Source organism: Enterobacter sp. ECC-175, assembly GCF_043968675.1.
Lineage (GTDB): Bacteria > Pseudomonadota > Gammaproteobacteria > Enterobacterales > Enterobacteriaceae > Enterobacter.
The window spans coordinates 510675-568345 of record NZ_CP143776.1; the positions used below are offsets into that span (position 1 = coordinate 510675).

Annotated in this window: 50 protein-coding genes, 1 tRNA gene and 3 rRNA genes (2 of these 54 cut by a window edge); 22 read left to right on the forward strand and 32 right to left on the reverse strand. The window is 54.5% G+C overall.

The features are described from left to right. From yidZ to V1599_RS02565, 3 genes are all read left to right on the forward strand, one after another. Positions 1-81, forward strand: partial view of an HTH-type transcriptional regulator YidZ gene (gene yidZ / locus V1599_RS02555; RefSeq protein ID WP_112012379.1) — the 3' end only. The gene continues 882 nt to the left of window position 1, outside the view; the window shows 81 of its 963 coding nt (coding positions 883-963); its start codon lies off the left edge, out of view; its stop codon occupies positions 79-81. Positions 82-223: 142 nt separating this feature from the next. Continuing rightward, entirely contained in the window at positions 224-970 is a 747-nt protein-coding gene (locus V1599_RS02560) for a 4'-phosphopantetheinyl transferase superfamily protein (protein ID WP_297115348.1), read from the forward strand. Between the two features lie 36 nt (positions 971-1006). Further along, positions 1007-1573: an NADPH-dependent FMN reductase gene (locus tag V1599_RS02565; protein WP_297115350.1), complete on the forward strand. Its 567-nt coding sequence runs from the start codon at positions 1007-1009 to the stop codon at positions 1571-1573. A gap of 61 nt (positions 1574-1634) precedes the next feature. Here V1599_RS02565 and adeP read toward each other — a convergent pair whose 3' ends face one another. Beyond that, positions 1635-2972, reverse strand: coding sequence for an adenine permease AdeP (gene adeP, locus V1599_RS02570; RefSeq protein ID WP_395300980.1), 1338 nt, complete (start codon positions 2970-2972; stop codon positions 1635-1637). A 166-nt stretch (positions 2973-3138) separates the two neighbouring features. Between adeP and yieH the strand changes: the two genes are divergently transcribed. Beyond that, the gene (yieH, locus tag V1599_RS02575) at positions 3139-3804 is read left to right on the forward strand and encodes a 6-phosphogluconate phosphatase (RefSeq protein ID WP_395300981.1); all 666 of its coding nucleotides are present in this window, start codon (positions 3139-3141) and stop codon (positions 3802-3804) included. 93 nt (positions 3805-3897) lie between these two features. Here yieH and phoU read toward each other — a convergent pair whose 3' ends face one another. The 20 genes from phoU to asnC all read right to left on the reverse strand — a co-directional run bounded on the left by phoU (position 3898) and on the right by asnC (position 23947). After that, positions 3898-4623: a phosphate signaling complex protein PhoU gene (gene phoU, locus V1599_RS02580; protein ID WP_008500182.1), complete on the reverse strand. Its 726-nt coding sequence runs from the start codon at positions 4621-4623 to the stop codon at positions 3898-3900. A gap of 13 nt (positions 4624-4636) precedes the next feature. After that, positions 4637-5410, reverse strand: coding sequence for a phosphate ABC transporter ATP-binding protein PstB (gene pstB / locus V1599_RS02585; protein WP_008500183.1), 774 nt, complete (start codon positions 5408-5410; stop codon positions 4637-4639). Between the two features lie 47 nt (positions 5411-5457). Next, positions 5458-6348, reverse strand: a complete 891-nt coding sequence (gene pstA, locus V1599_RS02590) for a phosphate ABC transporter permease PstA (protein WP_112012384.1) — start codon at positions 6346-6348, stop codon at positions 5458-5460. After that, positions 6348-7307, reverse strand: a complete 960-nt coding sequence (gene pstC / locus V1599_RS02595; protein ID WP_112012385.1) for a phosphate ABC transporter permease PstC — start codon at positions 7305-7307, stop codon at positions 6348-6350. The genes pstA and pstC overlap by 1 nt, the downstream gene beginning before the upstream one ends. Before the next feature lie 128 nt (positions 7308-7435). Beyond that, positions 7436-8476 (reverse strand): phosphate ABC transporter substrate-binding protein PstS, encoded by a 1041-nt coding sequence (pstS, locus tag V1599_RS02600; protein WP_395300982.1) that lies wholly within the window; start codon positions 8474-8476, stop codon positions 7436-7438. A 276-nt stretch (positions 8477-8752) separates the two neighbouring features. Next, a complete protein-coding gene (gene glmS, locus V1599_RS02605; protein WP_395300983.1) occupies positions 8753-10582 on the reverse strand; it encodes a glutamine--fructose-6-phosphate transaminase (isomerizing) in 1830 nt (609 codons plus the stop codon). 361 nt (positions 10583-10943) lie between these two features. Beyond that, on the reverse strand, positions 10944-12314 hold the full coding sequence (gene glmU, locus V1599_RS02610; protein ID WP_112012389.1) for a bifunctional UDP-N-acetylglucosamine diphosphorylase/glucosamine-1-phosphate N-acetyltransferase GlmU: 1371 nt from the start codon (positions 12312-12314) through the stop codon (positions 10944-10946). Positions 12315-12452: 138 nt separating this feature from the next. Beyond that, positions 12453-12872, reverse strand: a complete 420-nt coding sequence (locus V1599_RS02615; RefSeq protein ID WP_006177560.1) for a F0F1 ATP synthase subunit epsilon — start codon at positions 12870-12872, stop codon at positions 12453-12455. Between the two features lie 20 nt (positions 12873-12892). Continuing rightward, positions 12893-14275, reverse strand: a complete 1383-nt coding sequence (gene atpD, locus V1599_RS02620) for a F0F1 ATP synthase subunit beta (RefSeq protein WP_297115360.1) — start codon at positions 14273-14275, stop codon at positions 12893-12895. A 31-nt stretch (positions 14276-14306) separates the two neighbouring features. After that, positions 14307-15170, reverse strand: a complete 864-nt coding sequence (atpG, locus tag V1599_RS02625; RefSeq protein WP_014881884.1) for a F0F1 ATP synthase subunit gamma — start codon at positions 15168-15170, stop codon at positions 14307-14309. 51 nt (positions 15171-15221) lie between these two features. Continuing rightward, complete coding sequence (atpA, locus tag V1599_RS02630; RefSeq protein WP_006808751.1) at positions 15222-16763, reverse strand: F0F1 ATP synthase subunit alpha; 1542 nt, start codon at positions 16761-16763, stop codon at positions 15222-15224. 12 nt (positions 16764-16775) lie between these two features. Further along, a complete protein-coding gene (atpH, locus tag V1599_RS02635) occupies positions 16776-17309 on the reverse strand; it encodes a F0F1 ATP synthase subunit delta (protein ID WP_112012390.1) in 534 nt (177 codons plus the stop codon). 14 nt (positions 17310-17323) lie between these two features. Continuing rightward, positions 17324-17794: a F0F1 ATP synthase subunit B gene (gene atpF / locus V1599_RS02640; RefSeq protein WP_003862370.1), complete on the reverse strand. Its 471-nt coding sequence runs from the start codon at positions 17792-17794 to the stop codon at positions 17324-17326. A 48-nt stretch (positions 17795-17842) separates the two neighbouring features. Further along, positions 17843-18082, reverse strand: coding sequence for a F0F1 ATP synthase subunit C (gene atpE / locus V1599_RS02645; protein ID WP_000429386.1), 240 nt, complete (start codon positions 18080-18082; stop codon positions 17843-17845). A 49-nt stretch (positions 18083-18131) separates the two neighbouring features. Next, complete coding sequence (atpB, locus tag V1599_RS02650) at positions 18132-18947, reverse strand: F0F1 ATP synthase subunit A (protein WP_006177554.1); 816 nt, start codon at positions 18945-18947, stop codon at positions 18132-18134. Between the two features lie 8 nt (positions 18948-18955). Next, entirely contained in the window at positions 18956-19336 is a 381-nt protein-coding gene (atpI, locus tag V1599_RS02655; RefSeq protein ID WP_112012391.1) for a F0F1 ATP synthase subunit I, read from the reverse strand. A 617-nt stretch (positions 19337-19953) separates the two neighbouring features. Continuing rightward, positions 19954-20577: a 16S rRNA (guanine(527)-N(7))-methyltransferase RsmG gene (rsmG, locus tag V1599_RS02660; protein ID WP_112012392.1), complete on the reverse strand. Its 624-nt coding sequence runs from the start codon at positions 20575-20577 to the stop codon at positions 19954-19956. A gap of 107 nt (positions 20578-20684) precedes the next feature. Continuing rightward, the gene (mnmG, locus tag V1599_RS02665) at positions 20685-22574 is read right to left on the reverse strand and encodes a tRNA uridine-5-carboxymethylaminomethyl(34) synthesis enzyme MnmG (RefSeq protein ID WP_112012393.1); all 1890 of its coding nucleotides are present in this window, start codon (positions 22572-22574) and stop codon (positions 20685-20687) included. Between the two features lie 374 nt (positions 22575-22948). Then, on the reverse strand, positions 22949-23398 hold the full coding sequence (gene mioC / locus V1599_RS02670) for an FMN-binding protein MioC (RefSeq protein WP_112012394.1): 450 nt from the start codon (positions 23396-23398) through the stop codon (positions 22949-22951). A gap of 90 nt (positions 23399-23488) precedes the next feature. Next, positions 23489-23947, reverse strand: a complete 459-nt coding sequence (gene asnC / locus V1599_RS02675; protein WP_003862383.1) for a transcriptional regulator AsnC — start codon at positions 23945-23947, stop codon at positions 23489-23491. A 150-nt stretch (positions 23948-24097) separates the two neighbouring features. Here asnC and asnA point away from each other — a divergent pair, with 150 nt between their 5' ends. Continuing rightward, entirely contained in the window at positions 24098-25090 is a 993-nt protein-coding gene (asnA, locus tag V1599_RS02680; RefSeq protein ID WP_297115385.1) for an aspartate--ammonia ligase, read from the forward strand. Positions 25091-25094: 4 nt separating this feature from the next. On the opposite strand, the gene viaA is transcribed toward asnA, so the two are convergent. After that, the gene (gene viaA / locus V1599_RS02685) at positions 25095-26546 is read right to left on the reverse strand and encodes an ATPase RavA stimulator ViaA (RefSeq protein WP_395300984.1); all 1452 of its coding nucleotides are present in this window, start codon (positions 26544-26546) and stop codon (positions 25095-25097) included. Next, positions 26540-28036, reverse strand: a complete 1497-nt coding sequence (gene ravA, locus V1599_RS02690) for an ATPase RavA (RefSeq protein ID WP_395300985.1) — start codon at positions 28034-28036, stop codon at positions 26540-26542. Before ravA ends, viaA begins: the two co-directional genes overlap by 7 nt. A 221-nt stretch (positions 28037-28257) precedes the next feature. On the opposite strand from ravA, the gene kup reads away from it, so the two are divergent. The 7 genes from kup (at position 28258) to rbsR (ending at position 36206) form a co-directional block, all read left to right on the forward strand. After that, the gene (gene kup, locus V1599_RS02695) at positions 28258-30126 is read left to right on the forward strand and encodes a low affinity potassium transporter Kup (RefSeq protein WP_112012398.1); all 1869 of its coding nucleotides are present in this window, start codon (positions 28258-28260) and stop codon (positions 30124-30126) included. 224 nt (positions 30127-30350) lie between these two features. After that, on the forward strand, positions 30351-30770 hold the full coding sequence (rbsD, locus tag V1599_RS02700) for a D-ribose pyranase (RefSeq protein WP_112012399.1): 420 nt from the start codon (positions 30351-30353) through the stop codon (positions 30768-30770). Between the two features lie 7 nt (positions 30771-30777). After that, on the forward strand, positions 30778-32283 hold the full coding sequence (gene rbsA, locus V1599_RS02705; RefSeq protein WP_112012400.1) for a ribose ABC transporter ATP-binding protein RbsA: 1506 nt from the start codon (positions 30778-30780) through the stop codon (positions 32281-32283). Between the two features lie 4 nt (positions 32284-32287). Further along, a complete protein-coding gene (rbsC, locus tag V1599_RS02710; RefSeq protein WP_112012401.1) occupies positions 32288-33253 on the forward strand; it encodes a ribose ABC transporter permease in 966 nt (321 codons plus the stop codon). 27 nt (positions 33254-33280) lie between these two features. Beyond that, positions 33281-34171: a ribose ABC transporter substrate-binding protein RbsB gene (rbsB, locus tag V1599_RS02715; RefSeq protein WP_023333911.1), complete on the forward strand. Its 891-nt coding sequence runs from the start codon at positions 33281-33283 to the stop codon at positions 34169-34171. A 109-nt stretch (positions 34172-34280) separates the two neighbouring features. Further along, positions 34281-35210 (forward strand): ribokinase, encoded by a 930-nt coding sequence (gene rbsK, locus V1599_RS02720; protein WP_297115392.1) that lies wholly within the window; start codon positions 34281-34283, stop codon positions 35208-35210. Between the two features lie 3 nt (positions 35211-35213). Continuing rightward, complete coding sequence (gene rbsR, locus V1599_RS02725; RefSeq protein WP_395300986.1) at positions 35214-36206, forward strand: ribose operon transcriptional repressor RbsR; 993 nt, start codon at positions 35214-35216, stop codon at positions 36204-36206. Here rbsR and mdtD read toward each other — a convergent pair. Both mdtD and V1599_RS02735 read right to left on the reverse strand, forming a co-directional pair. Further along, complete coding sequence (mdtD, locus tag V1599_RS02730; RefSeq protein ID WP_112012404.1) at positions 36172-37605, reverse strand: multidrug transporter subunit MdtD; 1434 nt, start codon at positions 37603-37605, stop codon at positions 36172-36174. The genes rbsR and mdtD overlap by 35 nt on opposite strands. Further along, positions 37602-38309, reverse strand: a complete 708-nt coding sequence (locus V1599_RS02735) for a FadR/GntR family transcriptional regulator (protein ID WP_395300987.1) — start codon at positions 38307-38309, stop codon at positions 37602-37604. The genes mdtD and V1599_RS02735 overlap by 4 nt, the downstream gene beginning before the upstream one ends. Positions 38310-38763: 454 nt before the next feature. Between V1599_RS02735 and V1599_RS02740 the strand changes: the two genes are divergently transcribed. From V1599_RS02740 to rrf, 4 genes are all read left to right on the forward strand, one after another. Next, positions 38764-40305 (forward strand): 16S ribosomal RNA (locus V1599_RS02740). Between the two features lie 84 nt (positions 40306-40389). After that, positions 40390-40465, forward strand: a tRNA-Glu gene (locus V1599_RS02745). A 193-nt stretch (positions 40466-40658) separates the two neighbouring features. Beyond that, positions 40659-43564, forward strand: a 23S ribosomal RNA gene (locus V1599_RS02750). A 71-nt stretch (positions 43565-43635) separates the two neighbouring features. Continuing rightward, positions 43636-43751 (forward strand): 5S ribosomal RNA (rrf, locus tag V1599_RS02755). The 16S, 23S and 5S rRNA genes sit together here with 1 tRNA gene alongside, the layout of an rRNA operon. A 99-nt stretch (positions 43752-43850) precedes the next feature. Here the strand turns inward: rrf and mobB are convergent. Together mobB and mobA are read right to left on the reverse strand one after the other, a co-directional pair. Further along, the gene (gene mobB / locus V1599_RS02760) at positions 43851-44354 is read right to left on the reverse strand and encodes a molybdopterin-guanine dinucleotide biosynthesis protein MobB (RefSeq protein ID WP_395300988.1); all 504 of its coding nucleotides are present in this window, start codon (positions 44352-44354) and stop codon (positions 43851-43853) included. Next, positions 44351-44935: a molybdenum cofactor guanylyltransferase MobA gene (mobA, locus tag V1599_RS02765; RefSeq protein WP_112012669.1), complete on the reverse strand. Its 585-nt coding sequence runs from the start codon at positions 44933-44935 to the stop codon at positions 44351-44353. The genes mobB and mobA overlap by 4 nt, the downstream gene beginning before the upstream one ends. A gap of 68 nt (positions 44936-45003) precedes the next feature. On the opposite strand from mobA, the gene V1599_RS02770 reads away from it, so the two are divergent. The 3 genes from V1599_RS02770 (at position 45004) to dsbA (ending at position 46985) form a co-directional block, all read left to right on the forward strand. Beyond that, a complete protein-coding gene (locus tag V1599_RS02770) occupies positions 45004-45273 on the forward strand; it encodes a YihD family protein (protein ID WP_112012670.1) in 270 nt (89 codons plus the stop codon). Between the two features lie 75 nt (positions 45274-45348). After that, positions 45349-46335 (forward strand): serine/threonine protein kinase, encoded by a 987-nt coding sequence (locus V1599_RS02775; RefSeq protein WP_297119803.1) that lies wholly within the window; start codon positions 45349-45351, stop codon positions 46333-46335. A 26-nt stretch (positions 46336-46361) separates the two neighbouring features. Continuing rightward, the gene (gene dsbA / locus V1599_RS02780) at positions 46362-46985 is read left to right on the forward strand and encodes a thiol:disulfide interchange protein DsbA (protein WP_112012673.1); all 624 of its coding nucleotides are present in this window, start codon (positions 46362-46364) and stop codon (positions 46983-46985) included. A 27-nt stretch (positions 46986-47012) separates the two neighbouring features. On the opposite strand, the gene V1599_RS02785 is transcribed toward dsbA, so the two are convergent. Beyond that, positions 47013-47921 carry an acyltransferase gene (locus tag V1599_RS02785; protein ID WP_395300989.1) on the reverse strand — a complete coding sequence of 303 codons (909 nt, stop codon included), beginning with the start codon at positions 47919-47921 and terminating at the stop codon, positions 47013-47015. Between the two features lie 438 nt (positions 47922-48359). Between V1599_RS02785 and polA the strand changes: the two genes are divergently transcribed. Continuing rightward, the gene (polA, locus tag V1599_RS02790; RefSeq protein WP_395300990.1) at positions 48360-51152 is read left to right on the forward strand and encodes a DNA polymerase I; all 2793 of its coding nucleotides are present in this window, start codon (positions 48360-48362) and stop codon (positions 51150-51152) included. Between the two features lie 299 nt (positions 51153-51451). Here the strand turns inward: polA and yihA are convergent, their stop codons facing one another. Then, entirely contained in the window at positions 51452-52081 is a 630-nt protein-coding gene (yihA, locus tag V1599_RS02795; protein WP_395300991.1) for a ribosome biogenesis GTP-binding protein YihA/YsxC, read from the reverse strand. 577 nt (positions 52082-52658) lie between these two features. Here yihA and yihI point away from each other — a divergent pair. Further along, positions 52659-53174 (forward strand): Der GTPase-activating protein YihI, encoded by a 516-nt coding sequence (yihI, locus tag V1599_RS02800; RefSeq protein ID WP_112012680.1) that lies wholly within the window; start codon positions 52659-52661, stop codon positions 53172-53174. Between the two features lie 188 nt (positions 53175-53362). Then, positions 53363-54736 carry an oxygen-independent coproporphyrinogen III oxidase gene (gene hemN / locus V1599_RS02805; protein ID WP_395300992.1) on the forward strand — a complete coding sequence of 458 codons (1374 nt, stop codon included), beginning with the start codon at positions 53363-53365 and terminating at the stop codon, positions 54734-54736. A gap of 45 nt (positions 54737-54781) precedes the next feature. Here hemN and glnG read toward each other — a convergent pair whose 3' ends face one another. The 3 genes from glnG to glnA all read right to left on the reverse strand — a co-directional run. Then, positions 54782-56194: a nitrogen regulation protein NR(I) gene (gene glnG, locus V1599_RS02810; RefSeq protein WP_395300993.1), complete on the reverse strand. Its 1413-nt coding sequence runs from the start codon at positions 56192-56194 to the stop codon at positions 54782-54784. A gap of 11 nt (positions 56195-56205) precedes the next feature. Continuing rightward, entirely contained in the window at positions 56206-57255 is a 1050-nt protein-coding gene (gene glnL / locus V1599_RS02815) for a nitrogen regulation protein NR(II) (protein ID WP_112012687.1), read from the reverse strand. Between the two features lie 232 nt (positions 57256-57487). Beyond that, positions 57488-57671: the 3' end of a glutamate--ammonia ligase gene (gene glnA / locus V1599_RS02820; protein WP_112012689.1), read on the reverse strand. It continues 1226 nt past the right edge of the window; the window shows 184 of its 1410 coding nt (coding positions 1227-1410); its start codon lies off the right edge, out of view; it ends in the stop codon at positions 57488-57490.

A 57671-nucleotide genomic window follows, 5' to 3' on the forward strand; every position in this document is an offset into this window, starting at 1 on the left:
CACAAGCGAAACAGCCACAACCCCAAAATACTCTGGTTACGAGAAACCATTAAGGCCCTTTACGGCGCGCCGCTGCGTTAGCGATCCCTTTTTTTGGACAAGAAAATGTAAAGTTCGGCTTTCAGGCTATTTTTACTTTCAATTACCGATTAAAACTGTAGCTGAGTTAAGCGATAATCATGTAACCGTTTAACCTATCGGGTCCATTATCAAGGAGCGAAAAATGGCTACGCATTTTGCACGTGGAACGCTGAAAGAGGGACGGCTCGTGTCGCCCAGAATGTCTTCTGCCTGCCACGATGAGGCACGTAATCTCCCCGAACATCGCAGGACGCGTTTTTTAGCTTCCAGAGCACTTCTCGCCGAACTGATGTTTATGCTGTACGGCACCGGCGAGCTGCCGGATATGATTACGCAACCCGAAGGCCGGCCGGTCTTTGCCAACCCCGAACTCCCTCGTTTTTCCATCGCCTACGCGGGCAATATTGTGGGCATTGCTCTGACCACCGAAGGTGACTGCGGGCTGGATCTCGAGCTTCAGCGCGCCACGCGCGGTTTCCACGTCCTTAATCCGCATGAAGATTACCCGCTTTCCAGTAATGAAAAGCTGTGGATACGCAATCAAAACGATCCCGCTGAGGCTAAGGCTCAGCTCATCACGCTGCGCCAGAGCATTCGCAAGCTTTGCGGCTGCGCATCAGACGACGCCAGCCTGCTGCAGCTTCTCCCCGGCTCGGGACGGCTGCGCGCAACAAAAGCGTCGCGCATCGAAGCGCTCAGCGACGCAGAGGATGTGCTAATTTGGTCGATTGCCGTCACGCCCGCCATTGAGCGGCTGAAAATCTGGGAGTTTGACAGCACCCGCGGATGGCGTAGTCTTCCGGAGGTGCCCGAGCGCGCCAACGAGCCCGCCGCACGCCTTATGCGGCTGACCAGTTTACCCGCAGAAAAAGCATTTACCCTTAGCTGATCCATTCCGGATCACCATGATGAAACAGGAGTAATCATGTCTGATACGTTGAAAGTTGTTACGTTACTGGGGAGCCTGCGCAAAGGTTCATTTAATGGAATGGTCGCTCGCACGCTGCCGCAGCTGGCCCCCGCGGGAATGGAGATTGTCGCACTGCCTTCCATTGGCGATATCCCGCTCTATGATGCCGACGTGCAGCAGGAAGAGGGCTTCCCGCAGAGCGTGGAAGCAATTGCAGAACAGATCCGCCAGGCGGACGGCGTGGTCATCGTTACACCTGAATACAACTACTCGGTTCCCGGTGGCCTGAAGAACGCGATTGACTGGTTGTCCCGTTTGCCGGAACAGCCGCTTTCCGGAAAACCGGTCTTGATTCAGACCAGCTCAATGGGCGCCATTGGCGGCGCACGCTGCCAGTATCACCTGCGCCAGATTCTGGTATTCCTGGATGCAATGGTCATGAACAAGCCGGAATTTATGGGCGGCGTGATTCAGAATAAAGTCGACCCGCAGACGGGTGAAGTGGTAGATCAGAGCACGCGCGACCATCTGAGCGGACAGCTGACGGCGTTCGGGGATTATATTAAGCGGGTGAAGGCATAAGCCGGAGCGGCCCGTTGCCCTCACCCTAACCCTCTCCCACAGGGAGAGGGAACAAACCTGTTTATTTGGCGTCGATAAACACAATCTTCAGCACGAACAGCAACGCCACCACGATCACGCACGGGCTGAGCTCGCGGAAGCGGCCGGTACCGATCTTCATCACGCAGTAGGAGATGAAGCCCAGTGCGATACCTTCGGTAATCGAGAAGCTAAACGGCATCATGACGGCGGTAATAAACGCCGGTACCGCTTCGGTTAAATCTTCCCACTTCACGCGCGCCAGGCTTGAGGTCATCAGCACGCCGACGTAAATCAGCGCACCGGCTGCCGCATACGGTGGCACCATTCCTGCCAGCGGAGAAAGGAAGATCACCAGCAGGAACAGCAGGCCAACCACTACCGCCGTCAGCCCGGTACGACCGCCCACGGACACGCCGGAAGAGGATTCAATGTAAGCGGTAACAGAAGACGTGCCGATGAACGAACCGGCCACGGACGAGACGCTATCCACAAACAGCGCCTGCTTCATGCGCGGGAACTTGCCTTTCTCGTCAGCCAGGCCCGCTTTGTCGGTGACGCCGATCAGCGTGCCGGAAGAGTCAAACAGGTTAACCAGCATGAAGGAGAAAATTACGCCCGCCAGGCCGAGGTTCAGCGATCCTGCCAGGTCGACGTGACCAATAACGGTAGTGACGCTCGGCGGCGCGGAGACGATGCCGCTATAGTGAACGTCGCCCAGCATCCAGCCCAGCAGCGTGGTCACAATTATCGAGACCAGCACCGCGGCGTGAATGTTACGCGACGCCAGAATGGCGATGATAAAGAAGCCCAGCACGCCCAGCAGCACGCCGTGGGAGGCCAGGTTGCCGATGCTTACCAGCGTTTCCGGGTTCGCAACGATGACGCCCGCATTCTTCAGGCCCATCATGCCGATGAACAGCCCAATACCGCTGGTGATGCCCACGCGCAGGCTGACGGGGATATTGGCAATCATCCAGTAGCGCACGCGGAAAATGGTCAGCAGCAGCAGGCCAATGGCGCCCCAGAAGATCGCGCCCATGCCCACCTGCCACGGCAGGCCCATGGCCTGAACCACCACGAAGGCGAAGAACGCGTTTAAGCCCATTGCCGGAGCCAGTGCGACCGGCAGGTTAGCAAACACGCCCATCAAAATGCTGCCCAGCGCGGCGATCAGGCAGGTGGTCACGAAGACGGCGCTGGTGTCCATACCGGCCACGCCCAGAATCTGTGGGTTAACAAAAACGATATAGACCATCGTCAGGAAGGTAGTAAAACCGGCGATCACTTCGGTGCGTGCCGTTGTGCCGTGCTCGCGCAGCTTAAACACGCGCTCAAGCAAACCCTGACAAGACGTCTGGGTAGTGTGTTGTTGACTCATCATCAATTTCCGAACAAGGAGGGAAAATTCGTCGCTATCCTATACCAAAATGCGACAATAAGGGCAGTTACGGGATACTTTTTTTCATTGATTTTGCTTATACGGCAACGATTGCGTCTCGTAAAACAGCAGTACGTAAACGTTAAACTTGTTAAAAGGGAAAGGCATGTCCGGAATTGAAGCGGTATTTTTCGACTGCGACGGTACGCTGGTCGACAGTGAGGTCATTTGTTCCCGCGCGTATGTCGCTATGTTTCAGGAATTTGGCATTACGCTCGATCTCGAGGAGGTGTTCAAACGCTTTAAGGGCGTGAAGCTCTACGAGATCATCGACATCATTAACGAAGAGCACGGCGTGGATCTGGCGAAAGCGGATCTGGAACCGGTGTACCGCGCCGAGGTAGCACGCCTGTTCGACTCCGAGCTGGAGGTGATTGCCGGTGCGAACGCGCTGCTGGATGCGATGACGGTGCCGATCTGCGTGGTTTCTAACGGTCCGGTCAGCAAAATGCAGCATTCGCTGGGCAAGCTGGAGATGCTGCACCATTTCCCGGACAAGCTGTTCAGCGGCTACGATATCCAGCGCTGGAAGCCTGATCCGGCGCTGATGTTCCACGCGGCGAAAGCGATGAACGTCAACGTAGAGAACTGCATTCTGGTGGACGATTCTTCCGCGGGCGCGCAGTCGGGAATTGATGCGGGTATGGAGGTGTTTTACTTCTGCGCCGATCCGCACAACAAGCCGATCGATCATCCAAAAGTGACGACCTTTACCGATCTGGCGCAGCTGCCGGCGCTGTGGAAGGCTCGCGGGTGGGATATTACGCGTTAATTTTTCCCCTCACCCCGGCCCTCTCCCAAAAGGAGAGGGAGAAAACCAACGTGTCCCCTCTCCCTTAGGGAGAGGGTTAGGGTGAGGGTAAAATCACTCTTTCGGATCTTTCCCCGCCAGCAGCTTGTCCAGCTCGTCGCCGCCGACGTGACGGAAATCCTGCCCCTTCACGAAGTAGAAGATGTATTCGCAAATGTTCTGGCAGCGGTCGCCGATACGCTCGATGGAGCGCGCGCAGAACAGGGCGGTCAGCACGCTTGGAATGGTACGGGAGTCTTCCATCATGTAGGTCATCAGCTGACGCACGATGCCTTCATACTCCTGGTCGACTTTCTTGTCTTCACGGTAGATACGCACCGCTTCGTCCAAATCCATACGCGCAAACGCGTCCAGCACGTCGTGCAGCATCTGCACGGTGTGGCGGCCCAGCGACTCCAGGCTCACCAGCAGCGGCTGGTGCTGCTGGGAGAATTTCTCCAGCGCGGTGCGGCAGATTTTATCCGCAACGTCACCGATGCGCTCCAGCTCGGCGATGGTTTTGATGATCGCCATCACCAGACGCAGGTCGCTCGCCGTGGGCTGACGCTTGGCGATAATGCGCACGCACGCTTCGTCGATGGCGACTTCCATCATGTTGACGTTTTTGTCGCCTTCAATGACGCGCTTCGCCAGCTCGCTGTCCTGGTTGTGCATCGCCGTAATCGCATCAGAAAGCTGCTGCTCGACCATGCCGCCCATGGTCATCACCTGGGTACGAATGCTTTCCAGCTCTGCGTTGAACTGGCCTGAAATGTGTTTGTTAAGATTGAGGTTGTCCATGATTCACTCCAAATCAACCGTAGCGGCCAGTAATGTAATCTTCGGTTTGTTTCTTCGCAGGCTTAGTGAACAGATCGTCCGTGTTACTGAACTCAATCAACTCACCCAGGTACATAAACGCCGTGTGGTCGGAGCAACGCGCAGCCTGCTGCATGTTGTGGGTCACGATCACCACGGTGTAGTCCTGCTTCAGCTCGGTGATCAGCTCTTCAATGCGGCCCGTTGAGATCGGGTCAAGCGCGGAACACGGCTCGTCCAGCAGCAGCACTTCCGGGCGAATGGCGATACCGCGCGCAATGCACAGACGCTGCTGCTGGCCACCGGAGAGAGAGTACCCGCTCTGGTGCAATTTATCTTTGGTTTCGTTCCAGAGTGCGGCCTTGGTCAATGCCCACTGCACGCGCTCGTCCATATCCGCGCGGGAAAGCTTTTCGAACAGGCGCACGCCAAACGCGATGTTGTCATAAATCGACATCGGGAACGGCGTCGGCTTCTGGAATACCATGCCCACTTTTGCGCGCAGGAGGGCAATATCCTGAGCCTGGGTCAGAATGTTTTCGCCGTCGAGGATAATTTCACCTTCGGCGCGCTGCTCCGGATAAAGCGAATACATTTTGTTAAAGGTACGCAGCAGGGTGGATTTACCACAGCCTGACGGACCGATGAATGCCGTAACCTGGTTCTTCGCGATATCCAGATTGATATTCTTCAGGGCATGGAATTTGCCGTAGTAGAAGTTCAAATCACGAACCTGAATCTTACCCGGGGCAGTATCAACCATACTCATTGACTCATTTCCTCATTCGGCGCCGCGAAGTGCCGCGCCGTAAAAATTTAACCGTGTTTCTTCTTCGCGAAAATGACGCGCGCCAGAATGTTCAGTAACAGTACGCAAAGGGTAATGATCAGCACCCCGGCCCACGCCAGCTGCTGCCATTCCGCGAATGGGCTCATCGCAAATTTAAAGATCGTCACCGGCAGGTTGGCGATCGGCTGCATCATGTCCGTACTCCAGAACTGGTTGGAGAGGGAGGTAAACAGCAGCGGAGCCGTTTCACCGGCGATACGCGCAACCGCCAGCAGGATGCCGGTCATGATCCCGGAGATAGACGCTTTCAGCGTAATCGCGGAGATCATCTTCCACTTCGGCGTCCCCAGCGCGTAAGCCGCTTCGCGCAGGCTGTCCGGCACCAGCTTCAGCATGTTCTCGGTGGTTCGTATGACGATGGGCACCTGCAGCAGCGCCAGCGCAATCACGCCCGCCCAGCCGGAGAAGTGTTCCATCTGCGCCACCACCACGGTGTAAACGAACAGGCCGACGACGATAGACGGCGCGGACAACAGAATGTCGTTGATGAAGCGAATCACTTCCGCCAGCCAGGATTTGCGTCCGTACTCGGCGAGGTAAATCCCGGCCATGATGCCCAGCGGCGTACCGAAAACCGTCGCCCACAGGATCAGCAGGCCGCTGCCCGCCAGGGCATTCGCCAGACCACCGCCCGCCGTGTTTGGCGGCGGCGTCATTTCGGTGAACAGCGCCAGAGACATGCCGTCGATGCCGCGGGTAATCGTGGACATTAAAATCCAGATTAGCCAGAACAGGCCGAACGCCATCGTCGCCATGGAGAGCGTCAGCGCGATGCGGTTTTTGAAGCGGCGCTTCGCCTGCATTTTGCGGCGGGATTCCGCCAGCTCCGCGGTGTTTTGCATTTCGAGAGTTGCCATTAGCGCGCCCCCTCGTTTTTAGCCAGACGCATAATCATCAGCTTGGAAATCGCCAGTACGATGAAGGTAATCACAAACAGGATCAGGCCCAGCTCCATCAGCGCCGCTACGTGCAGCCCGGACTCGGCTTCGGCAAATTCATTCGCCAGCGCGGAGGTTATGCTGTTACCCGGCATGTACAGCGAAACGCTGTCCAGCTGGTAGGTATTACCGATGATAAAGGTCACCGCCATGGTTTCACCCAGCGCGCGGCCTAAGCCCAGCATAATGCCGCCGATGACTCCATTTTTGGTAAACGGAAGCACGATGCGCCAGATGACTTCCCAGGTGGTGCAGCCAATGCCGTAGGCCGACTCTTTCATCATCACCGGGGTTTGTTCGAAGACGTCGCGCATGACCGCCGCAATGTACGGAATAATCATGATGGCGAGGATCACGCCCGCGGCCAGAATGCCGATACCGAACGCCGGGCCAGAGAACAGGGCGCCGACAAACGGAATCGCGGAGAGAACGTTACCGACCGGCTCCTGGAAGTAGGTCGCGAACAGTGGCGCAAAGATAAACAGGCCCCACATGCCGTACACGATACTGGGGATCGCGGCCAGCAGCTCAATGGCGATGCCCAGCGGGCGTCTCAGCCAGCCAGGCGCCAGCTCCGTCAGGAACAGGGCAATGCCGAAGCTCACCGGAACCGCAATCAGCAGGGCGATGAACGAAGTCACCAGCGTGCCGTAAATCGGCACCAGCGCACCGTAGATATCGTTCGGCGCATCCCACTCTTTGGTCCACAGGAAGGCGAAACCGAATTTCTGAATGCTCGGCCAGGAGGAGAAAATCAGAGACACGATAATGCCGCCCAGCAGCAATAGCACAATCAGCGCAGCCAGTTTGACCAGCGCGCTGAAAATCATGTCACCTTTTTTACCCGGAGGGTTAAATGCAGGCTTGGTTGCAGCCATAAATTACTCTTCTTTATGTGACGTCTTACGAATATGCCCGATGGCGCTCGCGCATACCGGGCCTACAGCCGGAGCCGTAGGGCGGGTAAGCGCGAGCGCTACCCGCCATCTTCGTCAAAAATATCCTGTTAGTACAGCGCTTTACCGCTGCTGTCTTTCACGTTGGTTTTCCATGCAGCACGAATCTGCTCAACCACGTTGTCTGGCAGGCTAGCGTAGTCCAGGTCGTTAGCCTGCTTGCCGCCGTTTTTGTACGCCCAGTCGAAGAACTTCAGCACTTCGGCGCCCTGCTCAGGCTTCTTCTGCTCTTTGTGGACCAAGATGAAGGTGGTAGAGGTGATTGGCCACGCGTCGTCGCCCTTCTGGTTGGTCAGGTCCTGAGCGAAGGATTTGCTCCAGTCAGCGCCTTTCGCAGCGTTAGCGAAATTCTCTTCGGTCGGGCTAACCGGTTTGCCGTCAGCGGAAACCAGTTTGGTATAGGCCAGGTTGTTCTGCTTAGCGTAGGCGTACTCTACGTAACCGATAGAGCCCGGCAGACGCTGGACGAACGCGGCGATACCGTCGTTACCCTTACCGCCCAGGCCGGTTGGCCAGTTAACGGTAGAGCCAGAGCCGACTTTAGATTTCCACTCGTCGTTCACTTTCGCCAGGTAGCTGGTGAAGACGAAGGAGGTGCCGGAACCGTCAGCGCGGCGAACCACGGCGATGTTCTGCGAAGGCAGCTTAACGCCGGGGTTCAGCCTGGTGATGGCTTCGTCATCCCACTTTTTGATTTTGCCCAGGTAGATGTCGCCCAGGGTTTTGCCGTCCAGCACCAGCTCGCCTGATTTCAGGCCAGGGATGTTAACGGCCAGCACAACGCCGCCGATCACGGTCGGGAACTGGAACAGGCCTTCCTGATTCAGTTTCTCATCAGACAGCGGAGCGTCTGAAGCGCCGAAATCAACGGTGTTAGCGGTAATTTGTTTTACGCCACCGGAGGAGCCAATACCCTGATAGTTAACCTTGTTACCGGTTTCTTTCTGATAGGTATCTGCCCATTTGGCATACACCGGCGCAGGGAAGGTTGCACCCGCGCCCGTCAGGCTTGCTGCTGCAAACGCAGAGAAAGCGCTCATCGATAAGGTCGCGGCGACAACAGTTGCGACAGTGGTACGCATAACTTTCATAATGTCTCCTGCAGGATTTTCGTAAATCGTTGTTTAAGTGGCTACGATGAGCAAAATAGGACAAACAGGTGACAGATAAATGTACGAAATATGACAGTTTTATGACAACGGAAATTTCACTTAAAGTTAAGTGAAAAATCATATATTTATCATTATCTTAAAGAAGGATATGACAGTATGTTTTCAGTAATATTTTCTTTATGTGACACTGAAAAAATAGCTGAAAATGACAGATTGTCATAAAAAAGCTCCACCCGAAGGTGGAGCCTGGAGGGATTATTCTACGGTGACGGACTTCGCCAGGTTACGCGGCTGGTCAACGTCGGTGCCTTTAATCAGCGCGACGTGATAAGCCAGAAGCTGCAGCGGAACGGTGTAGAAGATTGGCGCAATGACCTCTTCTACATGCGGCATCTCGATGATGTGCATGTTATCGCTGCTGGCAAAACCGGCATCTTTATCAGCGAAGACGTACAGCACGCCGCCGCGGGCGCGGACTTCTTCGATGTTAGACTTCAGCTTTTCCAGCAGTTCGTTGTTAGGTGCGACAACGATAACCGGCATATCCGCGTCGATCAGCGCCAGCGGGCCGTGCTTCAGCTCGCCCGCCGCGTAGGCTTCCGCGTGAATATATGAGATCTCTTTCAGCTTCAGCGCGCCTTCCAGCGCAATCGGATACTGATCGCCACGGCCAAGGAACAGGGCGTGATGTTTGTCAGAGAAATCTTCCGCCAGCGCTTCAATGCGCTTGTCCTGAGACAGCATCTGCTCAATACGGCTCGGCAGCGCCTGCAGGCCGTGAACAATGTCATGCTCAACGGACGCGTCCTGGCCTTTCAGGCGCGCCAGTTTCGCCACCAGCATCAGCAGAACGGTCAGCTGAGTGGTAAATGCCTTAGTCGATGCCACGCCGATTTCGGTGCCTGCTTTGGTCATCAGCGCCAGATCGGATTCACGCACCAGCGACGAGCCAGGAACGTTACAGATGGCCAGCGAGCCCAGGTAGCCCAGCTCTTTAGAGAGGCGCAGCGCCGCCAGGGTGTCCGCCGTTTCACCAGACTGAGATAAAGTGATCATCAGGCTGTTGCGGCGTACGGCGGATTTGCGGTAGCGGAACTCTGACGCAATTTCCACATCGCACGGCACGCCCGCCAGGGATTCAAACCAGTAGCGAGAGACCATACCGGAGTTGTATGAGGTCCCGCAGGCGACGATCTGAATATGCTCTACTTTGCCGAGCAATTCGTTGGCGTTGGCGCCCAGTTCGCTCAGGTCCACCTCGCCGTGGCTGATGCGCCCGGTCAGCGTGTTCTTAATAGCGTTCGGCTGCTCGTAGATCTCTTTCTGCATGTAGTGACGGTAAGCGCCTTTGTCGCCCGCGTCGTACTGCAGGTTGGATTCGATCTCCTGACGCTTCACCTGTTCGCCTTTGGTATCGAACACGGTCACGCTGCGGCGCGTCACTTCCGCGATATCGCCCTCTTCGAGGAAGATAAAGCGACGGGTCACCGGCAGCAGCGCCAGCTGGTCAGAAGCGATAAAGTTTTCGCCCATGCCCAGACCGATAACCATCGGGCTACCGGAACGCGCGGCCAGCAGGGTAGAAGGGTCACGGGAATCCATGATCACCGTACCGTACGCACCGCGCAGCTGAGGTATCGCGCGCAGCACCGCTTCACGCAGCGTGCCGCCCTGTGCCAGCTCCCAGTGAACCAGGTGAGCAATCACTTCGGTGTCGGTTTCAGAGACAAAGGTATAGCCGCGCGCTTTGAGTTCTTCGCGCAGCGGTTCGTGGTTTTCAATAATGCCGTTATGCACCACCACGATGTGTTCAGACACATGCGGGTGCGCGTTACCTTCAGACGGTTCGCCGTGGGTCGCCCAGCGGGTGTGCGCGATACCGGTGCCGCCGTGCAGCGGGTATTCTTCCGCGGCCTGAGCCAGCATTTGCACTTTACCGAGACGGCGCAGGCGGGTCATATGCCCTTCTGCATCGACAACGGCCAGGCCGGCCGAGTCGTAGCCACGGTATTCCAGACGACGTAAACCTTCGAGAAGGATTTCAGCAATATCACGCTGCGCAACTGCGCCAACAATTCCACACATATTTTAGATTCCGAATTTAGGCATTATGCCTGCGTTGTCGCTGACCTGTATTTACCCTACGTCTTTCACGCTGCGGCTGCGTTGGCTTCTCGTACTCGCCACGGTCACTTACTTAAGTAAGCTCCCATGGACTCATACGCTTGCCGCCTTGCCACAACGCGAAATCCTTTGGGTAACGCCCTTTCCGGGCACCCCGAGCCTTGTAGAGAGTGGGGTTATTGTTATGGGTACTGCTTGTGGGGGGAGGATTATATTATCCCCTCACCCCGGCCCTCTCCCCAAAGGGGCGAGGGAGAAAAACACCGCACCGAACAATCCCCTCTCCCCTTTGGGGAGAGGGTTAGGGTGAGGGGTAAATCCGTTACTTCTTCTTCACCGGGCGTTTCCAGCCCTGCTTGTGCACCTGCGGCACGCGGCTTAGCACTAACTCGTTATCCGCCACGTCACGCGTCACGGTCGTCCCGGCAGCAATAGTCACGCCGTTACCTACGGTAACAGGCGCCACCAGCTGCGTGTCGGAACCGACGAACACGTCATCGCCAATGATCGTTTTAAACTTGTTGGCACCGTCATAGTTACAGGTAATTGTACCTGCACCAATATTCACGTTATCGCCAATTTCCGCATCGCCCAGATAGGTCAGATGACCGGCCTTGGAGCCTTTACCCAGACGTGCCTTCTTCATTTCAACGAAGTTACCCACGTGAGCGCCTTCCAGCAGCTCAGCCCCCGGGCGCAGGCGGGCGAACGGGCCAATAGTGCAGGCCGCTTCCAGATGGGCATCTTCCACCACGCTGTACGGGCTGATTTCACAGTCGTCACCGATGACGCTGTTTTTGATCACGCAACCTGTACCAATTTTGACGCGGTTACCGAGCTGGACGTTGCCTTCAACGATAACGTTAGTATCAATTTCAACGTCGCGCCCGTGGGATAGCGTACCGCGCAGATCGAAACGCGCCGGATCGCGCAACATCACGCCCGCCAGCAGCAGCTTTTCGGCCTGCTCGGACTGATAAATACGCTCGAGGCGGGAAAGCTGCAGGCGGTTGTTTACGCCTTCCGTTTCGCTGATGCGCGCCGGATGAACGGCGGCAATTTCACGGCCTTCCTGATACGCCATCGCGATGATGTCGGTGATGTAGTATTCACCCTGCGCATTATTATTGTTGAGGTTTGACAGCCAGCGCTTCATGTCTGCGCCGTTGGCAATCAGGATGCCGGTGTTGATTTCCTGGATCTGGCGCTGCGCGTCGGTGGCATCTTTATGTTCGACAATACCGGTCACGTTGCCGTTTTCACGCGTGATGCGGCCATAGCCGCTCGGATCGTCCAGCACGACGGTAAGCAAGCCAATGCCGCCCTGCGGCTTGGCTTCACGCAGGCGAGTCAGCGTTTCAACGGAGATCAGCGGGACGTCGCCGTAGAGCATCAGAATGTCTTCATCATCGGCGAAGAACGGAGCCGCCTGCTGCATCGCATGGCCGGTACCCAGCTGTTCTGCCTGAAGCACCCAGTTGAGCTTGTCATCACGCAGCGTTGCTTTCAGCAAATCGCCACCGTGACCGTACACCAGGTTGACCTGACGCGCGCCCAATTCATTTGCAGCATCAATAACATGCTGCACCATCGGCTTTCCTGCCAGCGTGTGAAGCACCTTGGGAAGATCGGAATACATGCGGGTGCCTTTGCCTGCGGCAAGAATGACCACGCTCATCGTATTGTTCAACATACGCGTCCTGACTGTAATTTAAGTGAGAAGTAAAAACGTTTGATGCTCAAAATTCTACATCTTTTTCATCATGAATTAAGGATGAAAAAAAAAGCCAGCCTGGGAACCAGACTGGCTTTTGTGCTTTTCAAGCCGGTGTTACATCGCTTTTTTGGTCAACTCGATAACGCGCAGTTTCGCGATCGCTTTGGCCAGCTCCGCAGACGCCTGAGCGTAATCCACGTCACCATGAGAGCTGCTAATGTGCTCTTCAGCCTTACGCTTCGATTCCAGGGCTCGCGCTTCGTCGAGATCCTGTCCACGGATAGCGGTATCGGCCAGAACGGTCACACTGCCAGGCTGCACTTCAAGAATGCCGCCAGACAGATAGATAAACTCTTCGTGACCGAACTGTTTAACGATGCGGATCATACCAGGCTTAATGGCGGTGAGCAGCGGTGCGTGCCCTGGGAAAATACCCAGTTCACCTTCACTACCCGTTACCTGGATTTTCTCGACCAGACCAGAGAACATTTGTTGCTCTGCGCTGACGACGTCCAGGTGGTAAGTCATTGCCATATCACCCTCCGATTAAGGCGTTAAAGTTTTTTGGCTTTTTCCACGGCTTCGTCGATGGAACCAACCATGTAGAACGCCTGCTCCGGCAGGTGATCGTATTCGCCTTCCATGATGCCCTTAAAGCCACGGATGGTGTCTTTCAGGGAAACGTATTTACCCGGAGAACCGGTGAATACTTCCGCAACGAAGAACGGCTGGGACAGGAAGCGCTGGATCTTACGCGCGCGTGCTACCACCAGTTTGTCTTCTTCAGACAGCTCATCCATACCCAGGATGGCGATGATGTCTTTCAGTTCCTGGTAACGCTGGAGCAGGGACTGTACGCCACGCGCGGTGTCGTAGTGTTCCTGACCCACAACCAGTGGATCCAACTGACGGCTGGTGGAGTCCAGCGGGTCAACGGCCGGGTAGATACCCAGAGACGCGATCTGACGGCTCAGTACCACGGTTGCATCTAAGTGCGCAAAGGTGGTGGCTGGGGATGGGTCAGTCAAGTCATCCGCTGGTACGTATACCGCCTGAACGGAGGTAATAGAACCGGTTTTGGTAGAGGTGATACGTTCCTGCAGAACACCCATCTCTTCCGCCAGGGTTGGCTGGTAGCCTACCGCTGATGGCATACGACCCAGCAGTGCAGATACTTCAGTACCGGCCAGGGTGTAACGGTAGATGTTGTCTACGAACAGCAGAACGTCACGACCTTCGTCACGGAACTTCTCAGCCATGGTCAGGCCGGTCAGCGCTACGCGCAGACGGTTTCCTGGTGGCTCGTTCATCTGGCCGTAAACCAGGGATACTTTGTCCAGAACGTTGGAGTCGGTCATTTCGTGGTAGAAGTCGTTACCCTCACGAGTACGTTCACCTACGCCCGCAAACACGGAGTAACCGGAGTGCTCGATCGCGATGTTACGGATCAGCTCCATCATGTTTACGGTTTTACCTACACCCGCACCACCGAACAGACCGACTTTACCGCCCTTCGCGAACGGACACATCAGGTCGATAACTTTGATACCGGTTTCCAGCAGTTCCTGAGAGCTGGACAGCTCTTCGTAGGACGGTGCCGCGCGGTGGATAGCCCAACGCTCTTCTTCACCGATGTCGCCTTTCATGTCGATTGGCAGACCCAATACGTTCATGATACGACCCAGCGTTGCTTTACCTACCGGGACTTCGATCGGGTGCTCAAGGTCTTTCACTTCCAGACCACGACGCAGACCGTCGGAAGAACCCATCGCGATGGTACGCACGATACCGCCGCCGAGCTGCTGCTGAACTTCCAGCACCAGGCTCTCGTTACCATTCTGTACCTCAAGCGCGTCGTACACGCGTGGTACGGCGTCCTGAGGGAACTCGACGTCCACCACGGCGCCGATTACCTGGACAATCTTTCCAGTAGCCATCTTGAATCCTCTACGTAATTCGTAAACCTGGTTAAACCGCGGCGGCCCCCGAGACGATCTCGGTGAGTTCCTGAGTAATGCTGGCCTGACGAGCTTTGTTGTAAACCAACTGCAGCTCTTTAATCAGGCTGCCGCCATTATCGGTCGCGGCTTTCATCGCCACCATTCGTGCGGCCTGCTCGCTGGCCAGGTTTTCTACAACGCCCTGATAAACCTGTGATTCAACGTAACGACGCAGCAGGGTATCCAGCAGCGGTTTCGGATCGGGTTCATACAGGTAATCCCAGGCTTTCTGCTTCAACTCGTCATCTTCTGATGCCGGTAAAGGCAGCATCTGAGTGATCGTAGGCACCTGAGACATGGTGTTAATAAATTTGTTGCTGACAACGTACAGTCTGTCCAGACGGCCTTCATCATAGGCCTGCAACATCACTTTAACCGGGCCGATCAGTTCGGACAGGGACGGGTTATCACCCATACCGGTCACCTGAGCGACAATGTTGCCACCAACGGAGTTAAAGAAAGAGACGCCTTTAGAGCCAATCAGTGCCAGATCGCACTGAACGCCTTTATCGGACCAGCCTTTCATATCCGCCAGCAGTTTTTTGAACAGGTTAATGTTCAAGCCGCCACACAGACCACGGTCGGTCGACACCACCAGGTAGCCCACGCGCTTAACGTCGCGTTCTTCCAGGTAAGGGTGCTTATATTCCAGATTACCGTTTGCAAGGTGACCAATCACTTTGCGCATGGTTTCTGCATAAGGACGGCTGGCCGCCATGCGATCCTGCGATTTACGCATTTTGGAAGCGGCGACCATCTCCATCGCTTTAGTGATCTTCTGCGTGTTTTGGACGCTTGCGATCTTACTACGTATCTCTTTTGCGCCGGCCATGAGCTTCTCCTCAATGCCTGACGGCTTGTCTCACGACAAGCCGCCGGACGATTACCAGGACTGGGTTGCTTTGAAGGAATCGAGGATAGCTTTCAGCTTGCCTTCGATTTCATCGTTATAGCCACCGGTCTGGTTGATCTCTTGCATCAGCGGAGCGTGATCACGGTCGACGTAAGCCAGCAGAGCGGCTTCGAAGCTACCGATTTTCGCCAGTTCCACATCTTCGAGGTAACCGCGTTCAGCCGCGAACAGAACCAGACCCTGCTGAGCAACAGACATTGGTGCGTACTGTTTCTGCTTCAGCAGCTCGGTCACTTTCTGACCGTGGCTCAGCTGTTTACGGGTTGCTTCGTCCAGATCGGATGCGAACTGAGAGAACGCAGCCAGTTCACGATACTGTGCCAGCGCGGTACGAATACCACCGGACAGTTTCTTGATGATCTTGGTCTGAGCAGCACCACCTACACGGGATACGGAGATACCCGGGTTTACCGCCGGACGAATACCGGAGTTAAACAGGTTGGTTTCCAGGAAGATCTGACCATCGGTAATGGAGATTACGTTGGTCGGAACGAACGCAGAAACGTCACCCGCCTGGGTTTCAATGATCGGCAGTGCGGTCAGAGAGCCCGTTTTACCCTTCACTTCACCTTTGGTGAAGTTCTCGACGTATTCCGCGTTAACGCGGGAAGCACGCTCCAGCAGACGAGAGTGGAGGTAGAATACGTCGCCAGGGAATGCTTCACGTCCTGGTGGACGACGGAGCAGCAGGGAAACCTGACGGTAAGCAACGGCCTGTTTAGACAGGTCATCGTATACGATCAGCGCATCTTCACCGCGGTCACGGAAGTATTCGCCCATTGCGCAACCGGCGTATGGCGCCAGGTATTGCAGTGCAGCAGATTCAGAAGCGGTCGCGACAACAACGATGGTGTTAGACAGCGCGCCGTGCTCTTCCAGTTTACGAACCACGTTAGAAATGGTGGACGCTTTCTGGCCGATAGCCACGTACACACATTTGATGCCGGAGTCACGCTGGTTGATGATGGCGTCGATTGCCATCGCGGTTTTACCGGTCTGACGGTCACCGATGATCAGTTCACGCTGACCACGACCGATTGGGATCATGGCATCAACGGACTTATAGCCAGTCTGTACTGGCTGATCAACGGACTGACGGTCGATAACGCCCGGTGCGATAACTTCGATTGGGGAGAAGCCATCGTGCTCAACCGGACCTTTACCGTCGATTGGCGCACCCAGGGTGTTAACCACGCGGCCCAGCAGGCCACGGCCAACCGGCACTTCCAGAATACGGCCAGTACACTTAACCTTCATGCCTTCGGCGAGGTCAGCGTATGGGCCCATCACAACAGCACCTACGGAGTCGCGCTCCAGGTTCAGTGCGATAGCGTAACGGTTACCCGGCAGGGAAATCATCTCACCCTGCATACAATCGGCCAGGCCGTGGATGCGGATAACACCGTCACTTACAGAAACAATAGTACCTTCGTTGTGAGCTTCACTCACAACACTGAACTGAGCAATGCGCTGCTTGATCAGTTCGCTGATTTCGGTGGAATTCAGTTGCATGCTCCAGTCCCCTTAAGACTGCAAGACGTCTGCAAGGCGTTCAAGACGGCCGCGTACGCTGCCATCAATGACCATATCACCCGAGCGGATGATTACGCCTGCCATTACAGACTTATCGATTTTGCAATTCAGCTTAACTTTGCGTGACAGACGTTTTTCCATCGCGGCGGTAATTTTCGCAAGCTGTTCATCACTCAGTTCAGTCGCAGAGGTCACTTCGACTTCTGCAGTGGCTTCACTAAGGGCACGTAAGTGCTCAAACTGCTCAAGAACATCCGGGAGCACGCGCAGACGACCATTCTCTGCCATCACCTTAATCAGGTTCTGGCCGTTGGCATCCAGCTGCTCTCCGCACACGGCGATAAACGACGCGGCGAGGGTTTCAGGCGCTAATGCACCGGAAAGCAACTCAGCCATTTGTTCGTTTTTCGTCACCTCAGCGGCAAACGCCAGCATGTCCTGCCAGCGATCGACACTTTGGTGTTCGACAGCAAAGTCAAAAGCTGCTTTGGCGTAGGGGCGAGCTACCGTAACAAATTCAGACATCAGCCCCTCCCTCCTTACAGTTCAGCGACAAGTTTGTCCACGATGTCGCTGTTAGCAGCTTCATCCACGGAACGTTCGATGATCTTCTCGGCGCCAGCAACAGCCAGAATCGCAACCTGCTTACGCAGTTCTTCACGAGCACGTTTACGCTCGGCTTCAATTTCAGCCTGAGCCTGTGTCACGATCTTAGTACGTTCCTGTTCTGCTTCAGCTTTGGCTTCGTCCAGGATCTGAGAACGGCGTTTGTTAGCCTGTTCAATGATTACCTGAGCTTCAGCTTTCGCTTTTTTCAGCTGGTCTGTCGCGTTGGCCTGTGCAAGGTCCAAATCTTTCTTAGCGCGTTCTGCGGAAGCCAGACCGTCAGCAATTTCTTTCTGACGTTTTTCGATGGCAGCCATTAAAGGCGGCCATACATACTTCATGCAGAACCAGACAAAGAGAATAAACGCGATGGCCTGGCCGAGGATTGTTGCGTTCATGTTCACAGCACAATACCTCTTAAATTTCTGTGGCTTGGGGTTTTAAAACAACTACTACGCGACAGCAAACATCACGTACAGACCCAGACCTACAGCGATCATTGGGATTGCATCCACCAGACCCATAACGATAAAGAACTGAGTACGCAGCAGAGGAATCAGATCCGGTTGACGCGCTGCGCCTTCCAGGAATTTACCTCCGAGGATGCCGATACCGATCGCAGCACCGATAGCCGCCAGACCCATCATCACAGCGGCAGCCATGTACAGCAGATCCATATTCAGGTTTTCCATGACAGTCTCCAGTTTGTTTCAATTAAAACGTAGTAGTGTTGGTAAAAAATCAGTGCTCTTCAGACGCCATCGACAGATAGACGATCGTCAGAACCATGAAGATAAAGGCTTGCAGCGTAATGATCAGGATGTGGAAAATGGCCCATGGCACATTAAGAATCCACTGTGACCACCACGGCAGAAGACCCGCGATCAGAATGAAAATCAGCTCACCCGCATACATGTTGCCGAACAGTCGCAGACCCAGTGAAACAGGTTTGGACAGCAGGCTAACGCCTTCCAGGATCAGGTTGACCGGAATAAACGCCCAGTGGTTGAACGGCTGCAAGGTAAGCTCTTTCACAAAGCCGCTTACGCCTTTCATTTTGATGCTGTAGAAAAGAATCAGGATAAATACGCCCAGCGCCATCGACAGGGTGATGTTCACGTCAGCGGACGGAACCACGCGCAGTGCTGGCAGACCGAGGACATGTTCGCCAATCCACGGCAGGAAATCGATAGGCAGAAGGTCCATCAGGTTCATCAGGAAGACCCAGACAAAGACCGTCAGCGCCAGCGGAGCAATCAGCTTGCTCTTACCGTGATACATGTCTTTGACGCTACCGTGGACGAAGCCGATGATCATTTCGACGAAGGTCTGGAATTTCCCTGGAACACCGCTGGTCGCTCGTTTAGCAACACCGCGGAACATGGCCAGGAACAGAAGACCCAAAACCACCGAGAAGAACATGGAGTCGATGTTGATCGTCCAGAAGGTGGCCGGGGGGTTATGTGGATCCACCAGCGAGAATGTACGCAGGTCCAGCTGAAGGTTATTCAGATGGTGACCTATGTAATCCTGCGGCGTCATATTTTCTGAAGCCATGATGCCTTTTACCCTTTGTTATTGATTACAGCTGGAGCCAGAACTTGTACCACCAGCACCAAAACCCACGTAGCTATCAGCGGCATGAATACCACTTTTAAAACCGCCAGCGCCATCACCAGCAAAGCAAAGGTCAGCAACACCTTACACACTTCGCCCAAAGCGAAGGACCAGGCCACGCGGCCTTTGGCGGGTGTATGCGCCTGATGACGCCAGGCAAAAATCATAAACAACATGTTTGGCAAAACTACCGCCAATCCCCCGCACGCGGCGGAGATGCCCCAGAAGGGGTCTTTGAGGCTAAACAGCAGTCCACTTGCTATCACGGCCAGAAACTGAATGAACAGAAGCTTACGAGCAACGTTTCTACTCAAGAGCGACACAGACATCACGTTTTTACTCCTGCTCCCTTCGAGGTATGCCGCGTGTCGTATAAAACGTCCTTTAAGGCTCAGAGTCAAGCATCAAAAAGCGGACAAATTATACGGTGCGTACCCGTGATTTCAAACATTAAGTAGCGAAAAGGTGAATAAATGTTTAAATATTTTTCCCCGCCCCTATTTTTTAACTTTTGATGAAAGTGCCGTCCATAGAGCAAAACTGCAAACCACGCGGAAACATTGACGACAAAGCGTGCACGAGATCACAAATTATACATTTACGATAAGGATGTGTTTATCAAAGCCTTGAATCGCATAACGTCATCTTTATGAAATTAAAGAAAAAATATCGTAACTATTTTCAAAACAGCCCTGTATACAACAAAAACCTTTCGTTGACATTCTTAATAAATAATTAACATCAATGATTCATAACTGTTCATCACATTTAGCAGACTGATATTTTCATTGTTGACTATCAGCCGTGTGCAATAAATCGAATCACGTTAACCATAAGAAAAGCCATGGTAACATCAAGGTTAAATTAACTTCAGCCCGTCGTCGCGAGTTGTGCTGCTTTTTAACACAAAGAGAACAGCACAAATTCCACATTTTTTATTAAATTTTTAAATATTGTTTGGCTTAATAATCACCAAATGACGCTCGCCCTCGAGTTGAGGAACCTTCAGTTTTTCAATAGATTCGACCGAATAGCCTTCCGGTAGTTGCTCAATTTCGTCGCCAGGCATCTGGCCTTTCAGCGCATAAAAACGCCCATTCTCAGCCGGCAGATGCTTACACCAGCTCACCATGTCGTTTAGCGAGGCAAATGCACGGCTGATCACGCCGTCAAAAGGTGGCTCTGCCGGAAAGTCCTCTACCCTGCTCTGAACCGGCGTAATGTTTTCAAGCTTCAGCTCATGCTGAACCTGACGCAGAAAACGCACGCGCTTGCCAAGACTGTCCAGCAGCGTGAAATGACTCTCCGGACGGACAATCGACAGCGGAATGCCAGGCAGACCGGGCCCCGTACCGACGTCAATAAAGCGTTCACCGTTAAGATGCGGTGCGACGACAATGCTGTCGAGGATATGGCGAATCAGCATCTCGTTGGGGTCGCGTACGGAGGTCAGGTTGTACGCTTTGTTCCATTTATTCAGCATGTCGACATACCCCACCAGCTGAGTTTTCTGGTGATCGGTGAGCGAAATACCTGCCTGATCCAGCAGACGAGAGAGTTTATTGAGCACGGTGAGTACCTGTTGGAAAACTTAGGTGGCGGGTAGCGCTGTGCTTACCCGCCCTACGGATTTAGTAGACCCGGTAAGCGCAGCGCCACCGGGCAATGTTCAGGGCATTACGCGCTGCGGCGCAGCATGCCCTGTTTTTTCAACCACACCAGCAGGATAGAAATCGCAGCTGGCGTAACGCCTGAGATGCGTGAAGCCTGGCCGATCGACACTGGCTTGTGATCGTTAAGCTTGGCGATCACCTCGTTGGAAAGCCCCGTTACCTGACGGTAGTCCAGCATTTCCGGCAGCAGCGTGTTTTCGTTTCGCTGCTGTTTTTCGATCTCATCCTGCTGACGCGCGATGTAGCCTTCGTATTTTACCTGGATTTCGACCTGCTCCGCGGCTTCCGCGTCTTCGAGGCCTGGCGCAAATGCGGTCAGTTTGACCAGGTTTTCATAGGTCACTTCAGGGCGACGCAGCAGGTCTTCACCGCTGGCTTCACGCGAGAGCGGCGCGGTCAAGTGAGCGTTCACTTCGGCAGCGGTTTCCGCCTGCGGATTGACCCACGTTGTTTTCAGACGCTGACGTTCCTGCTCAATGCGCTCCAGCTTCTCGTTGAAACGCGCCCAGCGTTCATCGTCAACCAGACCCAGCTCGCGGCCCATTTCGGTCAGGCGCAGGTCTGCGTTGTCTTCACGGAGCATCAGACGATATTCCGCGCGGGAGGTAAACATACGGTACGGTTCTTTGGTACCGAGCGTGCAGAGGTCGTCAACAAGGACGCCCAGATAGGCCTGGGAACGCGCCGGCGCCCAGCCGTCTTTCTCCGCAGAGAAGCGTGCGGCGTTCAAACCGGCCAGCAGCCCTTGTGCGGCCGCTTCTTCGTAACCTGTGGTGCCGTTAATCTGGCCAGCGAAGAACAGGCCCTGGATGAATTTGCTTTCCAGGGTTGGCTTCAGGTCGCGCGGATCGAAGAAATCGTACTCAATCGCGTAGCCAGGGCGAACGATTCTCGCATTCTCCATCCCCTGCATAGAGCGAACAATCTGCATCTGCACGTCGAACGGCAGGCTGGTGGAGATCCCGTTCGGGTAAATTTCGTTAGAGGTCAGTCCTTCCGGTTCGAGGAAGATCTGGTGCTGGTTGCGATCGGCAAAGCGCATCACCTTGTCTTCGATCGACGGGCAGTAGCGTGGGCCGATCCCTTCGATCACGCCTGCGTACATTGGGCTGCGATCGAGGTTATTGCGGATCACGTCATGGGTTTTTTCGTTGGTATGCGTGATGTAGCACGGCACCTGCTGCGGATGCTGCGCCGCATTGCCCATGAACGAGAACACCGGCATCGGATTATCGCCGTGCTGCTGTGCCAACACGCTGAAATCGATGGTGCGTGCGTCAATACGCGGAGGCGTACCGGTTTTCAGACGGCTCACGCGCAGCGGCAGTTCACGCAGGCGACGCGAAAGCGGAATGGACGGCGGATCGCCAGCACGGCCGCCGCTGTAGTTGTCCAGTCCGATATGGATTTTACCGTCCAGGAAGGTCCCGACGGTCAAGACGACGGCTTTAGCGCGGAATTTGAGGCCCATTTGGGTCACGGCGCCGACGACGCGATCGTTCTCAACGATAAGATCTTCAACCGCCTGCTGGAAGATCATCAGGTTTGGCTGATTCTCCAGCGCGGTGCGTACTGCCTGACGGTAAAGCACGCGGTCAGCCTGAGCGCGGGTCGCACGCACAGCCGGACCTTTGCTCGCGTTTAGTATCCTAAACTGAATGCCTGCACGATCGATCGCTTTCGCCATCAGGCCGCCAAGTGCATCCACTTCTTTTACCAGGTGTCCTTTCCCAATGCCGCCAATCGCCGGATTACAGGACATTTGTCCCAGCGTGTCGATATTGTGTGTCAAAAGCAGGGTCTGTTGACCCATACGCGCCGCGGCCATTGCGGCCTCGGTGCCTGCATGACCCCCGCCAATGATGATGACGTCAAAAGGATCCTGATAAAACATGGTGGTCTGCCTCGCATAACGCGGTGTGAAAATGGATTGAAGCCCGGGCCGTGGATTCTACTCAACTTTAGTCTTTCGAGAAAGCATTGGGATCCTGGGCTATTAAAAAGAAGATCTTTTTATTTAGAGATCTGTTCTATTGTGATCTCTTATTAGGATCGCGAACCTTTGTGGATAAGTCCGATCTCGCGAATAAGATCATGTGGTTAGAAAGGATCGTTAGCTGTGAGTGAACGGTGATCCTGGCCCGTATAAGCTGGGATCAAAACGTCACTTTATACACAGGCCAAAAACATACTCTGCGTTGTTCGTTGGATAACTACGGGTTAATACGAGCTTTTAACCAGAGTTATCCACATCTGTTTGCGCGATCTTTAAGCGTGTTTGAGTAAATTTTTCCAATCTGCTAGCCAGATCTCGGCCGGATCTTCCGGAATATCATGATCGAGGATGTTGATCTTCAGCGTTTCACCCAGCTGTTTTGCCCCACATGCGGTAACAGCGGCTTCAACTTTCTCTATTGCACCGCAGAAGGTGTCATATTCACGGCTGCCGATCCCGACCGCCCCAAAACGAACGTTTGACAGGTCAGGCTGCTGTTCCTGCAGCTCGTCATATAAAGGTTGAAGATTGTCAGGAAGATCGCCAGCGCCATGAGTAGAGGTGATAAGCAGCCAGACCCCATCAGTCGGAAGATCGTCAAGCAGCGGACCGTGCAGGGTTTCCGTGGAAAAGCCCGCTTCTTCCAGCTTCTCAGCCAGATGTTCCGCTACGTATTCCGCACCGCCCAGGGTGCTGCCGCTGATAAGAGTAATGTCCGCCATTGATCGCTCGCTCATAGAAAGAGGGGGCCATTGTACGCTGTGAGCGAGCTGGGATCTACCTGTGGAAAATGTGGGAATGAAATTGCCCGATCACGGGCGGATGGTGCGCATGATCGGGTTTTGCAGGGAGATCAGCGTCTCGGTGGACTGAATTTCATCGATTGTTTGGATCTTGTTGATAAGTACCTGCTGAAGGGCATCAATGGATCGACACATGACCTTTATAAAGATGCTGTAGTGCCCGGTGGTGTAATACGCCTCGGTGACTTCGTCCAGCGCGTTGAGTTTTTCCAGCGCGGAGGGATAGTCTTTCGCGCTTTTCAAAATGATGCCAATAAAGCAGCACACGTCGTAACCCAGCTGCTTCGGGCTGACGTCAATGCGCGCACCGGTAATGATCCCCGCCTGCTTCATTTTCTCTACGCGAACGTGAATCGTGCCCGGGCTGACGCCAAACTGTTTTGCCAGCTCGGCGTAGGCGGTGCGCGCATTGGCCATTAGCGCTTCCAGGATGCCGCGGTCGAGATTGTCGATCTGATAATTTTCCATAGCTTTTTCTTATGAAGATTGATGATTCTTTCTATTCTAGCGTTATATTTTATCGATTCAAAAGTGAAGTCGGCTTTTTGTTGTTGAGTTATTGAATTAAGCGCCGGTTCTGTTGCTTAATCATTACCAACAGGACGCAGGAGTAAAATAATGAAAACCGCTTACATCGCAAAACAACGCCAGATCAGTTTCGTAAAATCCCATTTTTCTCGCCAGCTGGAAGAAAAGCTTGGCCTTATTGAAGTACAGGCTCCGATTCTTAGCCGCGTGGGTGACGGGACGCAGGATAACTTGTCTGGATGCGAAAAAGCGGTACAGGTGAAAGTGAAAACACTGCCAGACGCCCAGTTCGAAGTGGTTCATTCCCTTGCGAAGTGGAAGCGTCAAACCCTGGGACAACACGACTTCAGCGCGGGCGAAGGGCTTTACACGCACATGAAAGCCCTTCGCCCCGATGAAGACCGCCTGACGGCCATTCATTCTGTTTACGTCGACCAGTGGGACTGGGAGCGGGTGATGGGGGACGGCGAGCGTCATCTCGGCACGCTGAAAGCGACCGTTGAAGCGATTTACGCCGGGATCAAAGCCACCGAAGCGGCAGTCAGCAAAGCGTTTGGTCTGGCACCGTTCCTGCCGGAAACAATCCACTTTGTACACAGCCAGGAGCTGTTGAGCCGCTTCCCGGATCTTGATGCGAAAGGCCGCGAGCGTGCCATCGCTAAAGAGCTAGGGGCCGTGTTCCTGATTGGGATCGGCGGCAAGCTTTCTGACGGTAAGCGTCACGACGTTCGTGCGCCGGATTATGATGACTGGAGCACCGTGGGCGAGGGCGAACTTGCCGGTCTGAACGGCGATATTCTGGTCTGGAACCCGGTGCTGGAAGATGCCTTCGAACTCTCTTCAATGGGCATTCGCGTGGACGCCGACGCGCTTAAGCGCCAGCTGGCGGTGACCGGCGACGAAGATCGCCTCAAGCTGGAGTGGCACCAGGCGCTGCTGCGCGGTGAAATGCCGCAGACTATTGGCGGCGGTATTGGTCAGTCTCGCCTGACGATGCTGTTACTGCAGCTGGATCACATCGGCCAGGTTCAGTGCGGCGTGTGGCCACAGCAGGTTCGCGAAAGCGTGGGTTCTCTTCTTTAATTAATTACCGCCGCCAGCGCCTCAGCAGGCGGCTACGCAGCCCGGTGTCAAAGCGCCAGATGTGATCGAAGATGCGCATGATGCCGGGTTTGCCGTGGGCGGACATCGCCACGGCGTGGAAACGGTGCTGATGCACCCGCTGTAGCTCCTTCACTTTATTTACCACATCATCCGGCAGCCGCTGGGCAATAAAATCAGAAATGACCACCGCGTCAGCGTCATACCACTCTCCGCCCTGCATGCGTTCAATGATGCTGCGAAAACAGCTGGCCAGATCGGTGCCGCCGCGAAAGCGCTGGCTCAAAAAGCGGATCGCCTGCTCAAGGCCCTGCATGTTTGTCAGTTCGTAGGCCACGATGTCGCTTGAAAACAGCATGATAAAGCAGCGTCGCCGATCCGCGAGCGCGACGCGCATCAGCGCCAGGCAGAACGCTTTTGCGCACTGCTCGTTGAATCCGCCCATTGAACCAGATGTATCCACGCAGACGATAAAAGGCCCGCGCGGCTGCTCGTCAAAATCCTGATGAATGACCGGGTGCTGGCTAATCTTCTCGCGCCAGGCCTCGCCGTGCAGACGATAGGTGAGCAGCTGTTTTTCCACCAGCCGACGATAAAACTCATATTCCAGTTCGGTCATGCCCAGCGTGCTCAGCTCCGTAGGCAAAAGGCGTAATATGTCGTCGCTTTGCTGTAAGCCATCCACCTGCTCCGGCACGGTGGCCGGTTCGCGCACCAGCGTGCGGAACGTTTCCATCGGTGCGTCTTTCTTTGGGACGGATTTAGCCTCCCGCGAGCGGCCCAGCTGTTCGGCGAGCTTCATCAGCTCCGGCTGCTGGGCCAGGAAGTCGCCATACCTGACGATCAGCTGGTAATCGCCGCGCCGCAGCTGGCCGGCGCTCATGTCCCAGAGGCGGCCGGCGGCATTTTCATTTTCCACCAGCACCTCTTCGAGCTGCCCGCTTAAGGTCATTCGTTCCTGAACTTCGCTCAGCAGCTGCTCGCGCTCCTCATCCAGAAGCTGCTGGTTGAGCGTGGTTGCCTGAACGACCAGGCTCAGCCGCCAGCGCTGCAGGAACAACGTATGCAGCGCCGGTGTAAAGGTGGCGTTCTCCGTCACCAGCGTTCTCGCCTGGCTTGCAAACGGGGAGTGGACGGTATCGAGCACCGCCAGGGTTTGCGGTAGCTGCACGATAAACTGCGTCGTGGAGAGCCGCTGGCACTGCTGATAGGCCGCGACTTCTTCGGTTAGCTCCGGGGGCACCTCCGTCTCTTTGAAGCGCTGCCGCAGGGTATCGCGCCAGCGGGGAAGATCGTCGGTCATCGCCTTTTTTAGCTTTGGGAATTTTTCAAAGAAGGCCGCCAGCTGCGGCGATGCCAGCAGCGTAATAACAACCTCCTCGATCATCCCCTCCTCGCTGACCGCCAGCATCACGTTGAGCGTGTCCAGCGTTAGCATTGACGCGCCTGTTTGATCTGGGCGCTAACGTCCTGCAGGCTGGCTTCGATGCGGCCCAGCCAGTCGCTATGAATAAAGAGGCATTTTTGCTGCTCGCTGAAGCGCGTGTGCTGCTGGTGCCATTCGGTATCCAGCGCGTCGAGCTGCTGTTTGATCTCCTCCGGCACGCTGTCGGCGGCAGTTCCTGGCAGCGCAAGACGCGAACCCTGCAGGCTGACGTCGCGGATCACCAGATGCTGGCTGCTGTCCACTTCCATCGTGAGCGGTTGCGCAAAGCCGATCCCGTTGAGCTTGCCGCGGATCTCGCCGCCTTTGTCGAGCCACTGGGACAGCGCGTCTCGCTCGATCGTAACGTGCACCACCTGCATGTCGTGCAGCTTAAGCGGCTTCTGGAGCAGCAGCGTCAGCGTTGCGTCGGTGAGTTCTGCGGGCAGTTCATAGTGGGCTTTGCGCGCGAACATGCCGCCAAGGCGGCTTACCTTCAGCGCGGTTTTATCGCTTTGCTGCTGCTGAAGCTGGATGCGGCGCTGGGTAATCGCGCCCAGCTGGTTCAGCATCGACTGCTGGCCCCACGCGTGTCCGGTCATCAATACTTCAAGCTGCTGCTGCATCAGGTTCATGCCTTCGGCATCATGCCACAGGCAATCTTTGAGGAGGATCAGATCGATAGGCGCAACGGCATCGCGGCCGCTGAACAGCGCGCTGGCCTGCAGCAGGCGAATTGCTTTTTTCCAGCGGCGGTCCGAGACGTACGGCGCGGACGGCAGCAGGTCCAGCTGCTGGCGCAGCATGAAGATCAGCTCGAATACGGCGTCGGGCAGCGCGATTTTGCCAATGTCCTGCTGCCACTGCGCATACTCCTCATCCGATACCTGAAGGGATGCGGAGACCGGATTTTCATTTTCATCCTGCTGGCTGACCAGCATCGAGCGGAAATTTGATTTGTCCTGCACCTTGTCCAGCCACAGGCGGATCAGCATGCGGTCGTACAAGGCTTCCAGGCTGCTGTCGTCTTCGGGCAGCTCGTTGGAAGCCGCCACCAGCAGGCGCATCGGGATTTTTTCTTCAGTGGCGCCGTTACGGAAGCGGCGTTCATTTATCGCCGTCAGCAGGGTGTTCAGAATGGCCGGGCCCGCTTTCCAGATCTCATCGAGAAAAACAATCTCCGCTTCCGGGAGATACCCTTCCGTCAGGCGCTGATAACGTCCCTCATCCTTAAGGGCCTGGATGGACAGCGGGCCGAAGACCTCTTCCGGGGTGGAAAAGCGCGTCATCAGATATTCGAATGCGCGGGCGTTCTGGAAGGCAAATTTTAACCGGCGGGCAATCAGGCTTTTCGCAATGCCGGGCGGCCCCAGTAAAAACACGCTCTCACCGCTCAGCGCGGCCAGTAAGCAAAGGCGAATAGCGTGGCTACGCTCGAAAAGGCCTTTTTCCAGCGCGCTGCTGAGGCGGGAAATTCTTTCTGCTAATAAGTGTGAGTGAGCCATAATAGTTTTGCGTCCTTTCGCCGTGGAGCGGCTAATTGATGCGAGTATAGACGTTTCGCTCAGGGCTGGTAATAGACTGAAGTGCGGCGCAATTTTCTTTGCGCTACATTAACGCGGTTGCATTTAGGGGTACGATTTTGCCATTAATCGTGCATACTGTGCGCTTTTTGTGGGCCAAGGGACTAAGCACACATTTGTTATACAAACGAAAAGACTAGTCTATGAGCACTGATAATAAGCAATCATTACCCGCAATAACGCTTGCGGCGATCGGGGTTGTGTATGGTGATATCGGCACCAGCCCGCTTTATACGCTTCGTGAATGTCTGTCCGGTCAGTTTGGTTTTGGCGTTGAACGTGATGCCGTCTTTGGCTTCCTGTCACTCATCTTCTGGCTGCTGATCCTTGTCGTTTCCGTGAAATATCTTTCTTTCGTCATGCGCGCTGATAACGCGGGCGAAGGCGGTATCTTAACGCTGATGTCCCTTGCCGGGCGCAACACTACCCCCAAAATGACGTCGGTGCTGGTGATTATTGGCCTGATTGGCGGCAGCTTTTTCTACGGCGAGGTGGTCATTACGCCGGCGATTTCGGTCATGTCGGCGATTGAGGGGCTGGAGATTGTCGCACCGCAGCTTGATTCGTGGGTGGTCCCGCTTGCTATCATCGTTTTAACGCTGCTTTTCGCAATTCAAAAGCACGGCACGGGGCTGGTGGGCAAGCTGTTTGCGCCGATTATGCTGGCCTGGTTCCTTGTCCTTGCCGCACTCGGCCTGCGCAGCATTATTGCCAATCCGGACGTACTACATGCGCTGAACCCGATGTGGGCTATTCATTTCTTCCTTGAATACAAAGTGGTCTCCTTCGTGGCGCTGGGGGCCGTGGTGCTCTCTATCACCGGCGTGGAAGCTCTGTACGCGGATATGGGGCACTTTGGCAAACTGCCGATTCGCGTCGCGTGGTTCACCGTGGTGCTCCCGTCGCTGGTGCTGAACTACTTCGGCCAGGGCGCGCTGCTGCTTGAACATCCGGAAGCCATTAAGAACCCGTTCTTCCTGCTGGCACCTGACTGGGCGCTGATCCCCATGCTTGTTCTCGCAACCCTGGCAACGGTTATCGCGTCTCAGGCGGTCATCTCCGGCGTGTTCTCGCTGACCCGTCAGGCGGTGCGTCTGGGCTACCTCTCTCCGATGCGCATCATCCATACCTCGGAGATGGAGTCCGGCCAGATCTACATTCCTTTCATTAACTGGCTGCTTTATTTCGCCGTGGTGATCGTGATTGTAAGCTTCGAACACTCCAGTAACCTGGCGGCCGCATACGGCATCGCCGTGACGGGAACGATGGTGCTGACTTCGATTCTCTCCACCACCGTGGCGTACCGTAACTGGCACTGGAACAAGTTCCTCGTGGCGCTGATTCTGGTGGGCTTCCTGTGCATCGACGTGCCGCTGTTCTCGGCCAACCTCGACAAGATTGTCTCCGGCGGCTGGCTGCCGCTGACGCTTGGCCTGGTGATGTTTATCGTGATGACCACCTGGAAAAGCGAACGCTTCCGCCTGCTGCGTCGCATGCATGAGCACGGTAACTCTCTGGAGGCCATGATTGCCTCGCTGGAGAAATCCCCGCCGGTGCGCGTACCGGGTACGGCGGTGTATATGTCTCGTGCGCTGAACGTGATCCCGTTTGCGCTGATGCATAACCTCAAGCACAACAAAGTGCTGCACGAGCGCGTGATCCTGCTGACGCTGCGTACCGAAGATGCGCCTTACGTTCACAACGTGCGACGCGTGCAGATTGAGCAGCTCTCGCCGACCTTCTGGCGCGTGGTGGCGAGCTACGGCTGGCGCGAAACGCCTAACGTGGAGGAGGTCTTCCACCGCTGCGGTCTGGAAGGCTTGAGCTGCCGCATGATGGAGACCTCGTTCTTCATGTCGCACGAGTCGCTGATCATCGGCAAGCGTCCGTGGTATTTGCGCCTGCGCGGCAAGCTGTACCTTATCCTTCAGCGCAACGCCCTGCGCGCGCCTGACCAGTTTGAGATCCCGCCTAACCGCGTGATTGAGCTGGGGACGCAGGTCGAGATTTAATGTCCTCTGTGGGCGGATGACCTCGCCCCAACCCTCTCCCACGTGAGAGGGCGCAAACATAAAAAACGGTAACCTGACGGTTACCGTTTTGCATTTACCTCCGGCTCATTTCACTTAGCGAAACGTTTCGACGTCGATCACAATTCTGTTACGTGATGATGGTTTTCTGACCATGCCTCGGATTAAACTCACCACAGCGAAACGTTTCGCTAGTGGAGCATAAAATGAAGAAAGGCACGGTACTCAACTCAGAGATCTCATCGGTTATTTCCCGCCTTGGGCATACCGATACGCTGGTAGTTTGCGATGCAGGCCTGCCGGTTCCGCGCAGCACAACCCGTATTGATTTGGCGTTAACGCAGGGCGTGCCCTCGTTTATGCAGGTACTGGACGTGGTGACCGCGGAGATGCAGGTTGAGACGGCTATTCTCGCGGCGGAAATCAAACAACATAATCCGCAGCTCCACGAAACGTTGCTTGGCCGCATCAAGCAACTGCAACAACACCAGGGAAACACCATTGAAATTCGTTACACCACGCACGAAGACTTCAAAAAACAAACCGCAGACAGTCAGGCGGTGATTCGCAGCGGGGAATGCTCCCCGTATGCGAACGTCATTCTCTGTGCTGGCGTCACCTTCTGAGGCCATCATGGACGCATTATTGCAGCTTAAAGGGATCGATAAGTCGTTCCCGGGCGTAAAAGCCCTCTCCGGCGCGGCGCTGAACGTTTACCCCGGGCGCGTCATGGCGCTGGTGGGCGAGAACGGCGCGGGCAAATCCACCATGATGAAAGTGTTGACCGGTATCTACCAGCGCGATGCCGGTTCGCTGTTGTGGCTGGGTAAAGAGACTACCTTCAACGGCCCGAAATCTTCGCAGGAAGCGGGCATCGGCATTATCCACCAGGAGCTGAACCTCATTCCGCAGCTCACGATTGCTGAGAACATTTTCCTTGGCCGTGAATTTGTTAACCGGTTCGGCAAAATCGACTGGAAAACGATGTACGCCGAGGCGGACAAGCTACTGGCGAAGCTGAACCTGCGCTTTAAGAGCGACCGCCTGGTCGGCGATCTCTCCATCGGCGATCAGCAGATGGTGGAAATCGCGAAGGTGCTGAGCTTTGAGTCGAAGGTCATCATCATGGATGAACCGACCGACGCCCTGACCGATACCGAAACCGAATCCCTGTTCCGCGTCATTCGCGAGCTTAAATCGCAGGGGCGCGGGATTGTCTATATCTCTCACCGCATGAAAGAGATCTTCGAGATCTGCGATGACGTGACCGTATTCCGCGACGGCCAGTTCATCGCCGAACGTGAAGTGGCGACGCTCACCGAAGATTCGCTGATTGAAATGATGGTGGGGCGTAAGCTCGAAGATCAGTATCCACATCTGGACAAGCAGCCTGGCGAGATCCGCCTGAAGGTAGATAACCTCTGCGGGCCGGGCGTGAACGACGTGTCCTTTACCCTGCGCCAGGGCGAGATCCTCGGCGTGGCGGGCCTGATGGGCGCGGGCCGTACCGAGCTAATGAAGGTGCTATACGGCGCGCTGCCGCGCACCAGCGGATACGTTACGCTTGACGGCCGCGAGGTAGTGACGCGTTCGCCGCAGGATGGCCTGGCGAACGGCATCGTCTATATCTCCGAGGACCGCAAGCGCGACGGTCTGGTGCTCGGCATGTCCGTGAAAGAGAATATGTCGCTTACGGCGCTGCGCTATTTCAGCCGCAGCGGCGGTAGCCTGAAGCACAAAGACGAGCAGCAGGCGGTCAGTGATTTTATCCGCCTCTTTAACGTGAAAACGCCTTCCATGGAACAGGCGATCGGCCTGCTGTCCGGCGGCAACCAGCAGAAAGTGGCGATTGCGCGCGGGCTGATGACGCGCCCGAAGGTGCTGATCCTCGACGAGCCAACCCGCGGCGTGGACGTGGGCGCGAAGAAAGAAATCTACCAGCTCATTAACCAGTTCAAGGCCGACGGCCTGAGCATTATTCTGGTCTCTTCCGAGATGCCAGAAGTATTAGGCATGAGCGATCGCATTATCGTTATGCATGAAGGGCATCTCGGCGGTGAATTTACTCGCGAGCAGGCCACCCAGGAAGTTCTGATGGCTGCCGCTGTGGGCAAGCTTAATCGCGTGAATCAGGAGTAAGAAGATGACTACCCAGGCTGTTGCTGGTCGCCGTTATTTCACCAAAGCATGGCTGATGGAACAAAAATCGCTGATCGCCCTGCTGGTGCTGATCGCGATTGTATCGACCATGAGCCCGAACTTTTTTACCGTTAATAACCTGTTCAACATTCTTCAGCAAACTTCCGTAAACGCCATCATGGCGGTGGGGATGACGCTGGTGATTTTGACCTCGGGTATCGATCTGTCCGTCGGTTCCCTACTGGCGCTTACCGGTGCGATTGCAGCATCAATTGTCGGGATTGAAGTTAACGCGCTGGTGGCGGTTGCCGCGGCGCTGGCCGCCGGCGCGGCTATCGGTGCCGTTACCGGCGTGATTGTCGCAAAAGGCCGCGTGCAGGCGTTTATCGCAACGCTGGTTATGATGCTGCTCCTGCGCGGTGTAACCATGGTTTACACCAACGGCAGTCCGGTGAACACCGGCTTTACGGATAACGCAGATCTGTTCGGCTGGTTCGGTATTGGCCGTCCTTTGGGTGTCCCAACGCCGGTGTGGATCATGGGTATCGTTTTCCTGGCGGCATGGTACATGCTGCACCACACCCGTCTGGGACGGTATATCTACGCGCTGGGCGGTAACGAAGCGGCAACGCGCCTCTCCGGCATTAGCGTTAATAAAGTCAAGATCATCGTCTACTCTCTGTGCGGCCTTCTGGCCTCGCTGGCGGGCATCATCGAAGTGGCACGCCTCTCCTCCGCGCAGCCGACGGCGGGTACGGGTTATGAGCTGGATGCTATTGCGGCGGTTGTGCTGGGTGGGACAAGCCTGGCGGGCGGTAAAGGTCGCATTGTTGGGACGTTGATCGGCGCATTGATCCTTGGTTTCCTGAATAATGGTTTGAATTTATTAGGTGTTTCCTCCTATTACCAGATGATCGTTAAGGCAGTGGTGATTTTGCTGGCGGTACTGGTAGACAACAAAAAACAGTAACTGACGACACTACAGGACATCTTAGATATGAACATGAAAAAACTGGCTACCCTGGTTTCTGCAGTCGCGCTGAGCGCAACCGTAAGTGCTAACGCCATGGCGAAAGATACCATCGCGCTGGTTGTCTCCACGCTGAACAACCCGTTCTTCGTCTCCCTGAAGGACGGCGCGCAGAAAGAAGCAGACAAGCTGGGCTACAACCTGGTGGTGCTGGATTCACAGAATAACCCGGCTAAAGAGCTGGCAAACGTTCAGGACCTGACCGTTCGCGGCACTAAAATCCTGCTGATCAACCCAACCGATTCTGACGCCGTAGGCAACGCCGTTAAGATGGCAAACCAGGCGAAGATCCCGGTGATCACGCTGGACCGTCAGGCGTCTAAAGGTGAAGTCGTTAGCCACATCGCGTCTGATAACGTGCTGGGCGGTAAAATTGCCGGTGATTACATTGCCAAGAAAGCTGGTGAAGGCGCGAAAGTGATTGAACTGCAGGGCATTGCGGGAACGTCCGCCGCCCGTGAACGCGGTGAAGGCTTCCAGCAGGCGGTTGCTGCGCACAAATTTAACGTGCTGGCGAGCCAGCCCGCTGACTTTGACCGCACTAAGGGTCTGAACGTTATGCAGAACCTGCTCACCGCGCATCCTGACGTGCAGGCCGTGTTCGCTCAGAACGATGAAATGGCTCTGGGCGCGCTGCGTGCTCTGCAGACCGCAGGTAAATCAGATGTGATGGTTGTCGGATTTGACGGCACGCCGGATGGTGAAAAAGCGGTAAATGATGGCAAACTGGCTGCGACCATCGCTCAGCTGCCTGAGCAGATCGGCGCCACCGGCGTTGAGACTGCCGACAAAGTGCTGAAGGGCGAAAAAGTTCAGGCGAAATACCCTGTTGACCTGAAGCTGGTCATCAAGCAGTAACAGGCGATTCAGGCAGTCGCTGGCTGCCTGAGGGACATCCAATAAAAGAAAAGTGTGGCATACGCCACCGGGTAACACCGGTGGCGCTCTCAGATGGACACCCCCAATCATGAAAACCGCAGGCAAGCTTGTCGTCCTTGGCAGTATCAATGCCGATCACATTCTTAACCTTGAGTCTTTCCCGACGCCGGGCGAAACCGTCACCGGCAATCAGTACCAGGTGGCGTTCGGTGGCAAAGGCGCTAATCAGGCGGTTGCCGCCGGGCGCAGCGGAGCGGATATTGCCTTTATCGCCTGTACGGGCGATGACGATACCGGCGAGCGCGTGCGTAAGCAGCTGGCCAGCGACAATATTGATATTTCGCCCGTTAGCGTAGTGAAGGGGGAATCAACCGGCGTGGCGCTGATTTTCGTCAACGCCGAAGGTGAGAATGTTATCGGTATTCATGCGGGCGCTAACGCGGCGCTGACGACTGAGCGCGTCGACGCGCAGCGTGAAATCATTGCCAGCGCAAAAGCGCTGCTGATGCAGCTGGAATCGCCGGTAGAAAGCGTACTGGCTGCGGCCAAAATTGCGCATGAAAATCATACGTCTGTGGTACTTAACCCTGCTCCTGCACGTGTATTATCAGACGAGCTGCTGGCGCTGGTGGACATCATTACCCCGAACGAAACCGAAGCGGAAAAGCTGACCGGCGTTCGCGTGGAAAATGATGATGACGCCGCGCGTGCCGCTCGCGCGCTGCACGATAAAGGCATCGGTACGGTGATTATTACCCTTGGCAGCCGCGGCGTGTGGGCCAGCATCAACGGTGAAGGCCGTCGTGTGCCTGGGTTTAAGGTCAAGGCGATCGATACCATCGCGGCGGGAGATACCTTTAACGGTGCGCTGGTGACGGCGCTGCTGGAAGGCGAAGTCCTGGACGATGCGATTCGATTTGCGCATGCAGCAGCGGCTATCGCGGTGACGCGCAAAGGCGCTCAGCCTTCCGTGCCGTGGCGTAAAGAGATTGATGAATTTTTAAATCAGCAGGGGTAACGCTTGGCCACAATGAAAGATGTCGCCCGCATGGCGGGCGTTTCTACGTCTACGGTCTCCCACGTCATCAATAACGATCGCTTTGTTAGCGAGGCGATTAGGGAAAAAGTCGACGCGGCTATCAAAACTCTCAACTATGCGCCGTCGGCGCTGGCGCGCAGCCTCAAGCTCAACCAGACGCGCACCATCGGCATGCTGATCACCGCCAGTACCAATCCGTTTTATTCAGAACTTGTGCGCGGCGTAGAACGCAGCTGTTTTGAGCGCGGCTACAGCCTGGTGCTGTGCAATACCGAAGGCGACGAGCAGCGCATGAACCGCAACCTCGAAACGCTGATGCAAAAGCGCGTCGACGGGCTGCTGCTGCTGTGTACCGAAACGCATCAGCCGTCGAAAGACATTATCCAGCGCTACCCTTCAATTCCTACCGTGATGATGGACTGGGCGCCGTTCGACGGCACCAGCGACCTGATTCAGGATAACTCGCTGCTGGGAGGCGATATGGCAACCCAGTACCTGATCGACAAAGGCCATACCCGCATCGCCTGTATTACCGGCCCGCTGGATAAAACGCCCGCGCGCTTGCGCCTGGAGGGATATCTTCGCGCCATGGCACGCGCCGCGCTGACGATTCCCGATGGGTATCGCGTCAACGCTGATTTTGAATTTAACGGTGGCTTTGAGGCAATGCAGAAACTAATAGCCCAGGAACAGCGCCCGCAGGCGGTGTTTATTGGTAATGATGCGATGGCGTTTGGCGCCTATCAGGCGCTGTACCAGGCGGGTTTACGCGTTCCGGACGATATGGCGGTTATTGGCTACGATGACATTGAGCTGGCGCGCTACATGACGCCGCCGCTCACGACCATTCATCAGCCCAAAGATGAACTTGGGGAACTGGCCATCGACGTGTTGATCCACCGTATGGCACAGCCCTCGCTGCAGCAGCAGCGTCTGCAGCTTACTCCTGTTCTGATTGAACGGGGTTCTGCTTAGCCTTTGCTTTATGACGCTCTTTAATCAGATTTCTGCCGTCCTTCGGCTTTAAGAGCATGAAGACAAATGCCGAGACAACGGTCAGTGCGCCCATCGAAATAAAGGTGTAGTGGAACTGCTCGACGGTATTTGCGCTGTCGAAACCTTCGTAAAAGCGCAGCACCGCCGCGCTCACGGCAACCCCCAGGCTTATCGACAGCTGCTGCGTGACGGCCAGCACGCTGTTGCCACTGCTGGCGTTATCATCGGTCAGGTCCGCCAGGGTGATGGTGTTCATGGCCGTGAATTGCGTCGACATAGCCATCCCCAGCACAAACAGCGGCAGGATCAGCATCCAGATCGGCAGCGCGGCGGATTGCAGTGAGAATTGCGCGATCATCAAACCGATAAACACGGTCACGCCAACCAGCGTCTTACGATAGCCAAACCAGCGCAGCACCTGGGTGACGGTTGATTTCGCCAGAATTGAGCCCATCGCGGTGGGCGCCATCATGCATCCCGCAATCAGTGCCGGGTAGCCAAAACCCACCTGCAGCATCAGCGGCATCAGGAACGGCACGCACCCTGTACCCAGGCGTGAGGCTATATTTCCGGCCACGCCAACCGAGAAGGTGCGGGTATTAAAGAGTGACAAAGAGATAAGCGGCGTTGGATGACGACGGGCGTGACGTATATAAAGAAGGAACAGCAGGATGCCGCTGAGAATGATCGCTAGCGCTATCCACGTTGCGACGATCTTCTCTCCAAACAGCTCCATCCCGCTGGAGAAGAGCACCAGGCTCAGGCCAAACAGGAAAAAACCGCCCATATCGAAGCTGCGTCTTGGGGTAGTGAAGTTCGGCATATACTTACGCGCATACAGTAACCCTGCTACGCCAATCGGGATGTTTATCAGGAATATCCAGTGCCAGCTTGCCCATGTGACGAATACTCCGCCGAGTACCGGGCCCAGTATTGGCCCCACCAGTCCTGGCATGGTCACGAAGTTGAGAACCGGCAGCAGTTCGCTGCGCGGGTAGGCTCTCAACAATGCCAGCCTCGCTACGGGCATCATCATCGCGCCGCCGATGCCCTGCAATATGCGAAATATAACCAGTTCGGTAAGGGACGTTGACAGCGCGCAGGCCAGCGAACCGAGCGTGAACAGCGTGACCGCCAGCATAAAGACTCTACGGGTGCCGAAGCGGTCGGCCAGCCAGCCGCTTACGGGGATTAACATCGCGACCGTCAGCGTATAGCTAATGATGGCTGACTGCATCGCCAGCGGGGAACGACCGAGGCTTTGGGCTATTGCGGGTAAGGCTGTGTTAAGAATAGTGGCATCCAGTGCCTGCATAAAAAACGCCATGGCTGCTATCCACGGCAATCCGGCCATGCTGCGCGCTTTTTTCTCTGTCATTTATATACCTGCTGGTGGTTTGGTGCGGCCAGTAGGGCCTGACACGCGATCAGCGCCCGCTGACCGTCGCTTTCCTGGATAGCATCGACGATGGCCTGATGCAGATCCAGCTTCACCACCTCATCGTGCGTAATGGAGGTGAAGTAGGTGTGGTAGACCGAATGGAACAATGACGCAAAAGAGGTCAGGAACGGATTTGCACTCATCATATATATATGTTCATGCCAGGCCATATCCATTTCAATCCAGCGTTCGCGGTTGAACTGTTTTTTTAGGCACACCATCTCTTCCATTAAGGTATTTAGCTGGGCTTTTTGCTCCGCTGTGCCAAGCGTAGCGGCGAGCAGGCAAGCCTGAGGTTCGAGGCTGCTGCGCATGACCAGGAAGTGATTCACAACCTGATGGAAGTTATCTTCGGTCATCCACCATGAGAGCAGCTCCTGATCGAGGAAGTTCCAGTTGCTCTGAGGCATTACGCGCGTGCCAATCCGCGGACGCGGCAGCACCATTCCTTTTGCCGTTAACGTTTTCACTGCTTCACGAACGGCTGTACGGCTTACCCCAAATTGCTCACCCAGCTCCATCTCACCCGGCAGGATACTTCCCGGGAGATATTTACCCGCTAAGATCAGCTGAGCCAGCTTCTCCGCCAGCACATAGGACAGGTTTTTTTGTGCGGCCAGCTGTTGTGCACTTAAGGGCATCTTTCTTCTTCCTTAATTATTCATGCGGATAAGTATGCCATCTGAAGCGTGTTTATGGTTGCAGAGACATCAAATAGAACAATTTGTAGCTGGATTTCACTGCTGCTGGTGAAAAAAAACACGGTCAGAAATTTTTTTTGAATTTACGCTTGTCACTTCAGAATAACTCCCTATAATGCGCCTCCACTGACACGGAACAACGGCTTACAGGCCGCCGGGTTAGCGGAGAAAAGCGAAAATAAGCGCTTGACTCTGAATGAGGAAAACGTATTATACGGGACCTCGCAACGGTGAGCGAAAGCCGCGTTGCACTGCTCTTTAACAATTTATCAGACAATCTGTGTGGGCACTCAAAGTGACATGGATTCTTAACGTCCTCGGACGAAAAATGAATACCAAGTCTCTGAGTGAACACGTAATTCATTACGAAGTTTAATTCACGAGCATCAAACTTAAATTGAAGAGTTTGATCATGGCTCAGATTGAACGCTGGCGGCAGGCCTAACACATGCAAGTCGAGCGGCAGCGGGAAGTAGCTTGCTACTTTGCCGGCGAGCGGCGGACGGGTGAGTAATGTCTGGGAAACTGCCCGATGGAGGGGGATAACTACTGGAAACGGTAGCTAATACCGCATAACGTCGCAAGACCAAAGAGGGGGACCTTCGGGCCTCTTGCCATCGGATGTGCCCAGATGGGATTAGCTAGTAGGTGGGGTAACGGCTCACCTAGGCGACGATCCCTAGCTGGTCTGAGAGGATGACCAGCCACACTGGAACTGAGACACGGTCCAGACTCCTACGGGAGGCAGCAGTGGGGAATATTGCACAATGGGCGCAAGCCTGATGCAGCCATGCCGCGTGTATGAAGAAGGCCTTCGGGTTGTAAAGTACTTTCAGCGGGGAGGAAGGCGATAAGGTTAATAACCTTGTCGATTGACGTTACCCGCAGAAGAAGCACCGGCTAACTCCGTGCCAGCAGCCGCGGTAATACGGAGGGTGCAAGCGTTAATCGGAATTACTGGGCGTAAAGCGCACGCAGGCGGTCTGTCAAGTCGGATGTGAAATCCCCGGGCTCAACCTGGGAACTGCATTCGAAACTGGCAGGCTTGAGTCTCGTAGAGGGGGGTAGAATTCCAGGTGTAGCGGTGAAATGCGTAGAGATCTGGAGGAATACCGGTGGCGAAGGCGGCCCCCTGGACGAAGACTGACGCTCAGGTGCGAAAGCGTGGGGAGCAAACAGGATTAGATACCCTGGTAGTCCACGCCGTAAACGATGTCTATTTGGAGGTTGTGCCCTTGAGGCGTGGCTTCCGGAGCTAACGCGTTAAATAGACCGCCTGGGGAGTACGGCCGCAAGGTTAAAACTCAAATGAATTGACGGGGGCCCGCACAAGCGGTGGAGCATGTGGTTTAATTCGATGCAACGCGAAGAACCTTACCTACTCTTGACATCCAGAGAACTTAGCAGAGATGCTTTGGTGCCTTCGGGAACTCTGAGACAGGTGCTGCATGGCTGTCGTCAGCTCGTGTTGTGAAATGTTGGGTTAAGTCCCGCAACGAGCGCAACCCTTATCCTTTGTTGCCAGCGGTTAGGCCGGGAACTCAAAGGAGACTGCCAGTGATAAACTGGAGGAAGGTGGGGATGACGTCAAGTCATCATGGCCCTTACGAGTAGGGCTACACACGTGCTACAATGGCGTATACAAAGAGAAGCGACCTCGCGAGAGCAAGCGGACCTCATAAAGTACGTCGTAGTCCGGATTGGAGTCTGCAACTCGACTCCATGAAGTCGGAATCGCTAGTAATCGTGGATCAGAATGCTACGGTGAATACGTTCCCGGGCCTTGTACACACCGCCCGTCACACCATGGGAGTGGGTTGCAAAAGAAGTAGGTAGCTTAACCTTCGGGAGGGCGCTTACCACTTTGTGATTCATGACTGGGGTGAAGTCGTAACAAGGTAACCGTAGGGGAACCTGCGGTTGGATCACCTCCTTACCTTAAAGAACCTGCCTTTGTAGTGCTCACACAGATTGTCTGATGAAAAGTAAACAGCAAGGCGTCTTGCGATTGAGACTTTACGTCCCCTTCGTCTAGAGGCCCAGGACACCGCCCTTTCACGGCGGTAACAGGGGTTCGAATCCCCTAGGGGACGCCACTTGCTGGTTTGTGAGTGAAAGTCACCGACCCCCGTATCTCAAAACTCATCTTCGGGTGACGTTTGAGATATTTGCTCTTTAAAAATCTGGATCAAGCTGAAAATTGAAACGACACACATGTTATGTGTGTTCGAGTCTCTCAAATTTTCGCAATCACGATGATGAATCGAAAGAAACATCTTCGGGTTGTGAGGTTAAGCGACTAAGCGTACACGGTGGATGCCCTGGCAGTCAGAGGCGATGAAGGACGTGCTAATCTGCGAAAAGCGCCGGCGAGGTGATATGAACCCTTGACCCGGCGATGTCCGAATGGGGAAACCCAGTGTGATTCGTCACACTATCGTTAACTGAATACATAGGTTAACGAGGCGAACCGGGGGAACTGAAACATCTAAGTACCCCGAGGAAAAGAAATCAACCGAGATTCCCCCAGTAGCGGCGAGCGAACGGGGAGCAGCCCAGAGTCTGAATCAGCTTGTGTGTTAGTGGAAGCGTCTGGAAAGTCGCACGGTACAGGGTGACAGTCCCGTACACGAAAATGCACATGCTGTGAACTCGAAGAGTAGGGCGGGACACGTGGTATCCTGTCTGAATATGGGGGGACCATCCTCCAAGGCTAAATACTCCTGACTGACCGATAGTGAACCAGTACCGTGAGGGAAAGGCGAAAAGAACCCCGGCGAGGGGAGTGAAAAAGAACCTGAAACCGTGTACGTACAAGCAGTGGGAGCACCTTCGTGGTGTGACTGCGTACCTTTTGTATAATGGGTCAGCGACTTATATTCTGTAGCAAGGTTAACCGTATAGGGGAGCCGAAGGGAAACCGAGTCTTAACTGGGCGTTAAGTTGCAGGGTATAGACCCGAAACCCGGTGATCTAGCCATGGGCAGGTTGAAGGTTGGGTAACACTAACTGGAGGACCGAACCGACTAATGTTGAAAAATTAGCGGATGACCTGTGGCTGGGGGTGAAAGGCCAATCAAACCGGGAGATAGCTGGTTCTCCCCGAAAGCTATTTAGGTAGCGCCTCGTGAACTCATCTTCGGGGGTAGAGCACTGTTTCGGCTAGGGGGCCATCCCGGCTTACCAACCCGATGCAAACTACGAATACCGAAGAATGTTATCACGGGAGACACACGGCGGGTGCTAACGTCCGTCGTGAAGAGGGAAACAACCCAGACCGCCAGCTAAGGTCCCAAAGTCATGGTTAAGTGGGAAACGATGTGGGAAGGCACAGACAGCCAGGATGTTGGCTTAGAAGCAGCCATCATTTAAAGAAAGCGTAATAGCTCACTGGTCGAGTCGGCCTGCGCGGAAGATGTAACGGGGCTAAACCATGCACCGAAGCTGCGGCAGCGACACTCAGGTGTTGTTGGGTAGGGGAGCGTTCTGTAAGCCGTTGAAGGTGGCCTGTGAGGGTTGCTGGAGGTATCAGAAGTGCGAATGCTGACATAAGTAACGATAAAGCGGGTGAAAAGCCCGCTCGCCGGAAGACCAAGGGTTCCTGTCCAACGTTAATCGGGGCAGGGTGAGTCGACCCCTAAGGCGAGGCCGAAAGGCGTAGTCGATGGGAAACAGGTTAATATTCCTGTACTTGGTGTTACTGCGAAGGGGGGACGGAGAAGGCTATGTCAGCCGGGCGACGGTTGTCCCGGTTTAAGCATGTAGGCGGAGGTTCCAGGTAAATCCGGTACCTTATTAACGCTGAGGTGTGACGACGAGGCACTACGGTGCTGAAGTGATAAATGCCCTGCTTCCAGGAAAAGCCTCTAAGCATCAGGTAACACGAAATCGTACCCCAAACCGACACAGGTGGTCAGGTAGAGAATACCAAGGCGCTTGAGAGAACTCGGGTGAAGGAACTAGGCAAAATGGTGCCGTAACTTCGGGAGAAGGCACGCTGATATGTAGGTGAAGCCCCTGCGGGTGGAGCTGAAATCAGTCGAAGATACCAGCTGGCTGCAACTGTTTATTAAAAACACAGCACTGTGCAAACACGAAAGTGGACGTATACGGTGTGACGCCTGCCCGGTGCCGGAAGGTTAATTGATGGGGTTAGCGGCAACGCGAAGCTCTTGATCGAAGCCCCGGTAAACGGCGGCCGTAACTATAACGGTCCTAAGGTAGCGAAATTCCTTGTCGGGTAAGTTCCGACCTGCACGAATGGCGTAATGATGGCCAGGCTGTCTCCACCCGAGACTCAGTGAAATTGAACTCGCTGTGAAGATGCAGTGTACCCGCGGCAAGACGGAAAGACCCCGTGAACCTTTACTATAGCTTGACACTGAACACTGGTCCTTGATGTGTAGGATAGGTGGGAGGCTTTGAAGCGTGGACGCCAGTCTGCGTGGAGCCAACCTTGAAATACCACCCTTTAATGGCTGGTGTTCTAACGTAGACCCGTGATCCGGGTTGCGGACAGTGTCTGGTGGGTAGTTTGACTGGGGCGGTCTCCTCCCAAAGAGTAACGGAGGAGCACGAAGGTTAGCTAATCCTGGTCGGACATCAGGAGGTTAGTGCAATGGCATAAGCTAGCTTGACTGCGAGAGTGACGGCTCGAGCAGGTGCGAAAGCAGGTCATAGTGATCCGGTGGTTCTGAATGGAAGGGCCATCGCTCAACGGATAAAAGGTACTCCGGGGATAACAGGCTGATACCGCCCAAGAGTTCATATCGACGGCGGTGTTTGGCACCTCGATGTCGGCTCATCACATCCTGGGGCTGAAGTAGGTCCCAAGGGTATGGCTGTTCGCCATTTAAAGTGGTACGCGAGCTGGGTTTAGAACGTCGTGAGACAGTTCGGTCCCTATCTGCCGTGGGCGCTGGAGAATTGAGGGGGGCTGCTCCTAGTACGAGAGGACCGGAGTGGACGCATCACTGGTGTTCGGGTTGTCATGCCAATGGCACTGCCCGGTAGCTAAATGCGGAAGAGATAAGTGCTGAAAGCATCTAAGCACGAAACTTGCCCCGAGATGAGTTCTCCCTGACCCTTTAAGGGTCCTGAAGGAACGTTGAAGACGACGACGTTGATAGGTCGGGTGTGTAAGCGCAGCGATGCGTTGAGCTAACCGATACTAATGAACCGTGAGGCTTAACCTTACAACGCCGAAGGTGTTTTGGCGAAGAGACGAACAATCAAAATTCAGCCTGATACAGATGAACAGAATTTGCCTGGCGGCTTTAGCGCGGTGGTCCCACCTGACCCCATGCCGAACTCAGAAGTGAAACGCCGTAGCGCCGATGGTAGTGTGGGGTCTCCCCATGTGAGAGTAGGGAACTGCCAGGCATCAAACAAGTGAAGAGGCCATCCGGAAGGATGGCCTTTTTGCGTTTTTGAACCTCCAGGCTTTGTAGAGCGTATAAGCCGGCACTGCCGTCCTGCAAGTCAGATCGCACGCCACTTCACAATAAACTCCGCAATCTCATCCACATCATTCAAATCCAGCATTGGAACTTCAAGCGGCAACACGACATCGCTGGCCACTGCAATCACATGCTCATCAAGCGTTAACTCGCGAGCGTCATGCCCTGCATCGCTTCTGAATAGCAGGATCTTAGGCACGGTCTCATGCTTAAACCCCTCAACCAGCACCAGATCCAGCGTGGAATGATCCATCCTGCTAACCAAATAATTAAGATCTAAAGGCATCTCGTCCGGTGTCTCGGTCATTAATGCCCAGCGCTGGCTGCTCGCTACCATCGTTTGAGCAGCGCCCGCCTTACGAAGCTCAAAGCTGTCCTTACCCGGCTTATCGACATCCATATTATGATGAGTGTGCTTTATCAACCCAGGACGTAGGCCTCTGACGCAAAGTGCGGGTATCAGTTTTTTGAGAAGCGTTGTCTTACCAGTGCCGCTCCAGGCGGAAATCGCTAAAACGAGCGTCATTGTTTCTCCTGCATCATTTGCAAATCTTCAGTGGTATTCACATTCAAAAATGCTGATTTTAGATCGCTAAAATCTACGGAATGACCGCCAGACCGGCGCATAAATACCATCACGCGCCGTTCGCCGGATGTAAGATAGTCTTGTAAACCCTGTATTAACGAGTTATGCACTAAAGCAATCGTCGGATGGTCGCGTTCGCCGTCATGCACCCAGACGGCAGGCGCATCACCACGCTGCTCTATCAGACGTCCTACCAGACACGATGGAATAAACGGCGTATCGCATGAACAAAAGAGAAACCACTCTCCCTGGGACTGCTGCATGACCGAGAGCATTCCAGCCAGTGGACCTGGAAAATCAGCAAGACTGTCGTGATAAACGGGATACCCGCTTTGCTGATAAACGTGAATGTGACGATTGGCGCTGATGGCCATTTCCGATACCTGATCTGCAAGTTTATCAGCGACATGCTGCCATAACGGCTTACCGTTCAATATCTGCAGACCCTTATCTTTTCCGCCCATACGCGTTGCTCTTCCACCTGCCAACACGACGCCGATGATTTCCCGGTGCTGATTCACGAATATCGCCTCTTTTATTGTGGGATTGACCCTGCTAACGTGTCTCTCTAAATGAAAGGAGCACTACCATGAAATGTAAACGTCTGAATGAAGTTATTGAACTCCTCCAGCCCGCCTGGCAAAAAGAGCCAGAGCTGAATCTGGTGCAATTTTTACAGAAACTGGCGAAAGAGTCAGGTTTTGACGGTGAACTGGCAGACCTTTCTGACGACATTCTGATCTATCACCTGAAAATGCGCGATTCTGCCAAAGATGCCGTCATTCCGGGTATTCAGAAAGATTATGAGGAAGATTTCAAAACCGCGTTGCTGCGGGCGCGTGGCGTAATTAAAGAGTAAAAGCTTGTAAGCGGAGCCACCGATATCGCCACAAAATGATATCCTGAATCATTCGTATAATTTCCGGATGATCGGATGAACGACCAGGCTTTCACTTTCCAGACATTACACCCGGATACCATCATGGACGCTCTGTTCGAGCAGGGTATTCGGGTGGACTCCGGACTAACACCGTTAAATAGCTACGAAAACCGCGTCTATCAGTTTCAGGACGAGGAGCGTCAGCGTTTTGTTGTAAAATTCTATCGCCCTGAGCGCTGGACAGCAGAACAAATTCAGGAAGAACATCAGTTTGCCCATGATTTGCTGGATGACGATGTGCCCGTTGCTGCGCCCCTGAAATTTAATAACCAAACGTTGCTTACGCACGAAGGTTTTTTCTACGCCGTATTTCCAAGTCTGGGCGGCCGCCAGTTTGAAGCCGATAATATCGATCAGATGGAATGGGTTGCTCGCTATCTGGGGCGCATTCACCAGACGGGACGTAAAAAAAGCTTTATTGCCCGCCCGACTATCGGTATTCAGGAATACCTCACCGAACCACGACAGATATTCGAAACGTCGACGCTTATCCCGAAAGGGTTAAAGGTTAATTTCCTCAATGCGACTGACAAGCTTATCAGTGCGGTAAAGGCCTGCTGGCGCGACGATATTTCCACGCTACGCCTGCACGGCGATTGTCACGCGGGTAATATTTTATGGCGCGATGGCCCCTTGTTTGTCGATCTGGATGATGCCCGCATGGGGCCGGCCGTTCAGGATCTGTGGATGCTGCTCAATGGTGATAAAGCCGAGCAACGCATGCAGCTTGAAACTATCATTGAAGCGTATGAAGAGTTTAGCCCCTTTAATTCAGACGAAATTGCACTGATTGAACCTTTACGCGCGATGCGTTTTGTTTATTATCTCGCATGGCTAATCAGACGTTGGGATGACCCCGCATTTCCCCGTAATTTCCCGTGGCTTACCGGGGAGGATTACTGGCGCAACCAGATATCCACATTTACCGAGCAGGTAAAGGTTCTACAGGAACCGCCTTTGCAATTAACGCCAATGTATTAATAGGACACACCAGGAGAGAGTTAATCATGAAAAAAGTATGGCTGGCGCTGGCAGGTATGATTCTGGCATTTAGCGCTTCCGCTGCGCAGTTTACCGACGGCAAACAGTATACCACGCTGGAGAAGCCCGTTGCTGGCGAGCCTCAGGTGCTGGAGTTCTTCTCGTTCTATTGCCCGCACTGCTATCAGTTCGAGGAAGTTCTTCATGTTTCTGATAACGTGAAGAAGAAGCTGCCTGAAGGCACCAAAATGACTAAATACCACGTCGAGTTCCTTGGCCCATTGGGCAAAGACCTGACCCAAGCGTGGGCGGTTGCGATCGCGCTGGGCGTGGAAGATAAAATCACTGCACCAATGTTTGAAGCCGTACAGAAAACTCAGACCGTGCAGACCACCGCAGACATCCGTAAAGTGTTCGTAGATGCTGGTATCAAGGGTGAAGACTACGACGCGGCCTGGAACAGCTTTGTCGTAAAATCCCTGGTTGCTCAGCAGGAAAAAGCCGCTGCCGATCTGCAGCTGCAGGGCGTACCGGCGATGTTTGTTAACGGTAAATATCAGCTGAATATGCAGGGTATGGACACCAGCAGCATGGATATCTTCGTACAACAGTACGCTGATACCGTGAAATACCTGGTTGAGAAGAAGTAAGTTGCCCTAAATAAAAGAAAACGCCGGTCACTGACCGGCGTTTTTGCATGAAGATTTTATGTGGTCTATCTGTTCGTCTTTATCTTTCCAGAGCGTATTGAGCCAAAGCTGGAAACGACGTTTAAAATGTTTATCGTTAACGTAATCGCCATGCAGTTCGCTAGCAATTGGCACGAGATTAACCCGTACCACAATACGCGTCAGCTTTCCGCGAAGCATATCGTAGAAGGGCGTCTTATCATTCTCCGGATAGCAGAGCGTCACGTTCAATAATTTATCGAACTGCTCCCCCAACACATTTAGCGCCATGGCGATACCGGCAGCCTTTGGAGGCAAAAGATTCTGATAAGGGGAACGCGTCTGACGGTGCTTCTCTTCAGTAAAGCGAGAACCTTCGACAAAATTGACGATCGTCGTTGGATGTACGCGAAACTTCTCACAGGAGCGGCGCGTGGTTTCAACGTCTTTCCCGCGACGTTCAGGATGACGAAGAAGATACCCGCGTGAATAGCGTTTCATAAACGGCATATCCAGCGCCCAGCAGGCGAGACCGATAAAAGGCACCCAGGCGAGCTGCTGTTTCAGAAAATACTTATTCATCGGGATATGTTTGCGAAACAGCACGCATAAAACCACGATATCTGCCCAGCTATGGTGATTGCAAATCAGCAAATACCAGTTCTTCTTGTTCAATCCTTCCAGGCCTTCAACATCCCATTTGAGATGAGGATTCAGGCAAAGCAGAAGCGCGAGCCCCTCACACCAGCAGTACATCATGAAATTACAAAATGCAGAGACGGCGCGCCACACTGTAGGGATGGGAAACAGCAGTTTAAATATCCCGGCGATAATGATCGGCACTGAACAGGCGATGGTAACCAGGATCGTTAAAATGATGCTTAAAGGTAGGGTAAAAACAGCGAGCAGTCTCGACATGATGAGCTTTTTCAGATAGTTAGCTATAAATGAGCGACCCAGGAGACGCCGCAGGGCGCTGATTTTATCAGAAATAAGACAAAAAAATGGCGGTTTAAACCTGTTAATCGACGCTTTTCACGTTCACTTGACATTTCAACTCTTCAAATTGAGGGCGTAAGGCTTATATCCACACAGACTAAATAGCGAACAAGAGGCAATATTAAGATTGTTGAATTGTTAATTCATTGATTTATATTAATAATTTAATGGTAGGCTGACGCGGTGCTTACGTATTATTCTTCCGTATTGAAATTATTCACAAACTTATCCACAGTTTCAATTTTGCGATCGATCCTCACGATCGCAAAATCTTTTCCTGTAAAGGGCGCTAAAAACTGATGTTTTTATGCTTCTGTGGCATCCTTTACCCATAAATTGATTAAAGGCACGGACATTATGGTTCAGATCCCAGAAAACCCTCTTATTCTCGTCGACGGCTCCTCTTACCTGTATCGGGCGTATCATGCGTTTCCTCCTCTGACCAACAGCGCCGGAGAACCTACCGGCGCGATGTACGGCGTACTCAACATGCTGCGCAGCCTTATTCTCCAGTATAAGCCTACGCATGCGGCAGTTGTTTTTGATGCGAAGGGCAAAACCTTCCGCGACGAGCTGTTTGAGCATTACAAGTCCCACCGTCCACCGATGCCTGATGATTTGCGAGCGCAAATTGAACCGTTGCATGCCATGGTGAAAGCAATGGGTCTTCCGCTGATGGCGGTCTCTGGCGTAGAAGCTGATGACGTCATTGGTACGCTGGCGCGAGAGGCCGAAAAGCTGGGGCGTCCAGTGCTGATCAGTACCGGTGATAAAGATATGGCGCAGCTGGTGACGCCGGGAATCACCCTGATTAACACCATGACCAACACCATTCTGGGTCCGGAAGAAGTGGTGGCAAAATATGGCGTACCGCCAGAACTGATCATCGACTTCCTTGCCCTGATGGGCGACTCCTCAGATAACATCCCCGGCGTGCCGGGCGTGGGCGAAAAGACGGCGCAGGCGTTGCTGCAAGGTCTGGGTGGCCTCAATACGCTGTATGCCGAATCGGACAAAATCGCCGGGCTCTCTTTCCGCGGTGCGAAAACCATGGCGGGAAAACTGGAAGAGAACAAAGAGGTGGCGTACCTCTCCTACCAGCTGGCCACCATTAAAACCGACGTGGAGCTGGAATTGACCTGCGAACAGCTTGAAGTTCAGGAGCCCGCCGCGGATGACCTGCTTGGCCTGTTTAAAAAATACGAATTTAAACGCTGGATCGCGGATGTGGAAGCCGGCAAATGGCTGCAGGCAAAAGGGGCAAAACCTGCTGCAAAGCCTAAAAACACCATTGTGATTGAGGCTGAAGAGCTGGTTGAAGAAGACGCGACGGAGCTTTCGTTCGACAACTATGAAACCATCCTCGAAGAGCCGCAGCTGCTCGCATGGATCGAGAAGCTGAAAAAAGCGCCGGTGTTTGCTTTCGACACGGAAACCGACAGCCTTGATAATATTTCGGCCAATATGGTGGGCCTGTCGTTTGCGACAGAGCCTGGCGTTGCGGCGTATGTTCCCGTCGCGCATGACTACCTTGATGCGCCGGATCAGCTCTCACGAGACCGCGTATTAGAACTGATGAAGCCTCTGCTGGAAGATGAAAAGGCGCTGAAGGTAGGTCAAAACCTCAAATACGATCGCGGTATCCTTCAGAATTACGGCATTGAGCTTCGCGGGATCGCTTTCGACACGATGCTGGAATCCTACATTCTGGACAGCGTGGCGGGCCGTCACGATATGGACTCTCTCTCGGATCGCTGGCTGAAGCATAAAACTATCACTTTTGAAGAGATTGCAGGCAAAGGCAAAAATCAGCTGACCTTTAACCAGATAGCCCTGGAAGAAGCGGGCCGCTATGCGGCGGAAGATGCTGACGTTACGCTTCAGCTGCACCTTAAAATGTGGCCAAAGCTGCAAAAGAACGAAGGTCCGTTAAACGTATTCCAGCATATCGAAATGCCGCTTGTTCCGGTGCTTTCCCGCATCGAACGTAACGGCGTAAAAATCGATCCAACGGTACTGCATAACCACTCCGGCGAACTTGCGCAGCGTCTGACCGAGCTGGAGCAAAAAGCGCACGAGCTTGCCGGTGAGCCGTTTAACCTTTCATCACCAAAACAGCTGCAGACGATTCTGTTTGAAAAACAGGGCATCAAGCCGCTGAAGAAAACCCCTGGCGGTGCGCCGTCAACGTCTGAAGAGGTGCTGGAAGAGCTGGCGCTGGACTACCCGCTGCCAAAGGTTATCCTCCAGTATCGAGGCCTGGCGAAGCTAAAATCGACCTACACCGACAAGCTGCCGCTGATGATTAACCCGAAAACCGGGCGCGTTCATACCTCCTATCATCAGGCCGTTGCGGCCACGGGGCGGCTTTCATCCACCGATCCTAACCTGCAAAACATCCCGGTACGTAATGAGGAAGGCCGTCGTATTCGCCAGGCGTTTATCGCTCCGGACGATTACCTGATTGTCTCAGCGGACTACTCGCAAATCGAGCTGCGCATCATGGCGCATCTGTCTCGCGACAAAGGTTTGCTGACGGCGTTTGCCGAAGGGAAAGACATCCACCGTGCGACCGCGGCGGAAGTTTTCGGGCTGCCGCTTGAGAGCGTGACGAACGAACAGCGCCGCAGCGCTAAAGCCATCAACTTTGGCCTGATCTACGGGATGAGCGCCTTTGGCCTGTCGCGCCAGCTCAACATTCCGCGTAAAGAGTCGCAAAAATACATGGATCTCTACTTTGAACGCTACCCTGGCGTGCTGGAGTATATGGAGCGCACCCGTGCGCAGGCGAAAGAGAAAGGCTATGTCGAAACGCTGGATGGTCGTCGTCTCTATCTGCCGGATATTACGTCCAGCAACGCTGCACGCCGTGCAGGGGCGGAACGCGCGGCGATTAACGCGCCGATGCAAGGTACGGCTGCGGACATCATTAAACGCGCGATGATCGCCGTGGACGCCTGGCTGGAAAAGGAAAAGCCTCGCGTGCGCATGATCATGCAGGTTCACGATGAACTGGTGTTTGAAGTACATAAAGACGATCTGGAACCTGTCTCTAAAAAGATCCACGAACTGATGGAAAGCAGCATGAAACTGGACGTGCCGTTGCTGGTGGAAGTTGGCAGCGGTGAAAACTGGGATAAGGCTCACTAGAGGTTATAGGAATAACGCCCTTTTTATGTAAGTTAGCAACATAACTTAGGGAGTTTTGTGACGATCATTAGATTTCCCTATGTAAAGAGTGAAAAAAAACTACAAAAAGTGCTTTTTCTGCGGTTAAAAAAGCGGTAGAGTTAACGACGTAGGGTACAGAGGTAAGATGTTCTATCTTTCAGACCTTTTACTTCACGTAATCGGATTTGGCTGAATATTTTAGCCGCCCCAGTCAGTAATGACTGGGGCGTTTTTTATTGCGGCAAAGAAAAAAAACGCGGTCATTGCCGCGCTTGGTATTACTCTTCTTCCGCTTCCATCGCGGGTTCAAGCTCATTAAACCAGCTGTCGAGCTTCTGGCGAAGCTTATCCACACCCTGCTTTTTCAGTGAGGAAAAAGGCTCGACCTGCACATCACCGTTAAAGGCCAGCACCGCTTCGCGAACCATATTCACCTGCGCTTTACGTGCGCCGCTTGCCAGCTTATCGGCTTTTGTCAGCAGCACCAGAACCGCGATATCGCTCGACACGGCCCAGTCAATCATCTGCTGATCGAGATCTTTCAGCGGGTGGCGAATATCCATCAGCACCACCAGACCTTTCAGGCACTGGCGCTTTTCAAGGTATTCACCCAGCGCGCGCTGCCATTTGATCTTCATCTCTTCGGGCACCTGCGCGTAGCCATAGCCCGGCAGGTCGACGAGACGTTTGCCGTCTGCCACTTCAAACAGGTTGATCAGCTGCGTGCGGCCAGGGGTTTTTGAGGTGCGCGCCAGGTTCTTCTGGTTTGTCAGCGTGTTAAGGGCGCTGGATTTTCCCGCATTGGAGCGGCCAGCAAATGCCACTTCAATACCCGTATCGGAAGGTAAGTGGCGAATATCAGGCGCGCTGGTGACAAAATGCGTCTGTTGATAGTTCCAGGTAGTCACGTGGTCGTCTCCAAAATCGTAAGCTGTGGGGGATTATACCTGAATGCGGGCAAAAGGCTTTTCCCATCGCAATAAGCCTGTAGGTTAAAACCCTTCTCTCTGTGAGAGATCTGCCATTAAGGCTATAGGAAATTTAAGAGAAATCGCAGGCGAGAAAAATAACAATGTTTTAAAAATCAGTGGCTTGAATTTGGGTAATTATCTGAAAATCCGTTTTTATGCCTTGTAGTTGCTTGTTACTTTAACGGAAAAAGGTAAAGTGTGCGTCAAGGCGAGGATGCCACAGGATAACGACTTAAGGATAAGGGTCAGGAGCGCCAGGAGGCGAAGACTCAGGATTGTCAGGATGACAAACGCCTGGAGGCGTTAAAACAGGAAATGGAACCGTATCACGGACGGTATCAGCCAAGGGATAAACAGGGTTTGTTGTTGGCAAACATGGAATGTCTGGCCCGTTAAGGGTTGTGAGTCAGGAAAAAAGGCGACAGATTGCTCTGTCGCCTTTTTTCTTTGCTTGCTTTCTGCTAGATTTCGCCGCAATTCTATACTGAAGAAAACGACTTAAAGATAAAACATCATGAAAAAACCGACTACCGCAGCGGGCGCTAAACGTCCTGCAAAAGCACGCCGCAAAACGCGCGAAGAACTGAACCAGGAAGCGCGCGATCGCAAACGCGATAAAAAGCATCGTGGTCATGCTCCGGGCAGCCGTGCAGGCGGTAGCGGTGCTGAAGGCGCGTCTGCAAAAAACAAAGCGCAGAAAGATCCGCGCATCGGCAGTAAAACTCCCATTCCTCTGGGCGTGACAGACACCCCGGTCACTAAGCAGCACAAACCAAAGAGCGAGAAACCTATGCTTTCACCGCAGGCTGAGCTGGATTTGCTGGAGAACGATGAGCGCCTGGATGCGCTGCTGGAACGTCTTGAAGAGGGCGAGACCCTCACCGCAGAAGAGCAGTCATGGGTTGATGCCAAGCTGGATCGCATTGACGAGCTGATGCAGAAGCTGGGCCTGTCTTACGACGATGAAGACGACGAAGAAGAAGACGAAAAGCAGGAAGATATGATGCGTCTTCTGAAGGGTGGAAACTAACGTTTGCATCCGGCAGGCACGCTCGTCCTGCTTATAACCCTTCCGGTTATATGTTATCTGGTGTGGTTATTCGTTAAACTACGGCGGTTGTCGCGGCGACAGAAGTGGCTGCGCACCCGAATGATGGCCCGCAATGGGGCCAGAAAGGGCCGCCGTATACGAACGCGACACCAACGGAAGGAGTGAGCATGTCTGTACCATCTATCGACTGGGATTTGGCCTTAATCCAGAAATATAACTATTCCGGGCCGCGTTATACCTCATACCCCACCGCGCTAGAGTTTTCTGATACCTTCGGCGAGGCGGATTTTCAGCAGGCCGTTGCGCGCTATCCCGAGCGCCCGCTATCGCTCTACGTCCACATTCCGTTCTGCCACAAGCTCTGCTACTTCTGCGGCTGCAATAAAATTGTGACCCGCCAGCAGCACAAGGCCGATCAATATCTGGATGCGCTCGAGCAGGAAATTCTTCACCGCGCGCCGCTGTTTACGGGCCGTCACGTCACCCAGCTTCACTGGGGCGGCGGTACGCCGACCTATCTCAATAAAGCGCAAATCAGCCGTTTGATGACGCTGCTGCGCGGGAACTTCACGTTTAACGACGACGCCGAAATCTCGATCGAAGTCGATCCGCGGGAAATTGAGCTGGACGTACTGGATCACTTACGCATCGAAGGCTTCAACCGCCTGAGCATGGGCGTGCAGGACTTCAACAAAGAGGTGCAGCGCCTGGTGAATCGCGAGCAGGACGAAGAATTTATCTTCGCCTTACTCAACCGCGCGCGCGACATTGGATTTACCTCGACCAACATCGATCTTATCTACGGCCTGCCGAAGCAGACGCCGGAGAGCTTCGCCTTCACGCTGAAGCGCGTGGCGGAGCTTAATCCCGATCGCCTGAGCGTCTTTAACTACGCGCACCTGCCAACGCTGTTTGCGGCACAGCGCAAAATCAAGGATGCGGACCTGCCGTCTGCCCAGCAAAAGCTGGATATCCTGCAGGAAACCATTACTTCCCTGACCGAAACCGGCTATCAGTTTATCGGTATGGATCACTTTGCCCGCCCGGACGACGAGCTGGCGATCGCCCAGCGTGAAGGCGTGCTGCACCGCAATTTCCAGGGTTACACCACCCAGGGCGACACGGATCTGCTCGGCATGGGTGTTTCCGCTATCAGCATGATCGGCGACTGCTATGCGCAGAACCAGAAAGAGCTTAAGCAGTATTATCAGCAGGTTGATGACTGCGGTAACGCCCTGTGGCGCGGGATCGCATTGACCCGCGACGACTGCATTCGTCGCGACGTGATAAAAGCCTTAATCTGCAACTTCCGCCTCGATTTCAGCGACGTGGAAGCTCAGTGGGATCTGCACTTCAGCGATTACTTTGCGGAAGACCTGAAGCTGCTGGCGCCGCTGGCTAAAGATGGGCTGGTGGATGTTGCTGACGGTGCGATTGAGGTGACGCCAAAAGGGCGCCTGTTGATTCGTAACATCTGCATGTGCTTCGATGCTTACCTGCGCCAGAAAGCGCGTCTGCAGCAGTTCTCGCGGGTAATTTAAGCGGTTTTGCCGGGTAAGGCTAAGCCTTCACCCGGCACAGAAAAATTACTCCATCCCCAGCTCTTTCAGCTTGCGCGTCAGGGTATTGCGCCCCCAACCGAGCAGGCGCGCGGCTTCCTGCTTGTGTCCCTGCGTATGGCGCAGCGCGGTGGTCAGCAGCGTCCGTTCCAGCTCCGGCTGGGCCTCCGAAAGCAGGTTTTGATGACCGGAACGCAGCGCGCGGTCGGCCCACTGCGCCAGCAGCGTCGCCCAGCTGTCCGGCAGCGCGTGGCCGGTGCTGCTTTCAGGCGCGGACGCTTCAAACAGCTCACTCGGTAAATCCTGAATCAGCACCTCCTGTCCGGCGGCCATCACGGTCAGCCAGCGGCAGGTGTTCTCAAGCTGACGCACGTTGCCCGGCCATGCCAGGCGGGTGAGGGCGGCGTCGGTTTCCGGATGCAGCTGTTTCGCTTCGACGCCCAGCTCGCGGGCAGCCACCTGCAGGAAGTGGCGCGCCAGGCGCGGAATGTCTTCACGACGCTCGCGCAGCGGCGGCAGATGCACGCGGATAACGTTCAGGCGGTGGAATAAATCTTCACGAAACTTCCCCTCCTGCACGCGAAGCTCCAGGTTCTGGTGCGTCGCGGCGATGATGCGCACGTCCACCTTAACGGGCGCGTAGCCGCCCACGCGGTAAAACTGCCCGTCGGCCAGCACGCGAAGCAGGCGCGTCTGCACGTCCAGCGGCATATCGCCAATTTCATCCAGGAAAAGCGTGCCGCCATCGGCCTGCTCGAACCGCCCCTGACGTATGGTATTCGCCCCGGTAAACGCCCCTTTCTCATGGCCAAACAGCTCGGACTCAATCAAATCCTTCGGGATCGCCGCCATATTCAGGGCGATAAACGGCGACTTTGCGCGCGGGCTATGGCGATGCAGCGCGTGCGCAACCAGCTCTTTACCGGTACCCGACTCACCGTTTATCAACACGCTGATCGACGAGCGCGACAGGCGGCCAATAATGCGAAAAACGTCCTGCATCGCGGGCGCTTCGCCGATGATGTCCGTCGTCGGGCCAAAATCCGGCGCGTTGCGCGGCTGCTGCTGTTCCTGATAGTGGCTAATGGCGCGCTCGACCAGGGCAACCGCCTCGTCGATATCAAACGGCTTAGGCAGGTAATCAAACGCGCCCTGCTGGTACGCGCTTACGGCGGCATCCAGGTCTGAGTGGGCGGTCATTATGATGACCGGAAGCATAGGATGACGCTGTTTGATCTGCTTGAGCAGCGCCAGCCCGTCCATGCCCGGCATACGAATGTCTGACAGCAGCACGTCCGGCGTTTTGGTGGTGAGTGCGTCGAGCACCTCGCTGCCGCTCTCAAACGTTGTGCAGCTTAATCCGGCCCCCGTAAGCGCGCGTTCAAGCACCCAACGGATGGAGCTATCGTCATCGACTACCCAGACTATCCCTCGTTGCATACTCGTCACCTTTATTTTTTAATCGGCAGGAAAACCGAGAACTCGGTATGTCCCGGCCAACTGGTAAATTCAATTTTGCCTGAGTGTTGGTCAATCAGGCTGCGGGCAATGGATAATCCCAGACCAGTACCGCCTTCGCGCCCGCTCACCATCGGGTAGAACAGCGTGTCCTGCAAATGCGGTGGAATGCCCGGCCCGTTATCCTCAACGTCGATGCGCGCCGCCAGGCGGTAGCGCACGCCGTGCAGCGTGAGCTGGAACGCCGTGCGGGTGCGCAGAATAATTTCGCCCCCTTCCGGCCCCAGCGCCTGCAGCGCGTTACGCACGATGTTCAGCAGCACCTGTTCAATCTGGTCAGGATCGTGCGCCAGCTCCGGCAGGCTGGGATCGTAGTCGCGCACCAGGGTGACGTTTTCCGGCAGCTCCATCGACACGAGCTTCACCACGCGCTCCGCCACCTTGTGAATGCTTTCTGAGACATGCATGCCGGGGTGCTGCGGCCCTAACAGTCGGTCCACCAGGTTACGCAGGCGATCCGCCTGCTCGATGATGACGTTGGTGTATTCCGCCAGCGAGGGGTCTGGCAGCGCTTTGGTTAACAGCTGCGCCGCGCCGCGCAGGCCGCCCAGCGGATTTTTGATTTCGTGGGCCAGGCCGCGCACCAGGTCGCGAGCGGCTATTTGCTGCGCATGCTGAAGCTGTTCCTGGCTCAGGCGGCGCTGGTTGTCCATCGGCGCCATCTCCAGCAGGATCATGCCGTCAGGAAGACGCTGCGCCGTCAGGGAGAGAATGTGCGAGCGCCCGTCAATCACCAGCGTTACTTCATTGTCTGTAAACCCCTGTCCGGCGAGCAGGCTTTCGCGCATCAGCTCAACGTTCAGCGAGAAATAGCTCAGCAGCTCCGGGAGCGGGGTGCCAAACAGCTTGCGCGCGCTCTGCGCCAGCAGCTGCTGCGCCGCCGGGTTGGCGTAATGCACGGCCAGCTCGTCATCGACAAGCAAAATGCTGGTAATCAGGGAATTGAGGATCTGCCCAGCATCGGGCAGCGTGCCGGTTGCCATTCAGCAGTCTCCTGGAGTTGGTTGCACTAATTTAGTGCAGTATAGCTTTTTGTCGTCAAAAAGCGCGAGGAATCAGGCCGTTGGCGGAGAAAAAAGCCCATCCGAAGATGGGCCAAAAAGTTTCCACGGCAACTAAAACCTGCGTCTTTCTCGCTACAGCCGCGTTGCTGTAGCGAGAAATCCATTGGTTTTTAAACTCTCACGATGCATCGTGCAGAGTTTTCATACTGCTTTAAACGCTGTAGTACAGTTCGAACTCAACCGGGTGCGGCGTCATGCGTACGCGGTCGTTCTCTTCGGTGCGCAGCGCGATGTAAGCGTCGATCGCTTCATCGGTGAACACGCCGCCAGCCGTCAGGAACTCACGGTCTGCGTCCAGCGCCTGCAGGGCTTCTTCCAGAGAGCCTGCAACCTGT

Bases quoted from the DNA above. Each gene is read 5' to 3' on its own strand.
- V1599_RS02560 (WP_297115348.1), top strand. From the start codon at position 224: ATGGCTACGCATTTTGCACGTGGAACGCTGAAAGAGGGACGGCTCGTG.
- V1599_RS02565 (WP_297115350.1), top strand. From the start codon at position 1,007: ATGTCTGATACGTTGAAAGTTGTTACGTTACTGGGGAGCCTGCGCAAA.
- adeP (WP_395300980.1), bottom strand. From the start codon at position 2,972: ATGAGTCAACAACACACTACCCAGACGTCTTGTCAGGGTTTGCTTGAG.
- yieH (WP_395300981.1), top strand. From the start codon at position 3,139: ATGTCCGGAATTGAAGCGGTATTTTTCGACTGCGACGGTACGCTGGTC.
- phoU (WP_008500182.1), bottom strand. From the start codon at position 4,623: ATGGACAACCTCAATCTTAACAAACACATTTCAGGCCAGTTCAACGCA.
- pstB (WP_008500183.1), bottom strand. From the start codon at position 5,410: ATGAGTATGGTTGATACTGCCCCGGGTAAGATTCAGGTTCGTGATTTG.
- pstA (WP_112012384.1), bottom strand. From the start codon at position 6,348: ATGGCAACTCTCGAAATGCAAAACACCGCGGAGCTGGCGGAATCCCGC.
- pstC (WP_112012385.1), bottom strand. From the start codon at position 7,307: ATGGCTGCAACCAAGCCTGCATTTAACCCTCCGGGTAAAAAAGGTGAC.
- pstS (WP_395300982.1), bottom strand. From the start codon at position 8,476: ATGAAAGTTATGCGTACCACTGTCGCAACTGTTGTCGCCGCGACCTTA.
- glmS (WP_395300983.1), bottom strand. From the start codon at position 10,582: ATGTGTGGAATTGTTGGCGCAGTTGCGCAGCGTGATATTGCTGAAATC.
- glmU (WP_112012389.1), bottom strand. From the start codon at position 12,314: ATGTTGAACAATACGATGAGCGTGGTCATTCTTGCCGCAGGCAAAGGC.
- V1599_RS02615 (WP_006177560.1), bottom strand. From the start codon at position 12,872: ATGGCAATGACTTACCACCTGGACGTCGTCAGCGCAGAGCAACAAATG.
- atpD (WP_297115360.1), bottom strand. From the start codon at position 14,275: ATGGCTACTGGAAAGATTGTCCAGGTAATCGGCGCCGTGGTGGACGTC.
- atpG (WP_014881884.1), bottom strand. From the start codon at position 15,170: ATGGCCGGCGCAAAAGAGATACGTAGTAAGATCGCAAGCGTCCAAAAC.
- atpA (WP_006808751.1), bottom strand. From the start codon at position 16,763: ATGCAACTGAATTCCACCGAAATCAGCGAACTGATCAAGCAGCGCATT.
- atpH (WP_112012390.1), bottom strand. From the start codon at position 17,309: ATGTCTGAATTTGTTACGGTAGCTCGCCCCTACGCCAAAGCAGCTTTT.
- atpE (WP_000429386.1), bottom strand. From the start codon at position 18,082: ATGGAAAACCTGAATATGGATCTGCTGTACATGGCTGCCGCTGTGATG.
- atpB (WP_006177554.1), bottom strand. From the start codon at position 18,947: ATGGCTTCAGAAAATATGACGCCGCAGGATTACATAGGTCACCATCTG.
- atpI (WP_112012391.1), bottom strand. From the start codon at position 19,336: ATGTCTGTGTCGCTCTTGAGTAGAAACGTTGCTCGTAAGCTTCTGTTC.
- mnmG (WP_112012393.1), bottom strand. From the start codon at position 22,574: ATGTTTTATCAGGATCCTTTTGACGTCATCATCATTGGCGGGGGTCAT.
- mioC (WP_112012394.1), bottom strand. From the start codon at position 23,398: ATGGCGGACATTACTCTTATCAGCGGCAGCACCCTGGGCGGTGCGGAA.
- asnC (WP_003862383.1), bottom strand. From the start codon at position 23,947: ATGGAAAATTATCAGATCGACAATCTCGACCGCGGCATCCTGGAAGCG.
- asnA (WP_297115385.1), top strand. From the start codon at position 24,098: ATGAAAACCGCTTACATCGCAAAACAACGCCAGATCAGTTTCGTAAAA.
- viaA (WP_395300984.1), bottom strand. From the start codon at position 26,546: ATGCTAACGCTGGACACGCTCAACGTGATGCTGGCGGTCAGCGAGGAG.
- ravA (WP_395300985.1), bottom strand. From the start codon at position 28,036: ATGGCTCACTCACACTTATTAGCAGAAAGAATTTCCCGCCTCAGCAGC.
- kup (WP_112012398.1), top strand. From the start codon at position 28,258: ATGAGCACTGATAATAAGCAATCATTACCCGCAATAACGCTTGCGGCG.
- rbsD (WP_112012399.1), top strand. From the start codon at position 30,351: ATGAAGAAAGGCACGGTACTCAACTCAGAGATCTCATCGGTTATTTCC.
- rbsA (WP_112012400.1), top strand. From the start codon at position 30,778: ATGGACGCATTATTGCAGCTTAAAGGGATCGATAAGTCGTTCCCGGGC.
- rbsC (WP_112012401.1), top strand. From the start codon at position 32,288: ATGACTACCCAGGCTGTTGCTGGTCGCCGTTATTTCACCAAAGCATGG.
- rbsB (WP_023333911.1), top strand. From the start codon at position 33,281: ATGAACATGAAAAAACTGGCTACCCTGGTTTCTGCAGTCGCGCTGAGC.
- rbsK (WP_297115392.1), top strand. From the start codon at position 34,281: ATGAAAACCGCAGGCAAGCTTGTCGTCCTTGGCAGTATCAATGCCGAT.
- mdtD (WP_112012404.1), bottom strand. From the start codon at position 37,605: ATGACAGAGAAAAAAGCGCGCAGCATGGCCGGATTGCCGTGGATAGCA.
- V1599_RS02735 (WP_395300987.1), bottom strand. From the start codon at position 38,309: ATGCCCTTAAGTGCACAACAGCTGGCCGCACAAAAAAACCTGTCCTAT.
- mobB (WP_395300988.1), bottom strand. From the start codon at position 44,354: ATGACGCTCGTTTTAGCGATTTCCGCCTGGAGCGGCACTGGTAAGACA.
- V1599_RS02770 (WP_112012670.1), top strand. From the start codon at position 45,004: ATGAAATGTAAACGTCTGAATGAAGTTATTGAACTCCTCCAGCCCGCC.
- V1599_RS02775 (WP_297119803.1), top strand. From the start codon at position 45,349: ATGAACGACCAGGCTTTCACTTTCCAGACATTACACCCGGATACCATC.
- dsbA (WP_112012673.1), top strand. From the start codon at position 46,362: ATGAAAAAAGTATGGCTGGCGCTGGCAGGTATGATTCTGGCATTTAGC.
- V1599_RS02785 (WP_395300989.1), bottom strand. From the start codon at position 47,921: ATGTCGAGACTGCTCGCTGTTTTTACCCTACCTTTAAGCATCATTTTA.
- polA (WP_395300990.1), top strand. From the start codon at position 48,360: ATGGTTCAGATCCCAGAAAACCCTCTTATTCTCGTCGACGGCTCCTCT.
- yihI (WP_112012680.1), top strand. From the start codon at position 52,659: ATGAAAAAACCGACTACCGCAGCGGGCGCTAAACGTCCTGCAAAAGCA.
- hemN (WP_395300992.1), top strand. From the start codon at position 53,363: ATGTCTGTACCATCTATCGACTGGGATTTGGCCTTAATCCAGAAATAT.
- glnG (WP_395300993.1), bottom strand. From the start codon at position 56,194: ATGCAACGAGGGATAGTCTGGGTAGTCGATGACGATAGCTCCATCCGT.
- glnL (WP_112012687.1), bottom strand. From the start codon at position 57,255: ATGGCAACCGGCACGCTGCCCGATGCTGGGCAGATCCTCAATTCCCTG.